Raw genomic sequence first — 54,967 nt, 5'->3', positions numbered from 1 at the left:
GTGACGCTGTGCTTCGTGGTCGCAGCGGTGATGCTGAAGCCCGATTGGACAGCTGTCGCGTCCGGCGCGGTGCCTACACTGCCGACCCATGATGCGGCGAGTTACTGGTTCATGGCGGTCAGCATCCTTGGCGCTTCGATATCGCCTTACCTGTTCATGTTCTATTCCTCGGGGGCGATCGAGGACCAGTGGGACAGAAGCTATCTCGGAACCAATCGGGCCATCGCCGGACTGGGCATGGCCTTTGGCGGCACCATTTCGATCGGCGTCTTGATGGTGGCCGCGCTCGTGCTTGCAACGCACGGCATCGATCAGGTCGACGACTATCATCAATTACCGTTGATGCTGATCCCGATATTCGGCTTCTGGGGGTTCGTCCTGTTCGTTGCCTCGCTCGCCATCGCTTGCTTCGGCGCCGCACTCGAGGTTGGGCTGCAACAGGCTTATCTGGTGGCGCAAGGGTTTGGATGGAACTGGGGCGAAAACCTCAAGCCACGCGACGATCCTGGCTTCAGTGCCGTCTACACGGTATCATTGTTTCTGGCCGCCATCCCCATCATGCTTGGGCTCGATCCGCTGAAGCTCACCATTTTTTCCATGGCGCTGACCGCCGCCAGCCTGCCGCTGACGGTAATTCCTTTCCTTTTCCTGCTGAACGACAAGCGCTATGTCGGCGAGCACCGCAACGGCATTGTCTCGAATGCCGCGGTGATCTTCATCATCGGGCTTGGTTTCGTGCTCGCCGTGGTGACCATTCCCCTGCAGATATTCGGAGGCACGTGATGGATTTGCTGCGCGACATCCTCGACAAGCAGATCGTCGACCGCGAGCAGGTCAAGATCGGCAAGATCGACGGGCTGGTGGCGGAGTTGCGGCCGGGCAAGCCGCCGAGGATCATCGCGGTCGAGCTCGGCTCCGTCACCTTGGCGCGTCGCCTCGGCGTACGGCCAGGGCGTTGGATGACGCAGCTCGCGGCAGCGTGGGGCGGCAAACGCCATCGCAAGCCGCACCGGATCGCCTGGAAGAAGGTCCAGGACATAGGCGTCGACATCCAGTTCGATATCGATGTGCGCGAAACCTCGATCTTCGCCTGGCAGGACTGGCTGCGCGACCATGTCATCGGACGCATTCCGGGAGCTTGATGATGTCCACCGTCAACCTCGAACATCTGGCCGGACGACGCGTTCTCTCGCGGCAAGGCGAAAGCATCGGCTATATCGAGGAGATACGAGCCGAACCGGCCGGCGACGACTTCGTCGTTACCGAATTCCATGTCGGTATCTACGCCGCTTTCGAGCGTCTCTCGGCCTCGACCATCGGTACGGCGGTGCTGGATTTCTTCCGGCTGCGCCGTCGCGACGGCCTGTACCGTATTCCCTGGGACAAGCTCGACATCTCCGATCCTGCACGGCCGCGGCTGCTGTGTTCGACAACGGAACTTTCCGGCATGAAGGGCGCCCCCGAATTTCATCCACGAGGGAGGCAGGATCGATGACGACCCAGGCGGACGGCCGCGCGAAAGTGCTCGAACTCAGCCAAGGGTTGTCTGATGCTGTCTGCACTCAGGATGATGCGCCTTACCGCAGCAGGCTGGCTGCCAGGAACACCGCGGCCGCTATCAGCACGACGGCCGCAATCATCATTAGCGGCCAGTTGCTGCGGGGCTGCAGTTCGGGCTCGTTCTCCACCGGCCGCATCGCGTTGGCGAAGCTGGCATCGTTTTCGAATTTTGGCCGGAGAGAACGCTGCGGACCTGCTTCAGTGACCGGGTTCTGCGTGTCCGCCGCCTCGGCGTCGGTCTCGAACGGGGCAACTGCAGGATCGAATCCGGGCGTTTTGTCCCGTGTGGCTCCGGCCTGAACTTCTCCCCTGGCTGCGGCAGGTGTGGAATTTGAAATCTTGGCCATGAACTCTCCTCGGAACCCAATTCGGCAAGTTCGCTCGGTCGACAGATTGACGCTCATGGGTCGCATTTAAAATCAAATCTCGCAGCCGCCGATTTGTTCCGCGCCGCGGTCCCGATGTTGAAGGTCTCCTGGCCGGTCGTGGGGCCTGTCCGAAGGCGCTTGCAGCGCATCGCACGGTGCCGGAACAAAGCCCATCCTGGCTTGTTAGGGCGCATCGTAAGTTCGCGCATCGACAAGGACAAAGCCAATGAAAACGCGACACCTTCTTGCCTCGCTCGCCGCTGCTTCCATGCTTATCGCAATGCCTGCTTTGGCTGCTGCCGACAGCGCCCAGGATTTCGTCGACAAGGCCGCCGTCGGCGGCAAGTTCGAAGTCGACTCAAGCAAGATTGCCCAGGACAAGGCCCAGGATCAAAGCATCAAGAATTTCGCGCAGACGATGATCCGGGACCACGGCGCGGCCAACGCCAAGCTGGAAACAATTGCCGGCGAACAGAAGTTGAAGATGCCGACGGCGCTCGATGCGCAGCACCAGGCGGATCTGGATAAGCTCCAGAACGCACAGCCGCCAATCGATCCGGCCTATGTGGACATGCAGCGCAAGGCGCACGCCGATGCCGTCAATCTGTTTGAAAGCTACGCCCGCGACGGCGACAATGCGGCCCTCAAGACGTTCGCCCAGCAGACGGTCGATACGTTGAAGATGCATCGGCAGATGATCGAAAAGATCGCCGCCGGCCAGGACTCCATCACGGGAGCGACAACGCCCGCTGTGAAAACCACGAACACGCCCAATGCCGCGGCCCTGGTGCCCGGCGCAAACAGTTTCACCGAGACCCAGGCAAAGAGCCGCATCGAGGATGCCGGCTATTCCAATGTGTCGAAGCTTGCCAAGGACGATCAAGGCATCTGGCGCGGCCAGGCGACCAAGTCAGGCCAAAGTGTCGCCGTCGGGCTCGACTATCAGGGCAACGTCGTCGCCGACAGCAAATGAGCCCGATCAGGAGATATCAAAATGAAAACCGTAACTGCACTGTTCGACAACTATGACGACGCAGCCGACGCGGTCGGCGAACTGGAAGCGTCCGGAGTGCCACATTCCGATATCAGCATCATCGCCAACAACTCGGATGGCTGGTACGAGAGAGATCGTTCCGAAGCCGCTGAAGATGCCGCGAGCGGTGCAGGGATAGGGGCCGTGGTCGGTGGCGCCGGCGGTTTGCTGACAGGGTTGGGCGTCATGGCCGTTCCGGGCGTCGGACCTGTGGTTGCGGCCGGATGGCTTGCCGCTACCGCCACCGGGGCGGTTGCCGGCGCGGTGGCTGGTGGTGCGGCGGGCGGTATCATTGGCGCTCTGACGGATTCGGGCGTTTCCGAAAACGATGCAAATGTCTATGCAGAGGGCGTACGTCGTGGCGGTACGCTGGTGACGGCCAAGGTGGACGATGGGCTTGTTCCGGAAGCCGAGGACATTCTGGGTCAGTCCAGCTCGGTTGACGTAATGGAACGCCGCAGGGCTTACGAGGCGGATGGCTGGACCGGCTTTGACGTCAACGCGGGCGACTATGTCCCTGAGCGCGACGGCGGCAGGGCAATAAACCGGCCCTGAAGAACAAGCCTGCCAGGGCGGCGGGGCACTTTGCAGCCAGGCCGGCGTGGGTGCCTCGCCCGAAATTGATCTTCGGGACATGTGCGAGGGATGTTTGGACCGCTGATTAAGTTTGCTGTGGGCCACGGTAGCTACAATCAATCCTTGTCCTGATGATAGAGCCGATCGGTGGCTCGATCGCTTTCTCTGCGTTCTGCGGGACCGCGGCGACGTCGGGTGACAATGACGTAGGCCAGCAACACGAGCAGCAACAATGGCCCGCCGGCGACGACGATCAACCACATGACGCTTTCAAACATGGGACGTCTCCTTTCCCTCACAACCGGCAAGGAGAAGAACCGTTCCGCACGTGGACGACGGCGCCCGGATCAATCTGCCTTCAATTACCGGCCACGTTCGTAGGTTCCGACGAGTTCTGCCTGCTCCAGCAAATGTTTTTGCGCCTCCTGCCAGATACGCTCCACGCCCGTGCTTGCGGGGATAGCAAGGTTCGGCGTGTCGAGCGCCGCCAGCCGGAAGTGGTAGTGATGGACACCGTGGCCCACAGGCGGTTCAGGGCCGTCGTAATAGGCGTTACCGAAATCGTTCCGCGCTTGCCTGAGGGCCTGTGGACCCGGTCTGCCGCTTTCCGCTTCGGGCAACTCCTGCACCTCCGGCGATATGTTGAACACCGCCCAATGGCCGAACATTCCGCTCGGCGCGTCGGGATCCTGGACGACAAGGACGAGGCTCTTTGTGCCGTCCGGTACCCCGGCCCACTTCAGAGGCGGAGATACGTTCTTGCCGTCACGAGTATAGGCTTCGGGGATCTCTCCGCCGTCGGCAAAGGCGGGGCTGCTGAGCGTCAGGGGCATGGTTCGCACTCCTTTGGGGGAACATTCGATCGCATCACCGCCGCGTCGCAAAGCATGCCGGAACTGTTTGCGGTCATCGAATTGCTTGCGAGCATGTTCCGGCGCGGCTCAAGCGCGCTGCGGCTCGAAAGGATCCTAAGATCCCGTCATAAGCGGCTTGAGGACGAATATGGCCAAGAGGCCAATAAAAAACACGGCGGCGATCACGACACTCCAGGTGATGAGCTTTCCGGTACCGCGTTGCTCTTCCTCGCGAGACAGGTCTTCCGGCATTTCGCGGATCCTCCTGTAAGGTTCGATGATTTGACAACCTGTTTTGTCGAGGCAGGTTCCCGGCAGCCAAATCCAGAGCAGGACCCGCAGTTCAACTCGAACGCACCCCGCTCTGGACAGGAAGGCTGCCGGGCGCTTAGCGCCGGGCTGCCCCGCGGCTAAGCGGCTTTCTCAAGAGCCCGCTCATTGACCCCGCCTTCGCCTAAGCCTGTAAGCGCTTCATCGGTTGCCACTTCCTCTTTGAGCGTCTCGTTGAGGAGCTTGACCGCGTCGCTCTTGCCAAGCTGTTCAGCCCACGCGATCAACGTGCCGTAGCGTGCGATTTCATAGTGCTCGACCGCCTGTGCCGCTCCGACCAGTCCTGCATCCAATGCTGGGTCGCCCTTATAGTCGTCGAGAATCTCCGAACCCTCTTCGAGAATGCCGTCGATTGCCGGACAGGTCTTGCCGCGGGCTGGCTTGTCCATCAGGTCGAACACCTGTTCGAGGCGGTCGACCTGGCCTTCGGTTTCCACGCGATGTTTCTCGAACGCCGCCGCGACCTCCTCGGACTCGGCACCCTTGGCCATCTTGGGCAGCGCCTTTAGTATTTTCTTTTCGGCGTAATAAATATCCTTCAGCCCGTCGAGGAACAGGGCTTCCAGCCCTTTCGTCGCCGCCTTCTTCGCAGTCGCCATGTCTTCGTCTCCCTAAGGTTGTCATGAAAGCTCCACCACCGGTGTAGCTTTCCATAACCTTGAACACGGGCCGTTGTTCCCGCCGGATCGAGACAAAGACAAGGACGGCCGTATCTCACACGATCGCACTGTCCCAGCTGACATAGTGCGCATCGCTTGACGCTGGCTGCGGTCCAGCTACCTCTCACCAGCCGGCTGGAGAGAGTGCGTAGCGGGTTTTCGACCTTCTAGTCTAGGTTCGGCCCGCACGCGTGCTGGCGGCCTTCTGCGCTGCTTTCTTTCTTCCGGCAGCACCCTTGGTGCGGACCGCCTTGCGTGCGGCGGCGGACCGGCCTGCAGTGCCCTTCGTCTCCGAGGCTTTCTTGGCTGCGGCCGAGCGCTCCTCGGCCGTCCGGCGCGACGCCGCCTGCTTGGTCTGTCTTGAAAGCGCCTCATGGGATGCCGTGTTCTTCGGCTCGTGCTCGAGAACCTCGGAAACGGCCTTCGAGACCTTGGGGCTGCGTTTTGGCTTACGTTCGCCCTGGCCAACTTCATAGGCGTATTCGGCGCTCTTGCGGGTGCTCTCCTTGACGCTTCGTTTCTTGGGCGGAGGCAGGTCGACGCCTGCGCGGCGCGCCTCCGAAAGACCGATGGCGATCGCCTGCTTGGTCGAGCGCGCGCCGTGCTTGCCGCGACGGACCTTCTCGATCTCGTCATGCACGAATTCGCCGGCCTGCGTGGTGGGCGATTTACCTTCGCGCTTGTCTTTTTTCGCTTTCTCGATGGTTTTCTTATCCGGCATCGCTTTCTCCTCGTTGGATACAGCGGGACAGATGGCGGTGCGACGTCGCGACCTCCAGAAAACCTAACGCATCGATGGCGCGAATGAACCGGAGGAAAAGAGACTTTCTCCGGCGACAATCTACAGATCGGCCGGACGCCACGAGAGCGCCGACAGCGTCGCGAGACAGAGCGCGGCAAATACAATCGCGGTATTTACCGCATGAGAATATTCCCATTGCTGCCTGAGCGCTTCCCAGTTTGCGGGAACTGTCGTCCAGTTCTGCGTCGCCTGGTTGGCAGGGAGCGTCCAGACAACGAAGATCGCGAGCATGATCGCGAAACACAGCGCCGCAAGCAGGGCGAGCCAAAAGGGCCAAGCCTGTGAGCGCACGGAGATCGCCAACAATGCGTTCACGATCAGCGCGGCAGGCCAGAGCAATCCAAGGATCGCCCATCCGTAATAGATGCCTTGGACGGTGAAATATTCCGGCTGCGGCAGAGATATCTTGTTGGGAAGAGCGGCGAGATGGGCCCCTGCCGGGATGAGCGCGAGGGCCGAAATGACAATGGCGAGAAATTGCAGAACCCTGACTGTCATGGAACTCCTCCGCGGAATGATTTTTGACGCGCCGACGACCCAATCGATCTGGCTCTCTGATGAGGCGTTGGCGCCGGCGTCACGCGGGCAGTTGGCGCAGGAACCATTGGATCGCGAGGTCCGCCACTTCTTCCATCGCGCCGGGCTCCTCGAACAGGTGCGTCGCAGCCGGAACGATGGCCAGCTCCTTTTCACACCGCAGCGCCGCGAACGCCGAACGGTTGAGCGCAATCACCTGCGTGTCTGCGCCGCCGACCACGAGCAGCGTTGGTGCCCGGACGCGGGGCAGGGCAGGTGCCGCAAGATCCGGACGCCCGCCGCGCGAGACGACGGCGGCCGCTCGATCCGGGCGCTCTGCCGCAGCCATCAGCGCCGCGGCAGCCCCTGTGCTCGCGCCGAAATAACCGACGCGCAGCGCCGACGTTTCCTCGGACATGTGCAGCCAGTCGGTAACCTGAACCAGTCGATCGGCGAGCAAGCGGATGTCGAACCGCAACTCGGCGGTAATCTGGTCGATACGCTCCTCTTCGGTCGTCAACAGGTCGATGAGTAACGTGGCGAGTTCCGCCTCGTTCAACCGTCCGGCCACATAGCGGTTGCGCGGGCTGTGCCGGCTGCTGCCGCTGCCGTGAGCGAAGAGGACGAGCCCACGGGCTTCCTGCGGCAGCGACAGGTTGCCCGCGAGCATTGCGCCGCCGGCGGGAACCTGCACGGCCTTCTCGTTTGTCTTCAGGACTGAGACCATGGCGATCTCCATCTCAACTGGATCGGTCCCTAAACCCCGAACGGATAGGTCTCCGCGAGCTCGCCGGCGTCCCATTGCGAGCTGCGCTCCAGCGGCTCAACCGCCCGCGTCTCGTCGAAATGCAGCAGCATGTCGAATTGCGCGGCAAGGTTGGCATGGAAGTAGTGGCTGGCCCGTTCGGTCTCAGGCCGGTAGATGACGCCGATCGCGCGCTCCAGGAGCCGTCGCGGCAGGGCTTCGCCGTCGCCGCGCAGATCCAGCTGGAAGCGATCGGACGGGACAGCATGCAGCAGCGCCTCATAGCTGCGCGCCAGGGCAGGCCGGACAGCCTTGCGCTCCGCCGGACCGTCCCAGTTCGACGCGGCCGTCACCGTTCCTTGATACGTCGTGAAGCCGACGAGGAAGGCCTCGCGCTCATGCTTTTCGCGGATAAGCTGTCCGAGGTTGATTTCGCCATGCAGGCTCCTGTCTGTCGCCCTGGCGTCGCCAAGATGGGAGTTATGCGCCCAAACCACGATCTTCGGCGATCGCCCGAGCCGGCCGAGATGAGCGGTGAGAGCTTCGAACGTCTCGGCCATGTGCCGGTCACGCAGGTTCCAGGTCGATTCAGGCGCCAGGAACATGGCCCGATAATAGGCCTCCGCATTTTTTACGAGGCGGGCGTTTTGCTGCGCCGCGAAGAGTTCGTCCGCGACGGCGCCTTCGCGCGGCTCGGCCTTCGCCGGGCGCCGCTTCAGCATCTCGACCAGCTGTGCGACCACAGCCTCCTGGCAGGATTTGTCGACCTCATTGCCGGCTATGAAGCCATAAGCCTGCGGGTCAGGGCCGAAATGGTCGAAACAGGCATAGCGGCGACGCGCGATCTCCGCCGCGGCCGGGTCGGCCTTTTCGAGATAGCGTAGCACCGCCTTCATCGCGCCATGCAAGGCATAGAGGTCGAGCCCGTAGAACCCGGCTTTCGGATTGCCCTTGCCGGGCGCTTCATTGTGCCGGCGCAGCCATTCGACAAAATCGACGACGACCCTGTTCCGCCACATCCAGGTGGGGAAGCGTCGGAAATCGGCGAGCGCCTCTTCCGCGTCGATATCCTCGCCTGTTCCCTGAACATAGCGGTTGACCCGGTATGTGTCGGGCCAGTCGGCTTCGACAGCAACGGCGGCAAAATCCTGCTCCTCGATTAGCCGCCGCGTGATCCGCGCGCGCTCCTCATAGAACTCGTGTGTGCCGTGCGAAGCTTCACCGAGCAACACGAAGCGCGCCTCGCCGATCGCCGCCAAGAGCTCGTCGTAGTCTCGCGCGTCTCCGGAGAGCCGAACGACGTGCTTGTGCAATCGGTTTGCCGTATTCTGCGGCGCATCGCGGCCGGACGGTGCGGTTGGTCGCCCCGCCTTGGCGAGAAGGGCGCGGACCTCGTCGTCGCTGGTTTGGGAGAAGTCTTCATACCAGCGCCCGACGCCGATGAGCGGCTGCGGCGTCGTCGCACAGACGACCTCGTCTGCCTCGCTCTCCATCGCCTCGCAGGTGTCGGGACTGCCGACCGGAACGGCCGCAACTATACGGGCAGGCCGCTTTTCGCGCAGCGCCCTGACCGCCGCGCGCATGGTCGACCCAGTGGCGAGCCCATCGTCCACGAGAATGACGATTCGATCCTCCACAAGGAGCGGTACCCGCTCGCCGCGATAGAGGTGCTCGCGGCGTAAAAGCTCCCTCTCCTCGCTGGCAGTGACCGCATCGATGACGTGGGCCGGCACAGCGAGGCCTTCCACGATCTCGTCGTTCAGGACGCGTACGCCGGAGGTCGCGATTGCGCCCATGGCCAACTCTTCGTAACCGGGAACGCCGAGCTTGCGCACGACGAAAACGTCGAGCGGTGCCTTCAATGCCTGTGCGACTTCGTAGGCGACAGGCACGCCGCCGCGCGGCAGCGCCAGCACGGTGACATCATCGCGCGCTGCGAAGTGGCCGAGCTTATCAGCGAGAACGCGTCCTGCCTCGCGACGATCCGAAAAGACAATAGTCATGATCTCAAGCCCAATATTTGCGTCGCGCCCACCCTTTGGGGTCCCGCTGCAAGGCTTTGATTGGCCGAGGCCACACGGGGCGGCAAGGCGTGGCGCAGGCACATCATTGGCGTGTTCGTCGCCAAGAGTTCGAGCGGCGGGCATTCCCAAGCCATCCCCCACTGCGCCGATGCTCGGAAACGGCCTAATCCCCCAAGGGTTCCGTGTCGCTCCGGTGCGGCTAGTCCGGATCGCTCCAAAAGCGTTGCCTTTGTTTCCGGAGGGAACAAAGCGGCCTGCCGGAGATTGGGGCACGCAGGAGGAGTTTCCAATGGACAAGGAAGAACTCATAAAGCGACGAGCCTACGAGATCTGGGAGCGCGAAGGCCGCCCGCCGGGCCGAGAGCAGGAGCATTGGGACCAGGCCGTGCAGGAAATAGAGGCGGAAGGATCGGAAGCCGAGCGCGGTCCGGTGGTGCCCGATCCGACCATCGGCAGCGGGTCGGAGCCTCGAAGCTCCTGAAGCGACGTCACTTGCCGCCAAGGAGGAAAAATGCGTCGACCGACTGTTCATTCCGTCGACGCATTCGAGATGGCGTCTCGGTCAACGTCCGAGCAGCGCCCTGAGCCTGGCGAAGATATTGAAACCTTCGCCCATGGCGGCGCGCACGCGAACGGCGACCCACCCGGCTTTCATGGTCGCACCGACGTGGCAATCGCAGACGATGTTGTGCAACTGCCAGTTGGACAGTTCGAAAAAGCGCTTTGCCTCGCCATAGGTGTCGCCTTCCAGACCCTGCGCCCGCAGTATCGGATCTTCGAACGCTACGCTGATGGGGGATTGCACGCAGTAGGCGTTTTCGCGCATGTCGGGGCTCATATATTCGGTGCCCGGAAGCGCTCCGAGGCGCCGTTCAGGATGACGCTCAAGAAGACTTGCCCAGCGCTCCAGGCGTTGGTTCCGCGTCATTGTCGGGCACACCGTATCAACTTCCGCGATTGCGTGTAGTTGTTCGAGTGTATGGGACTTCATGGTCAGCTCCTGTTGATCCAGGTTCCTCCCGCTTCAAGGTGAGTCGCGAGATCACGACAGCGCGCTCGCCGTCGCCGCGCTCCGAACTCTTTGTTGTCGCTGAAGTTCCATCATTTTGAGAATTTGAAGGCTGGTGCGGCGGCAACTCGGCAAACCCCAGGGCCGTTGCGCCACCTCGGTCGGTGCTGGGTCAGCCCCTTCCAACTCCACGCTCCTGGCCCCGGCCGCCTTTCGGCGCAGGAGTGTCGGTGTTCAATGCTGGAGATCGTCGGGCGGGTCCTCCAGGCTCCTGCTGGGGTGAATTTCGTTCGAGAGGGGGATATCCATCGTGCAGATCACCTCGGCATCGGTGAAGCGCAGCGAGCCAGCTCCGCCGATCTCATAGGGCACCACCTTTTCGATCAGCTCGGATCCGAAGCCGCGTCGCGCAGGTATTGCTGCCGGACCATGCAGGTCCTCGATCCAGCGGATCTTCAGCTCCTGTCTGGCGGGCGTGCCACCCACTTTCCAGCTTACGCTGATTGATTTGTCGGCTGCCGACAGCGCGCCATATTTCATCGAGTTGGTGGCGAGTTCGTGGAACGCCAGGCCCAAGGTCTCCGCCGTCTTTCCGGACAAGGAAATATCCGGGCCATCTATGGTGAACTGATCTTCCGTCCGGCCGCCTTGGGACGCAAGCTCGTCAAGGACAAGCATGTCAAGCTGCACGGTGGCCGAGGCCGATCGCATCAGCACATTGTGCGTGCGTGCAAGCGCATTGATGCGGCCCTCGAGGTGAAAGGCATAGTCCTCGACATTGTTGCTGTTTTCAACCGACCGGCGAGCGATCGAACGGACAATGCTCAACGTGTTGCGAACGCGGTGCTGCAATTCGGCGGCAAATGCCTTCGTCGCCTGGAGGCGGTCGCGTGTGACCTGGAGTTCGGCTTCGAGCCGGGCGATATGATCGTCACGTTCGTCCATCTGTTCATCGACATGGCTGAGCCGCATCGACGCGGAAGCATCGCGTTCTTCGGCGGACACACTTTGCGGACGGGAGAATGTACCCGTGACGTCTTTCTTGGGAGGTCTTTTTCCAGCCACCTGTCAGTCTTTCAACCGTTCATCGATCATGCGCGGTGCCAAGCGCATCGTCTCGTCGGCCTTTGGCTCGCGTTCACGCGCCCAGGATTGGCTTTCGTGCCGCCGCGCGCGGTTTTCAGCCGGCGAAAATGATACCGTCGAGCCGGCAGGAGCATTAATGCCGCCGCTGTCGGCGGAAATATGGAGGGCGATAGCAGCGGCCCAGCGGATCGATCGTACCTGCCGATCCGCCGATCAAATCGCGCTTGGCCATCGCTCGCTACCGCCTCCGGTCACGCCGAACCGGCAGAAGCAGGCCAGGTTCCCTATGATGTTTCATTTTTGCGCTCCACTCGATGAGGCCGTGCCTGATCATGCAAAAGGCTCCCTGACGTCCAACAGATGAAGGTAATCAGGATTGAAAAAGGCCGCCGCCTCCAGTTTCGCCAGGTTCTTGATCGTTACAGTGCCGTTGTTGAACGAAATGAGGCCATCGCGCCTGAGATCCTGAAGCGTACGGTTGATGTGCACGTTCGAAAGACCGAGCGTATCGCCCAGGGTCGCCTGGGTTACCGGTAGGGGATAGCTCTTGCCGGCCGTTTCACCAATTGCGTGAAGCCTGTGGAACAGCTCGCAAAAAAGGTGAGCCATCCGCTCATAAGCAGTCCGCTGGCCGATGTTGACGACCCATTCGCGGGTGATCGCCTCGTCGAGCAGCGTGGTCCACCAGAGCGCACGCGTAAGATTGGGATAGCTGTTGGTGAAGCCGAGGATGGCGCTCTGCGGGATCGCCGCAACCTTGGAGCGGCTGAGAGCACCGATCGAGTGGTCCATGCGCCGCAGCAGGAACACGTGAAGATCGCAAAGGTCGCCCGGCACCAAATAGGCAAGGATCTGTCGCCGACCGTCTTCGAGAATCTTGTAGCGGCAGGCAAATCCTTCGAGCAGCAGGTTGACCCCGCCTGTCCGGTCGCCCCTTTGGATGACGTCATCGCCGGCGGCGAATTCGGCGACCTTTGTTGTCGCGCTCTCGATGGCGTCGCATTCTTCCACGGACAGGACCGTGAAATTGGACAGCTTGCGGATAAGCGGGTGCCGCGCGGTCTTCGCTCTCAGGCCAACCGCCGGCTCGCTTCTCTCGTTCATCGCGTGTCATGTGCCGTCGCGGCAACGAACTTGACAATGCTGCCGAATTCCAGAGGCTTTTCAAATCGCCTGATCCCGCCGAGCTCTGCTGGAATGGCCGTCTGATCATAGCCGGTGGCGAAGGCGATCGGAACGCCTTTCGCCAACGACTCGCGGGCAATCTCGAATGTCTGCTCGCCGCGCAAGTTGATATCGAGAATCGCAAAATCGCATTGACCGCTGTTCAGCAATTCGATTGCGGGCTCGACCGTGGCGACCGGGCCGAGCACTATCGCCCCTTGTGTGACGAGAGCCTTACGCAGGTCATCGGCGAGAAAATATTCGTCTTCCACGATCAAAACGCGAATCCCGCCCAGAAAGGCTGATTTCGCCGCTTCCCCGTCCATGGTGCAAGAGCTCTCCCTTTGCAGCGGCCATCACTTGGGACACTACACCGCAACCCGCTGCACTCCCAGTTATATTTCCACCGATGCAGCGGAGGTGAACTCCAAAGCCACCGCCAGCCCCTATTTTCCTGAATCGACATCTTTTTCGTCTGCCGTTTTAACAATTGTGATGGCAGGTTTCGGTGTCCGTCAACACAGTGAGAAAAACGGGGAAATAAGGAGGAGGAACCGATGCCTGTGATCGATATGACCTCGAAGGAACTGATCCGGGCCATCGATCACTACATCAATTCCCGCAGAAATCTCGAATGGCCAATTTCCACGGCGCAGGCGGTGTCAGCCATCCGTTACGAACTGCCAGAATGCACTCTCTCCGACAAAGAACTGGCGGACATTGTTGCCAGCTCAGCAATTCAAAAGCATCGCAACATCGCATTTGACCTGCAGTCGTAGCCATGCTCATGCATGTCGCCCAAAACGCCTCGGTTTGGAACAAAGACATGCATGAAAACAGAAACCTGACACAGGTCGCCCGCCTCGACGCATGCCGGGGCGGGCGCTTTGGAACATGCGGTCATTGAAGGACCTGGACGATTTTCCGGGTTTCCGGGTCGACCAGAACTGTTCGATTGTCGACCACGACGTAGCGGTATTTCACATCGGGAACTTCATGAAGTTCGACCGTATCAGGCACGGTGGATCCGACATTGAGTTCCACGCCGGGCAGTTGGACCGAGGCCAGCGGCTGCTTCTTCACATACTCCTTGATAACGGTTTCTTGCTCCGGCTGGATGACCACATCTTGCGCCGCGGCCGCTCCGGCCCCCGCAAGAAACAGGATGCCCACTGCCGTTCCCAGTAGATATTTTTCCACTTCTGTCTCCATCAGATGTTGGGCAGGGCGCCAAGCCGACGACGCCACCGGCGTTTCGGCAGGTGCGCCCTATGCGCCGAACTTCGCAAAATGCCGGCAGTTCCATCCGCTCCGGAATATATTAGCCTTCGGTGGAACAATCACGGGGTGGCAAAGTTTTGCCGCGAAGGGACTGCCATCCTAGGAGATTTCCCATGAGAACCACTCTGATCACCAGCATGTTAGCGCTTACCCTCGGATGTGGGGCGGCAATCGCGCAGACCCAGCAGCAGTCGGGCGAAGCGGCCCAATCGGGTGGGGCAGACACTTGCGCAGCCGGCTCGGCCAATTGCCAGAAGGGCGGCAGCACCGAGCAGCAGACGCAAGGCAAGGCCGGCATGAAGACCGACGAGCAGGCGCAAGGCAAAGCCGGAGCGAAGACCGATGAGCAGGCGCAGGGCAAGGCGGGTGTAAAGACCGACGAGCAGGCGCAAGGTAAGGCCGGCATGAAGACCGACGAGCAGGCGCAAGGCAAGGCCGGCATGAAGACCGACGAGCAGGCGCAAGGCAAGGCCGGCATGAAGACCGACGAGCAGGCGCAAGGCAAAGCCGGAGCGAAGACCGACGAGCAGGCGCAAGGCAAGGCGGGCGTGAAGACCGATCAGCAGGCGCAAGGCAAGCCCCGCATGAAGACCGAGGAGCAGGCGCAGGGCAAGGCCGGTACGACTACCGGTCAGCAAGCGCAGGGCAAGGCCGGTACGACTACCGATCAGCAAGCGCAGGGCAAGGCCGGTACGACTACCGACCAGAGTTCAACCGCTTCAATCAACAATATATCCGTCGAGCAGAAGACCGAAATCACCAACGTCATCCGCGAGACGAAGGTGGAACCGGTCTCGAACCTCGACGTGGACATTTCGGTCGGCGTGAAAGTGCCGAAGCAGAAGGTGCGGCTGCATCGACTTCCGCACCGGATCGTCGAAATCGTTCCTGCCTATGAGAGCTATGAATATTTCCTCCTGGCCGATGGCAGGATTGTTATTGTCGATCCGAACTCATATGAGATCGTCGCTATCCTGAGTTAGGAACCGAGCCGACTAACAAAAGCCCGCTCTCCATCGAAAGCGGGCTTTTGCGGCGCCTTCGGGCTCGAAAAATGTCAGTCGTGCGTCCCCTATTCACTCCGCTGCCATGTCGGGTGCCCGGCTTCGTACCGGGCCTAGCGCGTCGGCGTTCTGCACCAGTGCGCGCATGTAGCCCAATGCGAAGGCCTTGCCGGCGTGCCATGGCGCGTCGCAGGCCATCTCAGGCGTGTGATCGGGTATCATGACGCCTTGATAATTCTCGTCGCGCAGAATGCGCACGATCTCGGCCATGTCGATGTCGCCGTCGTCGACGAAGGTTTCGTGATATTTCGGCACTTTGCCCCGCACATTGCGGAAATGGATATAGCCGATGCGGCCACGCCGCGCGAAACGGCGCACATGGCTGTAGATCTCCTCGGTCTGCGGCATCTCCTGCAGCGAGCCGAGGCAGAGCTCCAGCCCGTTGGCGGGCGAGTCGACGATATCCATCAGCCGATCATATTTCTGCGGCCGGTTGACGAGGCGCGCCGTGCCGCGCAGCGCCTCGGCGGGTGGATCGTCCGGATGCGCAGCCATCACGACGCCGGCCTCTTCGGCCACCGGTACGATTTCGCGCAGAAAGACGCCAAGCCGTTCCCACAGTTCTTCTTGCGAGACCCTGACAGGCGCGGCGCCGGCTCGGCCCGGCCGGTAGCGCATATTCCAGACCACTCCGTCGGGCAGCGGCAGGTCGGGATCGATATTGGACAAATCGAGCCCCACGGACATGGCGTCGCCGCGCGCGAATGGCCCGCGCTGCCAGCCCCACACGCCCGCGATCGAGAAGTTGTAGCCTATGCAGGGAATGCCGGCCCGGCCGGCGTCACGCACCAGGCGCTTGAGGCCGTCGAGCTGCCTCGACCGATCGGGGCCGCCGAGCAGCACGTCGGACCAGAAGCGCGGCGACAGGTTTTCGATGCCGGCGATCTCCAGGCCGTTGTCGCGTACGGTTTTCACCAGTCCGGTGAAATCCTCGTAGCTCCACAATCCATCCGTTGAACAATCGCCCCAGCCATCCGTTTCGGTGCCGGCCGACAGCGAGGGATCGCGGCCGCGAAAATAGTTGGTCAGATGCGCAACGACATGCGTTGCGCCGGCCTGCCGGGCAAAGCGGAAATTCTCCGGCGTCAGCGAATCGCGATAGAGGCCAAGTCCGATCTTCATCCGCGTTACCCTACTTGACGCCGATGCCGGCGGTGAGGCCGCCATCGATCTTGTAGTCAGCGCCGGTGCAGAAGCCGGCTTTCGATGAACACAGGAAAGCGATGAGTTCCGCCACTTCCTCCGGCTCGCCGATACGGCCGAGCGGATGGGCGGCGCCGAAGCGCCTGTAGGCTTCTTCGACATCGGCGTCGCTGCCATTGTCGCCACGCGCCGCCTTCTCGAGGATTGGCGTGCGGATCGAGCCCGGGCTGACCGAATTGACCCGGATGCCGGCCGCGGCATAGTCGAGCGCCAGCGAACGCGTCAACGTGTGGATGGCGCCCTTGGTTGTGGCATAGGCTGCGACGTTCTGCTGGCAGGCGAACCCCTGCACCGAGGCGACATTGACGATGGCACCGCCGCCTCGGCGGATCATTTCGGGAATGCCGAAATGCGCGGTCAGGTAGATCGACCCGACATTGACCGTCATCGCCCGGTTCCAGGTTTCCCAGTCGGTGGTGGTCGCCGTGCCGTAGGGGTGGACCGCCGCCGAATTGACGATGATGTCGATGCCGCCGAACCTCGCGACGCCCGCTGCGACCGCGTCGCGCACCTGGTCGGAAACGGAGACATCCACCGTTTGCACCAGCGCATTCGCTCCGGCCTTGGCGAGGTTCTCCTGCATGGCGGCATTGGCCGCCCGGTCGATGCCGCAGGCGATGATCGCAGCGCCGCCTTGCGCCAGGCGGCTCGCAGTGGCGAGCGCGATGCCGGTCGTGCCGGTGATCAGCGCCACCTTGTTCTCAAAATCAGACATGATGCAAATCCTTGGAAGATGCCGGACCCGGCTGCACCGGGTTTGCCGCCGAGATACGGGCGTTTTCGAGGTCGTCGGGAACGAAGCGCAAGCCGAAATCGAGATGCCGGCTCATCAGGTAGCAGTAGGCAATGCGGTCGCGCGCGCGCAGCGCCGCGATGATCTCGCCATGCGCGTGGCGTGTTTCGCTCAGCACCGGCCGGATGGATTTGCCGACGGTCATGATGTGCAGGATGACCGGCGACAGGAACTGATAGGTCTGCACCAGCATACGGTTGCCGGCGAGCTTCATCAGCGCCAGATGAAAATTGAAATCGCGTTGCGCGGCTTCCTGGACATCCTTGCTGGTCTCGATCAGGTCATTGACCTCATCCAGGACTTCAAGTTCGGCGGCACTGGCATTGAGGATGATGTGGTCGCCGACGCTCACTTCGATGATGCGGCGAAATCCTTGTATGTCGTGAAAGGACGTTTTCGATATGTCCATCTGCGCGGCGAAAAAATTCTGGATCGCGACATTCTGGCGATCGGCGAGCACCGCGCCGACGCGCGGCTTGGGATCGATCAGCCCATAGGTTCGGATGGTGCGCAGCGCCTCGCGTATCGTGTTGCGGCTGGCGCCGAACAGTTCGCCAAGCTCCCGTTCGGTGGGCAGCACATCGCCGATGGACATGGCGCGATTGCGGATGAGGTCGAGGATCTGCCGCACGGTCTGGTCGACGGCGGAACTGCTGATCCCGGCTTCGTCTGCCGCCTCCATCGAATCGTGGCTCGCCTGTTCCACCGCAGAACTCCTTGCTATTTGTTGGACCACCCTAGGGCTCGATCCACAGGAAATCAACTGTATGGCGAAGGAAAGGTTCTGTTGACAGGCTTGTGGTCCGACAATATGGTCGCCGCCAACCCTGAGGAGGCTTCATGGAACAGTGCTGGCGCTGGTATGGTCCCGATGATCCGGTGACGCTTGAACATGTCAGGCAGGCCGGCGCCACCGGCGTTGTCTCCGCGTTGCACCAGATCTATGACGGCCGCGCCTGGCCTGAGGCCGATGTGCTCGAGCGCAAGCGGATCATCGAGGCGGCTGGCCTGAAATGGTCGGTCGTCGAGAGTATTCCGGTGCACAATTCCTTCAAGATCGGCGCGCCCGAGCGCGAGCGCTATGCCGGCTACTACCGCGACAGCATCCGGGCGCTCGCCAAGGCCGGCATCGAGACGATCTGCTACAATTTCATGCCGGTGGTGGACTGGACCCGCACCGACCTAATGTATCGCCTGCCGACAACCGGCTATGCGCTGCGCTTCGATGCGATCGATTTCGCGGCCTATGATCTTTTCGTGCTGCAGCGCAAGAACGGTGCGGCAAGCTATACGCCGGCGCGTATCGCCGAGGCCGAGAAGCGGCTGAAGATGCTGACGCCAGAGCAGATCGACCGGATCGAGCGCAACCTCATTGCCGGCCTGCCGGCGACCGAACGCAGCTATAACAGGGACAGTTTTCGCGAAGCCCTGGCTGAATACGATTCGATCGGGCCGAAGGAGTTGCGCGACAACCTCGCCTGGTTCCTGCGCGAGATCATTCCGGCGGCCGAAGAGGAGGGGGTGCGCATGTGCATCCATCCCGACGACCCGCCATTCTCGCTCTACGGCCTGCCGCGCGTGGTTTCGACGGCACAGGACGCGCGTTTCATCCTCAACGCCGTCGACAGTCCCGCCAATGGACTGACCTTCTGCACCGGCTCCTATGGCACGCGCGCAGACAACGACATCGTCGCCATGGTCAAGGAATTCGCCGACCGCATCCATTTCGTCCACCTGCGCAACATCACCATCGAGGAGGACGGCTCGTTCTATGAAGCCGAGCATCTCGAAGGCGGCACCGACATGGCGCACGTTATCCTGGCTCTGATGCAGGAAGAAAAGCGCCGGCGCGAGCAAGGCCGGGCCGACTGGCAAATTCCGATGCGGCCAGACCATGGGCATCTGCTTGCCGACGACATCGGCAAGAAAAAGATCAACCCCGGCTATTCGCTTATCGGACGGCTCAAGGGTTTGGCTGAACTGCGCGGCATCATGCGCGCCGTCGAGCGTTTCGATCTGGCTTGAACCCTGCATCGGCCAGTCGGGAGGATGTGTGCGCTTTTTGCGCAAATGAAAACAAGTTGCGCATATGAAAAATGGTGCTAGTGTCGATGACGAGCCGGCTATTGCCGGTGCCGGGAGGATTTGAGTGGCATGACGAAGCTGCGCGGACTGGCGTGGGATCATAGACGATGCTGGGGTCCGCTGGAGGCCAGCATCGAGTCCTATTGCGCCGCGCATCCCGGCCTGGAGATCCAATGGGACCGCCGCAGCCTCTATGAATTCGGTGAGGGCGCCCTCGGTCCGGTGCTCGGCACTTACGATCTGGTCGTGTTCGACCATCCCTTCATCGGCGATATCGCCCAGGATGAACTGATGGTCCCGTTCGACGCTTATCTGTCGGCCGAACAGATCCATTTCTTCGAACGTGACTCAGTCGGGGCGTCCTGGCGCTCTTACCAGAAGAACAGCCGTCAGTGGGCGCTGCCGATCGATGCCGCCTGCCAGGTCGCCTCCTATCGGCCGGATTTGCTGGAGCGCTACGGGCCGGTGCCTAGCACGCACCACGAAGTGCTGGAGCTTGGCCGGCGCGCGCGCAGCGACGGCAAGTGGCTCGGCCTGCCCTTCGTGCCGACCGACGCCATGTGTCTGCTTCTGACGCTTGGCCGTCCCCAGGAAGATGGCGAGCAATTCATCGCGAAGGAAATGGTCGAGCAGGCGATTGCGCAATTGCGCGAGCTTGTCGCGCTTTCGCACCCGGACTCGTCGAAGTGGAATCCGATCCGCTGCTACGACCACATGATCGCGCATGACGACGTTGTCTACGTGCCGTTCGCCTTCGGCTATGTGAATTACGCCTCGAAACCCGACAGCCCCCATCTGCGCTTCGCCGACGTGCCCACCCCGCAAGCCGCCGGCGCCTTGCTCGGCGGTGCCGGCATCGGCGTCAGCGCCCACTCGAAGCACAAGCAGGCCGCGATCGACTACGCACTGTTCCTGTGCTCGCCCGAATACCAGCGCGGCGACTATGTGAAGTCTGGCGGACAACCGGGTTCGCTGGCTGCCTGGAAGGATGCCAGGGTCAATGGTCTTTCCGGCGATTTCTTCGGCTCGACGCTGCGGACGATCGCCTCGTCCTATCTGCGTCCGACCCATCCGGGCTTCATCGCCTTCTTCCGCGAATGCGCGCCGCATGCCGCCGCAGCCATAGCCGGTGACATGTCGGCGACCGAACTCGCAGGCCACGTCAACAGCCTCTACCGCGAAACCAGGCAAGTCCAGCCGGAACGGAGCGTCGCCTGATGGCCGCCAGCGTTGCCGAGACGCTCGACGAGGGCGAAAGCGGCCGCAACGGCTATCGCGTGCCGGCGGTGGAGAAGGCGCTCGACGTTCTGGAATTCATGGCCTCCAGCGCCGAAACGCTGACCCAGACCGAGATCGCGACCGGCCTCGGCCGCTCCATTCACGAGATCTACCGCATCCTGCTTCTGCTGGAGAAACGGGGCTATATCTTTCGCACGCAATCGGACCGTTTCCGGCTGTCGCTGAAGCTGTTCGAACTGGCGCACATGCATCCGCCGGTAAACCGGCTGGTGGAATGCGCTCTGCCGGTGATGCGCGAATTGACCGCCAATGCCGACCAGAGCTGCCATCTCGTGGTGCGCGAGGGCCAGAACGCACTGGTGGTTTTGCAGATCGATTCGCCGCTGCCGATGCGCTACTCGGTAGCACTCGGGTCGCATTTCCCGATCCTCGAAACAAGTTCGGGTGCCGTGCTGCTCGCCCATTCGAACCGGGCCGAGCGCGACCGCATCGTCGAGCGCATCGTGGCCGCCGGTGAGGGCCAGGGCACGCGGGCCGAAATCGAGGCGCGGCTGAACGAGGTCGCCAGGCTCGGCTACGAGATGCGCGCTTCCTTGGCCGTTGCGGCCTGCACCAACATCTCCATGCCTGTGCACGATCACACCGGTGCCGTCATCGCCGCGCTAACCGTGCCGCTGCTGCCGCAGAAGGCGGCGCGGTTCGACAGCGAAACCGTCTTCGAACGCACCCGCGCCGCCGCCGAGAAGATATCGGCGGCACTCGGCTGGGGCGAAGCCACCAACTCCTTACGTGCCGACCCGGAACGGCGGGACTATCCGTTCAGCGACTAACAAAAGCGATAAATCTGGGAGAAGAAAATGCTCTGGTCCAAGTCAATCCTGTTTGCGTCCGCCGCCGTGCTGGCGCTCGGCGCCGCCGCCGCGCATGCCGAGAACATGCCCAAGCGCATCGGCTACGTCACCAACTACGCCACCCATGAGTGGTATCAGAACGTCATCAAGGGCATGAAGGCTCACGGCAAGGAACTCGGCATCGAGGTCGAGGTGCAGGATGCCAATCTCGACATAGCCAAGCAGGTTGCCGCGGCCGAAGACTTCATCGCCAAGGGCGTCGACGTGCTGATCATCACCCCGGTGAACGAAGAAGGCGTGGTGCCGCTGCTGCGCCAGGCCAAGGCCGCCAACGTGCCGGTCGTGCTGGAAGGCAATCCGGTCAAGGGCATGACGACCATGGTCGCCATCTGCGACTACGACACAGGCTATTTCTCCGGCGTCGAGGCCGGCAAATACGCGAAGGAAAAGCTCGGCGGCGTTGCCAAGGTGATGAATGTCGGCCTGCCGCTGCTTTCCGCCACCGTGCTGCGCTCCCACGGCTTCATGGACGGGCTGAAGACCATCATCCCCGATGCGGTCATGGTCCACGATCTCGACGGCGGCGGCAATCCGGACCGCGCTCTCGAAGTGTCCTCCGCGGCACTGGCCAAGAACGCCGATATCAACATCATCTACGGCATCAATGATTCGTCTTCGTTGGGTGGCCTGCAGGCCTGGAAAGCGGCGGGCAAGTCGCAGGATGGCCTGTTGACGGTCGGCACGGGCGGCGAAGGGCTTGCCTTCATCAACGCGATGCAGAACGAGCCTTCCTATCGCATCGAAGCCGCGATGTTCCCCGAGAAGGAAGGCTTTACCGCCATTGATGCCGCGGTGAAGCTTTTCAACAATGAGGAAGTGCCGGAGCACATCGTCAGCCCGACCGCGCCTATGAACGGCGACGACTGGAAGAAGTTCTATGACTATGACGGCACCACCCGCACAATCAAATGGGATGCCGTCAACGCGCTGCAGCCGCCGGCAAAGTGCATGAAGACCTCCGCCGACCTGAAGAAATAAGGCCGGCCGATATCGCCCTTCCCGTGTTGCGGGAAGGGCAGGCGGCCAGGACCTTTCGGTGGCCAAGACAAATGCCGGGTTCGACACGACAGGTTCCAGAGGGACCAGGCAAACGGCCGGGAATGGACTGAAATGAGCGAGCTTACACAGGCCTCCGCGTCGAAGCGTTTCATCGGCGGCAACCTTCTGGGCAGCAGCCAGCTCGTGCTGGGCGCAATCCTGGCCGTGCTGTGCATCGCCATCTCGATCGCGGCGCCGCAATTCTATTCGGAGGCCAACATCATCGCCATCCTGCGCCAATGCGCTCTGGTGCTGATCGTCGCCTCGGGCATGACCATGCTCATCATCACCGCCGAGGTCGACCTATCGGTCGGCGCGTCGCTCGCCTTCGTCGGCTGCATCGGCATGGCAGTGCTCAATTCCACCCATAGTCTTGCGCTCGGCATGCTGGCGGCGCTCGCCTTTGCCGGCGGGGTCGGCCTGTTCAACGGGCTGGTCGTCACCAGGCTCAGGGTGAATTCGCTGATCGCCACCATCGGCACGATGATGATGCTGCAGGGCGGCGTCTATCTCTTCACGCGCGAGGCGGTGCAGAACCACAACCAATTGGCAAACTTCACCGATCTCGGCGCCGGTTATGTCGGCCCCGTGCCGGTTCCCGTCATCCTGGCGGCGCTGATCTTCGTGGTTGCCTATGTGACGCTGCGCTTCACCACGCTCGGCCGCTACCTCTACGCGGTCGGCGCCAATGAAAAGGCGGTGCGCCTGTCAGGCATTCGCTCGGAACGGCTCAAGCTGTTGGCCTTCGTCGTCACCGGCCTGTGCGTCGGTGTTGCCGGCATGATCCTGTCGTCGCTGATGAATGCCGGCCAGCCGACCGCCGGCCGTGGCTTCGAGCTGACGGTGATTGCCGCCGTCATCCTCGGCGGCACCAGCCTGCTTGGTGGCCGCGGTTCGCTGTTCGGTACCTTGCTTGGCGTTCTGGTGCTGAAGGTGATCGACAACGGCATCATCATCCTCGGCTGGAACCAGGATTTGCAGATGGTGGTGCCGGGCATCGTCATCATCCTGGCAACCTATCTCGACATCATCCGGAACAGAGCCAATGTCCGTTGATTTCCTGCATCCTGGCGAAGGCGCGGCCATCGATACCGATGTGCCGGCGCTGGAATTGCGCGGCATCGGCAAGCGCTTTCCCGGCGTCGTGGCGCTCGACAATGTCGACTTCACCCTGGAGCCCGGCAAGATCCATGCGCTGATGGGCGAGAACGGCGCCGGCAAGTCGACGCTGATCAAGATCATGGCCGGCGTCTACGGCAAGGATGCCGGCTCCATCCGCATGCACGGACGCGAGGTCGACATCAAGTCGCCGCGCGACAGCTTGAAGCAAGGCATCAAGGTCGTGTTCCAGGAGATCGCGCTGATCTCCGAATTCACCGTTGCCGAGAACATCTTCCTGGAAGGCTATCCGACCGGCAGAAGCGGCTCCATCGACTGGAAGAAGATCCGCGCCGATTCAGCCGCGCTCTTCGACCGCATCGGCTTCAACGTCGATCCGGCGGCGCGAACCGGCTCGCTGCCGGTCAGCCAGCAGCAAATGGTCGAGATCGCCCGCGCGCTCGCTCATGAAGCCCGCGTGGTGGTGATGGACGAGCCGACATCCTCGCTGACGCCGAACGAGGTTTCGCTGCTGTTCACCGTCATCCGCCGGCTTGCCGACCTCGGCATCGCGGTGGTCTATGTCAGCCATAAGCTCGACGAAGTGTTCGAGATCGCCGACACAGTGACGGTGCTGCGCGACGGGCGCCACATCTCGACCAAGCCGATCCGCGAGCACACCAACGACACGCTGATCCAGGACATGATCGGCCGGCGCATCGAAAATCTGTTTCCCCGCAAGCGTGGCGCACCGGCTAGCAAGGTAGCCCTGTCAGTGGACAAGCTCAGCACGGCGAAGAAGCTCAACGGCGTGTCCTTCGAGGCGCGCGCCGGCGAGGTGCTCGGCTTCTTCGGGCTGATGGGCGCCGGTCGCACCGAACTCGCCAAGGCGATCGTCGGTTACGATCCGATCACTTCGGGCACGATCACCGTCGACGGCCAGCGCCTCTCGCCGCACGATACGCGCACCGGCGTCAGGTTAGGTATCGGTCTGCTCACCGAGGATCGCAAGAGCGAAGGGCTGATGGGCGAGCTGCCTGTCTACCAGAATGCCAGCCTCGCCTCGCTCGGCGCCTTCGCCCGCATGGGCTTCGTCGATAAGGCCAGGGAACACAAAGCGGTGCAGGATTACGTCGACCGCTTCCGCATCAAGACGCCCAGCCTGTTCCAAGAGGTGAAGAACCTGTCTGGCGGCAACCAGCAGAAGGTGCTGATCTCGCGCTGGCTGATGCGCGGCCTCAAGGTCATCGTCGTCGACGAGCCGACCCGCGGCATCGATGTCGGCGCCAAGTCGGAGATATTCGCCCTGATCGACCGGCTCGCCGGCGAAGGCTTGGCTGTCGTCATGATGACGTCGGAGATGCCGGAACTGCTCGGTCTTGCCGACCGGGTCGCGGTGATGTGCGAAGGCCGCCTGACCGCGATCATGCCGCGCGACGAAGCCACGCAGGAGAAGATCCTCAATGCGGCGATCGGATAAGACATGAGCGTTGTGAATACAGTCTCCGCGAAAGCCCGGCCGTCCATGCTGGCGCGGCTCTTTGCCCGGCAGGAATTGGCGCTGCTGGTCTGCCTCGTGCTGGTGCTGGCTTTCTTCTCCGTTACCGTCGAGAATTTCTTCTCCGTGCGCAACATGACCAATGTGCTCGGCCAGGCCTCGCTCGCGCTCACCGCCGGCATTGGCTGCGCCATCGTCTTCATTTCCGGCGAGGTCGATATTTCGATCGGATCGCTGCTGGCGACCATTGCACTGCCGCTGATCATCATCATGAACGACACCAATTCGCTGCTGCTCGGCGTCGGCGGCGCGCTGTTGTTCGGGCTGATCATCGGTGTCGTCAACGGCTATCTCACCGCCTATGCCGGCATCAACTCGCTGATCGTGACGCTGGGCACGATGTTCATCATGCGCGGCGGCGTCTATCTCTACACTGGTCAGCGGGCGATCCCTGACGATGCCAGCCTCGACAGCTTCATCGCGCTGTCGGATGGCCGCCTGTTCAACGTCATCCCCTATTCGGCCGTCATCGCCATCGTCCTGCTCGCCGCCTTCGCCTACATGATGCGGCACCGGCCGTTCGGACGGCAAATCTATGCCGTCGGCGGCAATCAGGAAGTGGCCCGCCTTGCAGGCTACGACGTGCGGCGGGTCAAGTTCATCTGCTTCATCATCAGCGCGCTGCTGGCGACGGTCGCCGGCATCATCCTGGCTGCGCGGGTCGGCTCGGCACAGCATACGGCGGGGCTCAATTTCGAATTCCAGGTGGTTGCCGCCACCGTGCTCGGCGGGGTCAGCCTTGCGGGGGGCATCGGCAGCCTGACCGGCATGGCGCTGGGCGTGCTGATCCTGCAATTCCTGTCCAACGGCCTGCGCGGGCTTGGCCTGCCGACCGAGTGGCAGCTGGTCATCACCGGCATGATCATCATTGCCGCGGTCGCCCTTGATGAAGCGAAACGCCGGCGTGCGAATGGAGGCTGAAGATGGCTCGTCTTGAAGCAAAAATCGCCGTCATCACTGGTGCGGCCGACGGGATCGGCCACGCGATCACGCAAGCGATGGCGCGCGAAGGGGCGCATGTCTTCCTGGGCGACATCGCCGACAGCGCTGGTGAGGATTTCGCGGCCGCACTTCGCGCCGCCGGCCACCGCGCCGACTACCTGCATTGCGACGTTTCGCAGGAGGCCGACATTTCAGGCCTCATCGACAGTGCCGTCAAAAAGACGGGACGCCTCGACATCCTCGTCAACAACGCGGCCATTGCCATTGGCGGCATGCCGGTGCACGAGATGACCGACGAGCAGTGGCACCGGCTGATAGCAGTCAACCTGACCAGCGTGTTTCGCGGCTGTAAATACGCGCTGCCGCACATGATCGCGCAGAAATCGGGCTCGATCATCAACATGGCCTCCGCGCAAGGCCACATCGGACTTGATGGCTGGACCGCCTATGCCGGTGCCAAGGGCGCGGTCATGGCGATGACACGCCAGATGGCGGTTGAATTCGGGCCGCTGAACATCCGCGTCAATTCGATCTCGCCGGGCACCATCAACACGCCGATGAACGACAAACTCATCAAGGAGATCGGCGGCAATCTTGCCAAGGCCTGGGTCAAGATGCATCCGCTCGGCCGTATCGGCGAGCCTTCGGAGGTGGCCGAGGCCGCCGTCTATCTTGCCTCCGATGCCGCCGGCTTCACCACCGGCACCGACCTGCGCGTCGATGGCGGGCTGACGGCGGCGCCGCGCTACGTTCCCGAACTGCTTTGAAAATTTTGAAACGAGACATGACATGAACAAGGCCCTCGAAGGCGTCCGCATCCTCGATTTCAGCCATCTGCTGCAGGGGCCGTTCGCTACCCAGCTGCTCGGCGACATGGGCGCCGATGTCATCAAGATCGAGCGCGCCGGCGCCGGCGACATGTTCCGTGGCATGACCTTCTTCGCCAAATGGGTCGGCGGCTCGGAGAGCCCGAACTTCCTCGCCTGGAACCGCAACAAGCGTTCGATCGCGCTCAACCTGAAGAGCCGCAAGGTGCATGCCATCATCATGGAAATGGCGAAAAGCGCCGACGTGGTGGTGCAGAACTTCCGCCCAGGCGTGCTGGCCAAGCTCGGCTATGGTTATGAGGATTTCAAGACTGTCAATCCCCGCATCATCTATTGCTCGGGCTCGGGCTATGGCGAGGAAGGGCCTTATGTCGAGCGCCCCGGCCAGGACATGCTGATCCAGGGGCTCGCAGGGCTGATCGCCAACACCGGCCGCGGCGATCAAGCCCCGGTTCCCGCCGGCGCCGGCCTCGCCGACCAGATCGGCGCCATGAACATGGTCTACGGCATCCTGTCGGCGCTCTATTATCGCGAGAAGACCGGCAAGGGCCAGAAGATCGAGGTCAACCTGCTGGCCGGCCTCTTGGCGCACCTCAACCAGGAATATGTCGCGGTGCTCAACCTTGGTGAGGACTTCGTGCGGCCGAATTCCGGGATCGGCCATCCCGGCATGCAGGCGCCGTTTGGCATCTACGAGACCAGCGACGGCGGCTACGTGTCGATCGCCATGAGCCCGTTCAAGACGCTCTACGAGGTGCTGGAGGCGCCGCAGCTTGCCGTCTACGACGATCTCAAGACTTTGTTCGACAAGCGCGATGAAGTCTTCGAGAAGGTGAATGCCGAGACCAGGAAATTCGCCACGCAGGATTTGTTGGCGCGGCTGCTGGCAGCCGACATCTGGTGCGCCGAGGTGAAGGATATCCGCCGCGCCGCTGAGGACCCGCAGGTCAAGCACATGGGCATGATCACCAGCTACGACCATCCGCGCGGCGGCAAGGTGCGGGTGGTCGCTCCGGCGGTCAAGATGAGCGAGACGCCCGCGACCATAGAACGGCCGGCGCCGCTGGTCGGCCAGCACGGCCGCGAGATCCTGGCCGAGTTCGGCCTCTCCAAGGACGAGATCGCCGCATTGGAGGCGTCCGGTGACATGACCGTGGACGCCGCCTGACGATGCGCACCTACCAGACACTCACGGTCGAAACCGCGGGCCGCGTCGCGATCGTCACCTTCCGCCGCGCCGATCAGCTCAACGCCATGAACCGGCTGATGCAAGGCGAGATCACTGAAAGCTTCGAGTCGCTATCCGGCGATGCAAGCATCGGGGCGATCGTGGTGACAGGGGAAGGGCGCGGCTTCATGGCCGGCGCCGACATCAAGGAATACGCCGCCCAGACCGGACCGGAATTCGACATTTTCCAGGCTGCCGGCATGCGCATGTACGCGGCCATCGAGAACAACCGCAAACCGGTGATCGCGGCGGTCAACGGCTTCGCGCTGGGCGGCGGCATGGAGCTGGTGCTGTGCTGCGACCTCGTCATCGCCAACCAATTCGCCAAGCTCGGCCTGCCGGAAATCAAGCTCGGGCTGATCCCCGGCGGCGGCGGCACGCAACGCAGCGTGGCCAAGCTCGGCCGCAACCGCGCCAATTTCCTGCTGATGACCGGCGCCATCGTCCCGGCCTCGGAATTCGTCGCTGCCGGTCTGGTCAACGAGATCGTCGAGGTCGACCGGCTGATGCCACGCGCGCTGGAACTGGCCGAAATGATCGCCGCCGAGCCTGCTGCCGCAATCGACGGACTGAAGGCGCTGACGGCGCATGCCGTGTCCGGCGATCTGGACGATGGGCTCACCATGGAGCGCGACATATTGGGTGAGCTCTATCGCAGCGAGATCGGCCAGCAGCGCGTCAAGGAGTTCGCCGAGCGGAGCACGACAAAGGCAAAGAAGGGCGGGCCGTGAACGCGGGCGACGATTATCGCGGATTGGGCTGGGCGCATGGCGCGCTGACTGTCCAGCGGCTTGGCGCGATGCTGGCGCCGGTTACGTTCATTCTGGAGGACGGTCGGCAGGTTTCGCCGATGCACATTGCGCCGTGGTCGAACGAGCCGCAGGCGCAAGCGCTGCCAGGCATCCTGCGCAGGTTGCGCGGCGAATGGCCCTGCGTGCCCTTCGGCTATTCGGTGCCGGCCGATGGATGGCCCGAGGACTGGGCTCGGGTGATGGGCTCGCCGGAGGAGGGCGAGGAAGCCCATGGCCATAGCTCCAACCATGACTGGCAATGGCGCGAGAGCGCCAAAGGATCGTTGTCACTGACACTCGCCTATCCAGCCGGAAGCCCGGTCGGGCGTGTCGAGCGGACGGTGACGCCCGACTCGTCGATGCCAGCCGTCGACGTTGAATTCAAGATCGTCGTTCGCCATGCCTGCCGATTGCCGATCGGCTTGCATCCGGTGTTCCGGCTGCCAGCGGAGATCGGCGCCGCCGCGCTGGAACTTGGTTCCTTCGATCACGGTCGCACCTATCCACACGATGTCGAAACTGGCGCTGAACTGTTCCTCCGGAACGCGTCCTTCACTGACTTGTCGAGCGTACCGGCCCGCGCGGGTGGCATGGCTGATGCTTCGCGACCGCCGCTGGTGCCCGACACGGAGGAATTGTTGCAGATCGAGGGCCTGGATGGCACGGTGGCGCTCGCCAATCATGCGGACGGGTACCGCGTGAAACTTTCCTGGCAGAAGGAGCATTTCCCGAGCCTTTTGCTCTGGTACTCCAATCGTGGCCGCAAAGCAGCACCCTGGAACGGGCGCCATGTCGCCATCGGCATCGAGCCGATCTGCTCGCCCTTCGGGCTCGGCCCGGCGACAGCGTTGGCCGACAATCCGATCGCGCAATCCGGCATTGCGACGGCGCAGGAATTCTCGCCTGAAAAACAGTTCGTGACCCGCTATCGCATCGAGGCATCCGCGCTGTGACGAACCATGCCGCAATGTCCCTGGTCAAGCCGAACCGGCCGCGCTTCACGGATGTCGAAGGACTGGCCGCGATGGTCGGCCATGGCGAATCGTTTGGTGTCGGCGGCCACCATTTCGCCCGGCTGCCGATCGCATTGCTGCGTGCGATAGCCCGGTCGGGCGTCAAGGATCTGCATTACATCTGCTGGGCCGGCGGCTTGCCCCTCGAACTGCTGCTCGAAGCGCATGCCGTGGCTGAGATCGACCTCTGTTTCTCCAGCCTCGACATTTTCGGCTTGCCGCCAAAATTCCGCGCAGCCGCCGAAAGCGGCGCGATACCGGTTCGCGATTGGACGGCGCTGGCCATGATCCAGGCGCTGCGGGCGGCGCAGCAGAACCTGCCCTCGATGCCGTTCCAGCTTCCGCTGGGATCGGGCATGCTGGCGCGCGTGCCGGGTGCGAGCGCCAGACCTGATCCGATTGCCGGTACCGAAAACGGATTCGTCCCGCCGCTGCGGCTCGACACATTCGTCGTCCATGCCCAGCGCGCCGATGAAAGCGGCAATGTGCAGATCATCGGGCCCCGCGCGCTGGACTTCGCCATGGCGGGTGCGGCGCGCAAGGTGCTGGTCACGGTCGAGGAAATCGTGCCGGGCGGGACGCTGCGCCAGGACGGCCGCCAGAGCGTGCTGACCCGCAACCAGGTTTCGGCGATTGCGCTGGCGCCGGCCGGCGCCTATCCGGCCTCGTGCCTGCCGTTTTACGTCACGGATTATCAGCGATTGTCGGAGGCGTTCGCCGACCGGCAAACGCCTTTGGCGGACAATCTGCGCCCGCCTTCCGAGGGCGTGCCGAAGCCGTTGCAAACAGCCGCGAAGGTTCGAGCTGACACAGTGCTTGCCATGCCGGCGCTTGCGCGCGCCGAAGAGAAAGCATCCGTTGACGAGATCATCGCCGCCCGCATCGCCGCCGAACTCACCAATGAGAGCTTCGCCAGCGCGGGTGCGGTCTCGCCGCTGGCCAACGTCGCCTACCGGCTGGCCAAGGCAACGCACGCGCCGGACATGATCATCGCGACGACGAGCTGCGGCCATCTCGACATCGCGCCAAGCCCGATGATCCTCTCGCTGATCGAAAGCCTCGATTGCGAAACGGCTGTCGCGCATGCCGGCGGCGACGACACCTACTCGACCTATTACCAGGCCGGCGCGGTGACGCACGAGATCGTCGGCGCGGCACAGGTCGACCGGCGCGGCCGCGTCAACACGATCGCACTGCGCAAACCAAGCGGCGGCCTCATCCGGTTGCCGGGGCAAGGCGGCATGGCCGATGTCGCCAACATGCACCGCGATTACCTGCTCTACATCCCCCGCCACTCGATCCAGTCGCTGGTGAATGAGGTCGAAATCGTCAGCTCGGCTCGCGGGCTGCTGACGGCGGCCGAACGCGAGCCGATGGGCTATCGCACCGGCAGGGCGCTGGTCTTCACCGATCTCTGCGTCTTCCGGCTCGACGAGACTTCGAGGGAATTGATCGTCATCGAAACCATGCCGGGCGTCACGCAGCAGCAGATCCGTGACGCCACCGGATTTGCGGTGTCGTTCGACGCCTGTTGCCGCGAGGTCTCGCTGCCTTCCGACAGCACGCTCGCCATCTTGCGAAACCGCATCGACCCGCTCGGTCTGCGCCGTCTGGAGTTCGTCAGCGCCAAGGAGCGCGGCGCGCTGATCGCCGAGATTCTTGAAGCCGACCGCGCGATGGTCGAACGCTGCATCGCCGTGCAGACGGCGCTTGTCGAAAGCTGAGATCCCATGGCCAAGCCGTTGCTCGACATGTCAGCCGCGCGCGTTTTCTTCGACGGCATCTTCACCAGCCCGCGCGTCGCGCATCCGGAGGGCGTGGCCGTTCACCGCGATGGCTCGATCTGGTGTGGCACCGAAACCGGCGACCTGCTGCGGCTGGCCGCCGATGGCGGCTCGGTCGGGCGCATGGGCGGCACCGACGGTTTTCTGCTCGGCATCGCTTTCGACAGCGCGGGAAACTGCTTTGCCTGCGACCTCAGGCATGCCGCGATTTTCCGCTGGGATGCCGCGACAGCGCGCATGGAGCGCTTCGCGTCGGCCGGCATTCGCGTGCCGAACTACCCGATCGTCGACGAGGCGAGGGGTTGGCTCTTCGTTTCGGACAGCGTTGGCCAGGACAATCGCTCGGGCATCTTCCGCTACGATCTCAAGACGGGCGAGGGCGGCCTGTGGTGCCGGGAGGCGATGTCGTTCGCCAACGGCATGGCGATGGCGCCGGACGGCAACGGCCTCTATGTCGTGGAAAGCGACGCACCCTGCATCAGCTATGTGCCGATCCTTGCTGACGGATCGGCGGGGGCTCGTGAGATCGTCGTCGAAGGCGTGCACAATGTTCCGGACGGAGTGGCCTTTGCGCCTGACGGCTCATTGTTCATCTCATGTTATGAGCCCAGCCGTATTTATCGCTGGCAAAAGGACAAAGGTCTCGAAGTGCTGATCGAGGATCCCGCCGCAACCACGCTGGCGCACCCCACCAACATCGCCTTCAAGGGCGACAAGCTCTATACCGCCAATCTGGGTCGCTGGCATATTACCGAGATCGACTTGAGCCTTCTCCAGCAAGGGAAGTAGCATTTCGCAGAAGGTCAACTCGTCGGGCGAAAGGGTTTTGCCAGCGAGGCCGGGAAGTGCAGGGCCAGCATCTGGCGGTTTCGTGAGATCAGCACCAGAACGATGATGGTGGCGAGATAAGGCAGGGCCGAGAGCAGTTCGGATGGCACGTCCAGCCCCAGCGCCTGACCTTGCAACTGAAGGATCGTCATCCCGCCGAACAGCCACGCGCCAAGCAGGATGCGCAGCGGCCGCCAGGTGGCGAAGACCACCAGCGCAAGCGCGATCCAACCCTTGCCGGCAGTCATGTTCTCGACCCAGAGCGGCGTGTAGGCGACCGACAAATAGGCGCCTGCCAGGCCTGCCATCAGCCCGCCGAACAGCACGGCCATGTAGCGGATCCTGATCACGGGATAGCCGATCGCATGCGACGTCTGCGGCGACTCGCCGATCGTGCGCAGCACCAGGCCAGCTTTCGTGCGGTAGAGAAACCAACTGATGGCGACGAACATCAGCAGGGCCAGATAGACCATCGGATCGAAGCGGAACAGTAGCGGACCGATCAGCGGCAGATCGGACAGAACGGGGATGTCGAGGCGGCGCAGTGCCTCGATCGGCTCGCTGCCGAAGCCGCGCCCGAGGAAGGCGGAGACGCCCGAACCGAAGATCGCCAGCGCCAGGCCGGCTGCATATTGGTTGGTCAGGAACGTCAGCGCCAGAACGCCGAACAGCAGCGAGGCGGCCGCACCCGCCAACGCGCCGGCCAGGATCGCCACAGGCATCGGATAGCCCGCGGTGACGGCCCAGAATGCCAATGCGGCGCCCATCAGCATCATGCCTTCGATGCCGAGATTGAGGACACCCGACTTCTCTACCACGAGCTCGCCGAGCGCGGCGAATATCAGCGGTGTGGCGGCAATGACGGTGCCGGTGAAGATGGCGATGAACAGATCCATCAGGCTGTCTCCCGCACGATCCGAAACCCGCTCATCGTGCCGTCTCCAGCGCATGCGTGTCCCGGACGGGTCGCACCAGGCGAACGCGATAGAAGATGAAGAAGTCGGCGGCGAGCAGGAAGAACAGCAGGATGCCCTGGAAGATCCGCGTCAGGGCCGAAGGCAGGCCGAGCGTCATCTGCACACCTTCGCCGCCGAGGAAAAGCAGCGACATCAACAGCCCGCCAAGCACGATGCCGAAGGCGTTCAGCCGTCCGACGAAGGCAACGATGATGGCCGCGAAGCCGTAGCCTGGCGAAATCTGCGGCGAGAGCTGCCCGAGCGGCCCGGCGGCTTCCGCCATTCCGGCGATGCCGGCCGCGGCACCTCCCGCCAGCAGTCCGATCCAGACCGCAGCCGATTCGCGAAAGCCGGCATAGCGGGCGGCAAGCGGTGCAGCCCCGCTCACCGACATCTTGTAGCCGAGAAAGCTGCGGTCGGTGAACAGCCACATCAGGAGCACGGCGACGGCCGTGATGAATATCGACGGGTTGAGGCGATAGGCGGGGTCAAAGGATTCGAACAGGGCCGCCGTCGGCAGAAGTGCCGTCTGCGGATAGTTGAAGCCGGCCGGATCGCGCCACGGTCCGTGCACGAGATAGGACAGGAACAGCGTCGCGATATAGGTCATCATCAGCGTGACGAGGATCTCGTTGGTGTTCATGCGGGCGCGCAGAAAGGCGGGGATTGCCGCCCAGGCCATGCCGGCGCCCATGCCGGCGATGAACATCAGCGGCAACAGCAGCACGCTTTCGGGGTTCGGCCAGAAAAGCCCCACGCCGCTGGCCGCGATTGCCCCCATGGTGAACTGGCCCTCGGCGCCGATATTCCAGACATTGGCGCGGAAGCCGACCGCCAGCCCGCAAGCGATGAGGATCAGCGGCGAGGCCTTGAGCAGCCATTCGGACAGGCCGTTCATGGAAGAGAGCGGCTCGATGAAGAAGGCATGGAGGGTCGCCAGCGGATCATGTCCGAGGGAGGCGAAGAAAATCGATCCGACGACGACGGTCAACAGCGTCGCCAGTGCCGGCGCGGCGACGCGCATCAGCGAGGAGGGCTCCGGCCTTTGTTCAATCCTGAAGCGCATTGTTGCCACCTCCGTTCGCCAATGCGCCGTCGCCCATGCCGCGGCCCGTCATCAGAAGTCCGATCTCCTCGCGATCGGTCGTCTTGCGCTCCAGCGGTGGGGAAACCTTCCCTTGGCAAATGACCAGCAGCCGGTCGCAGATCTCGAACAACTCGTCGAGTTCCTCGGAGACGACGAGCACCGCCGCGCCGGCGCGGCTGAGATCGACGATGGACTGCCGGATGAAGGCGCTCGCGCCGACGTCAACCCCCCAGGTCGGCTGAGACACCAGGAGGAGCTTCGGCTGGAGCGCGATCTCACGCCCGACGATGAATTTCTGCAGATTGCCGCCGGACAGGCTTTGCGCGGTCGCCTGCGGCCCGTTGGCCTTGACCTTGAACCTATCGATTATGCCGGCGGCGAACGCCTTGGCCCGGCGCCGGTCGACCAGCCCGTTGCGCACCGTGCCGAAGCGGTGCGCGGTCAGCACCGCATTCTCCCACAGCGTGTGCGAGGGCACGGCGCCGCGCCCGAGCCGCTCTTCGGGAACGAAGGCGACGCCGAGCTTGCGGCGCTCGTGCGGGCGAAGGCGGGCTGCGCCGGTTCCGCAAATCCGGATGGCGTCGCTGCGCTCATGCGTGCGCTCGCCGCTGAGCAAGGCGATCAGCTCGGCCTGGCCATTGCCGGAAACCCCGGCCAGGCCGACAATCTCGCCGCCATGCACCTTGAAAGAAATGTCCTTCAGGTCGACGCCGAAATGATCCCGGGACTTCACCGTAAGTCTGTTGACCTCGAGCACCGGTCTGTCGCTTGGCGTCGGCGGGCCGACATGCATTTCAGGCAGCTTCGAACCCACCATCATGCGGGCAAGCTCCAGCGACGTCGTCTCCTTCGGACGCGCGGTACCGGTGACCTTGCCGTTGCGCAGCACGGTGGCGGTGTCGCAGAGCTCCTGGACCTCGTCGAGCTTGTGGCTGATATAGACGATGCTGCAGCCCTCGGCGGCAAGTTGGCGGAGCGTCTCGAACAGCTTCACCACCGCCTGCGGCGTCAGTACCGAGGTCGGCTCGTCGAGGATCAGCAGTTTCGGCCCCTGCAGCAGGCAGCGCACGATCTCGACGCGCTGGCGCTCGCCGACCGACAGGTCGTGCACCTGGCGATGCGGGTCGATGGGCATGCCGTAGCGGCGCGACAGATCGCGGATCTTGTCGGCGAGCGAAGGCAGGTCGTATGCGCTGCTTGCCGAGAGCGCTATGTTCTCGACCACCGAAACGGATTCGAACAGCGCGAAATGCTGATAGACCATTTCGATGCCGAGTGCGCGCGACATCGCCGGGGTGTGCGTGGCGATCGGATTGCCGTCGCAAAAGATCTCGCCGGAATCGGCTTGCGTCGCCCCATAGATGATTTTCATCAGGGTGGATTTGCCGGCGCCGTTTTCGCCCAGCACGGCATGGATCTCGCCGGGTTGAATCGACAGCGACACATCGTCATTGGCGACGACGCCGGGATAGCGCTTGCAGATGTTGCGCAGTTCTAGTCGCGGATGCATGGCGGGTCCTGCCGTGGCGTGAAGCGAGGTTGGACGGGAACCAGGCAAGGAGACGCCGAAGGTATGGACTTGGGCGTCTCCCGGCACTTTTACGGTGATCAGCTCAGCCTGCCGATCATCCCCTTCACAAACCAGTTCATGCCGCGAATGTCGTCATCGGCCAGAACCGAACCGGCGGCAACCTTGACGTTGCCGTCCTGATCCTTCAGCTCCCCGGCGTAGGGATGAAGCTTGCCGCTGCCGATGTCGGCCTCGAGCTGCTTGAGCTTGGCGCGCGCATCGGCGGGGATACCCTCATTGTAGGGGGCCATTTTCACCACCCCGGCCGCCAATCCGTCCCAGCGGACTTCCGGCTTCCAGGTACCGGCGGCCACGGCCTTGGCTGCGCCGACATAGTCGCTGGTCCAATCGAGAACGAAAGAGGTCAGCTGCTTGCCCGAGGCGAATTTCGACATGTCGCTGGCATAGCCGATCGACCAGGCGCCACCTTCGCCGGCGACCTGTACGCCGGTCGCGGTGTCCGTCATCGAGCAGACCACGTCGCAGCCTTGAGAGATCAGCGTCTTGGCCGCCTCCTTCTCCTTGCCCGGGTCGAACCAGGAATTCAGGAAGATGGTGTTGCAGGTCGCGTTTGGATTGACGCTCTGCGCGCCAAGCAGCAGCGCATTTGCCGGACCGACGATGTCGGGGATCGGAAAGCCGCCGATGAAACCGATCTTGCCCGATTTGGACATGTAGCCGCCCGCCGCGCCGGCGACGAAGGTGCCTTCGTAATATTTCGCTTCGAAGGTTCCCAGATTGGCTAGGTGGACGATGCCTGAGCAGTGTTCGAACGCCACCTTGGGAAAGCGCGGCGACACCTTCTGCATCGGCGTTCCATGCGAAAAGCTTGTGCCGAAGATCAGCCTGTTGCCGGCGCTGGCCAGTTCGCGGAAGACACGCTCGGCGTCCTGCGGCATGAAGATGTTGTCGATGACGGTGAGCTCGACCTTGTCGCCGAATTCGGCCTTGATGGCCTCGACGCCGAGGCTGTGCTGCTTGGTCCAGCCGATCTCGGCGACCGGCGAGACGTAGACGGCACCGATCTTCAGCACCTCCTGCGCCTGTGCGATGGTGCTCAGCGCTCCCGCGCCAAGAGCCGCGCCGGCCGCGCCGCTGTGTTTCAGGAATTCACGTCTCGTCAGTTTCTTCATGATGGTAGCCCTCTGTTGGTCTTTTTTGTTGATGCCCGGCTTGTCGGTGCCCGGTCTGTTCTGGGGATATGGAGGTGGAGATGCGTTGCCGCGTCGCCGCCGCCGGATGCATTCGACAATCTTCGCAGCGGCACAGTCGCGCCGTCGGCCTTGCCGTCGAGATAGGGCGCTAGCGCTTCGGCAGGCGTCATCTCTGGAAACACTGCGCGATCCATGATGTAGCCGCGCACCACCGCGCGGTGGTGGGTGTCGATCAGGTCCATGGCCGGTTTCAGCCGGCCCTTCTCCAGCAGGTCGACGACCCGCGAGTGGTCGTCCAGCAGATTGCAATAGTCGAAATCGGCTGAAATGAGGGAGCGCAGCAGCGTCGTGCGGCGCACCAGCTGCGCGTGGATTTCCTGCATGACCTTGTTGCGGCTGAGGCGTACGAACACGGTATGGAACTCTTGGCCCAGCACGTCGGCCAGCGCATCGTTGCCGGCGGCAACAGCTTGGCGCTGGCGCTCGACATGCTGGCGCAGTTCGGCCCAGCCGGCCGGCCCAAGGCGATCGCTGAGCTGTGCTGCGACGCCCTGTTCGACGAGCGTCAACGCGTCGTAGATCTCCATCGCCTCCTGCATGCTCGGCTTGGCGACGAAGGCACCGCGGTTGCGTTCGATCTGGGCCAGCCCGTCATCGGCGAGCCGGATCAGGGCCTGGCGCACCACGATGCGGCTCACGTTGAATATTTCGGAGAGTTCGCGTTCGCCGAGCTTGCAGCCGGGCACGAGGCGATGGTCGATGATGGCGCGGGTCAGCGTATCCGCGATGGTCTGGGAACGGCTGCTCAAGGCATGGTTCTCCGCCATTTCGACGACATGATCAGCGGGCTTTCGTGATGGCGACATGCCTCGTCAGGACATGACATATCCCAGGTTCAGCTTTCTCATATCGGAATTCAATCATCATAATCTGTCAACACAAAAAAGGATTTTGGACGACAAAAAAATGTTGATTGGTATCCAATCTTGTGGTTTCGTCGTCCCGAAACGTCGGGCTAGGTTCATGGTGAAGGGCTAGCCGAGTTGGGAGGGAAGCCGATGGCAACCCGTTGCGTTGACCGCGAGCTTTTGAACGACTGGCACATCGTCGCGGATCAGGAATCGCTAAGCCAGAATACGCGGTTTGCCACATGCCTGCTTGGGGTCGCTCTCTCCGTTCACAAGTGTTCAAACAAGATTGAAGTCGTTCGCAGCGATACGGGCGCCACGCTGAAAAGCGCCCAGCGTTATGGCTTCATCTGGACCTGCCTGGACAAGCCCTGGCGCGACATCATCTATATCCCTGAGGCCAATGAGGCAGACCGGCATCTGGTCAGCGGCGGTTCGATCGCGGTCAAGGTGTCGGGCCTCCGCGCGGTCGAGAATTTTCTCGATATGGGGCATTTCCCCTTCATTCATACCGGCTGGCTCGGCGAGGAGCCGCATACCGAGATCGCGCCCTACAAGGTTGAGATCACAGCGCAGGACGAGGTGCTGGCGACCGAATGCAAATTCTATCAGCCGGTGGCTTCGCCGACCGCCAAGGAAGGCTTTGTCGTCGACTACATCTACAGGGTGATTCGGCCCTACACGGTGGCTCTCTACAAGAGCAACCCGATCCAGAAGGACCGGCTCGACGTCATTACCCTGTTCGTGCAGCCGGTGGACGAGGAAAACTGCATCGCGCATCCTTACCTCTGCTATCTTAAGGAAGGCATGGAGGCGGCAACGGTGCGCAGCTTCATGCAATTGATCTTCGCCCAGGACAAACCGATCCTGGAGAACCAGGTACCCAAGCGCCTGCCGCTCGATCCACGTGCCGAGACCCCGATCCGTGCCGATGCCGTGTCGGTTTCCTACCGGCGCTGGTTGCGTGATCGGGCCGTCACCTATGGCGCGATACCGGCACAAGCCTGATGACGTCTGAGGGCTTCCAGAGGATAAAACGATGACAAAATGCTCGGATCCTGTGATCCTCAATCTCTGGCATCCCGTAGGGGCGATCGCCGAGACCATTCCCGGCGCTGTCCAGGACACCGTTCTGCTCGAGGAGCGCCTCAGTTTTGCGGTCGATATGGATGGTGAGCCCGTCGTCTGGCGCTCACGTCCCGATGTAGAACGGGTGGATCGTGTTCCAGGCGCCGACAGACTGCCGGCAAGAAGCGCCTACGGCTATGTCTGGACTTCGCTCGGCTCGCCACCGGCCGAGCTGTTCCCGATCCCGGAATATGAAGAGCCGGACCGCCGCAAGCTCAACGCGGCCACGTTTGGCGTCAACGTCTCGGCACCGCGCGCCATCGAGAACTTTCTCGACATGGGCCACTTTCCCTATGTGCATACCGACATACTCGGCGTCGAGCCGCATACCGAAGTCAAGGAATACGACGTCGAGATATCCGTCGACCGTGACGAGATCCTGGCCACGCGCTGCCGCTTCTTCCAGCCGATGGCTTCGACCGCTTCCGGTGGCGGCGCCGACGTGGACTATGTCTATCGCGTGCCGCACCCCTATTGCTCCGTGCTCTATAAATCGAGCCCGGTCGACGAGGCACGGCGCGACGTCATCGCCATCTTCCTGCAGCCGGTCGACCAGGAGCACGTGCGCGCTCACATGCTGCTTTGCGTGCTCGACGAAGACAATGAAGACAAGGTGATCAAGCGCTTCCAGCAGACGATCTTCGGCCAGGACAAGCCGATCCTGGAAAACCAGGTGCCCAAACGCCTGCCGCTCGATCCGCGCGCCGAAACGCCCATCCGGGCCGACAAGTCGGCCATCGCCTACCGGCGCTGGCTCAGCCAGAAGGGCGTGACCTACGGTGTCATTCCGGTTGCGGCCTGACGAGATTCTTGGAGACGATTGATGTTGGAAGAAGCCAGAAGCCAGTGGCATCCGATCGCCGCTTCCCATGATTTGCCGTACCGCCACGTTTTCCATGGTCAATTGCTCGGCCGGGAATTCGCCGTCTGGCGTGCCGATGACGGCTACGTCAACATCTGGGAAAACCGTTGCCTGCATCGCGGCGTCAGGCTGTCGATAGGCATCAATGACGGGCGCGAGCTGAAGTGCCAATATCACGGCTGGCGTTATTCGAACCGCACCGCCGGCTGCACCTACATTCCCGCGCATCCTGCCGACGCGCCGGCCCGCACCATCACCAACCGCACCTTCCCCGGGGTCGAGCGCTACGGCTTGGTCTGGTCCTCCGAGGAGCCTCGCGGCGAGGTGCCGGATGTTGCCGCGCTGACCGAAGGCAAGCTGCTCGCCTTGCGCGGCATCGCGGTCAACGCGCCGGCCGACAAGGTCGTCGAAGGGCTGAAGGCCTATCGCTTTCAGCCCAACGCAGCGATCGAAGGCGAGGGCGCGGAAACCATCATCGAGGCCGCGCGGGATTTTGCCGTGGCGCTGCACTCGCACGATGGTGGTGCCGAGACGCGCGGCGTGTTCTTCGTGCAGCCGGTTGATTCAAACCGTTCGATGATCCGTGGCGTGCTCGATCAGGAGGTCGAAGCAGCCGCCCGCATCGCCATCCTGCGCCACCACAATGAGCGGCTTTCCAAGCTGCGCGACAAGGTCGAGTGCGACGTCGCGAACGCACCGGCGCCCGCACCGATCGAGCCGGTCTACGAAAGGGTGTCGGCCGAACTCGCCGAAATGCCCGAAGTGACCGCGCATGGCCGCAAGGCGGCGCTGCGCGTCAGCGTGGCCAGGAAATGGCAGGCGGCCGACGGCGTTGCCGGTTTCGAGCTCCGCCCGATCAAGGGCATCCTGCCGACGTTCCAGCCTGGAGCCCATATCGACGTCCATATGCCCAATAGCGAGATCAGGCAGTATTCGATCACCAACGGCCCTGGTGAAACCGACAGCTTCATCATCGGCGTCAAGCTGGAGCGCGATTCCAAGGGCGGTTCGAAATGCATGCACGAGACTGTGCGCGAGGGGGACGTGCTGGCGATTTCCGAGCCGCGCAACAATTTCCCGCTGCGCCGTGACGCGATCAAGACGCTGTTCGTCGCCGGCGGCATCGGCATCACGCCGCTGCTCGCAATGGCGCAGGCGCTGAAGAACCAGGAGCTGGCGCACGAGCTGCACTATTTTGCGCAAGGGCAGGAACACCTCGCTTTCGCCGATCGGCTGAAGCATCTCGGCGATGCGCTGAAGCCGCATCTCGGGCTGTCGCCGGACGCGACCGGCGCCGAGCTTCGAGGGATTCTCGCCGGTTACCGGGACGGCATGCATCTCTATATCTGCGGTCCCGGACCGATGCTGGAAGCCGCGCGCAAGATCGCCGCCGAGCAAGGCTGGCCGGATACCGCCATCCATTTCGAATATTTCAAGAACACCAACAAGATCGACGACAGTTCGAGCTTCGAAGTAGCGCTGGCGCGCTCCTGCGTAACGCTGCAAGTGCCGGGCGGCAAGACGATCATGCAGGTCATGCGCGAGAATGGCATCGATGTTCCGTCGTCCTGCGAGCAGGGCGCATGCGGCACCTGCGTCGCCACCGTGATCGAAGGCGAGCCGGACCATCAGGACGTCTACCTCAACGATGCCGAGCGCAAGGCCGGAACCAGGATCATGACCTGCGTCTCGCGCGCCAAATCGGCACGCCTCGTGCTCGACATTTAGGAACTCCCGATGATCACGCTTTACGATTACGAACTGTCGGGCAATTGCTACAAGCTGCGGCTGCTGATGAGTTTTCTCAGCATTGACTACAAGACCGTGCCGGTCGACTTCTACCCCGGCCGCGAACACAAGTCGGAATGGTTCCTGAAGCTCAATCCGCTTGGCCAGCTGCCGGTCATCGAGGATGAAGGGCTGATCCTGCGCGACGCCCAGGCGATCCTGGTCTACCTCGCGTCGAAATACGATCCGTCGAGCACATGGTATCCCCGGAACAGACCGGCCCTGCTCGGCGAGATCAGCCAGTGGCTGGCCTTCGCCGACGGCATCACTTCGACGGCGTCGGCCGCCCGCCTGCACGACGCGCTGTTCTACGATTTCGACATCGATGCCGCACGCGCCGGCGCGCACCGGCTGTTCCGTATCCTCGACGAGCATCTGTGGTTCGGCGAGCAGCAGGGCCGCGGCTGGATCTGCTCGGCCGATCATCCGACCATCGCCGATATTGCCTGCTTTCCCTACATCATGCTGTCGGAGGAGGGCGGCATTACGCGCCAGGACTATCCCGCCATCCGGCGTTGGTGCGATCGTGTCAAACGCATCAAAGGCTTTACCGTGATGTCGGGCGTGTTCCCGGCGGGGCCGGCCAAGGCCGCATGATTTCTATCGCAACGCCGGGCGATCGATCGTCCCGGCAAGCAAGTTTGGGAGAAAGAAATGAAAACCCGCGCCGCCGTTGCCGTTGCTGCCGGAAAGCCGCTTGAGATCATGGAGGTCGACCTTGACGGTCCGCGCGAGGGCGAGGTGCTGGTCGAGATCAAGGCGACCGGCATCTGCCACACCGACGAGTTCACGCTGTCGGGCGCCGATCCCGAGGGCCTGTTCCCGGCCATTCTCGGCCACGAGGGCGCCGGCGTGGTGGTCGATGTCGGCAAGGGCGTCACCTCGGTCAAAAAGGGCGACCATGTGATCCCGCTCTATACGCCCGAATGCCGGCAGTGCCCGTCGTGTTTGTCGCGCAAGACCAATCTGTGCACCGCCATCCGCGCCACGCAGGGGCAAGGCCTGATGCCGGACGGCACCTCGCGCTTCTCGATCGGGGGCGAAAAATTGTTTCACTATATGGGCTGCTCGACCTTCTCCAACTTCACCGTGCTGCCGGAGATCGCCGTTGCCAAGGTCAATCCCGACGCGCCCTTCGACAAGATCTGCTACATCGGCTGCGGGGTGACCACCGGCGTGGGCGCGGTGATCAACACCGCCAAGGTCGAGCAAGGCGCGACCGCGGTGGTCTTCGGCCTCGGCGGCATCGGGCTCAACGTCATCCAGGGCCTGAAACTTGCCGGCGCCGACATGATCATCGGCGTCGATCTCAACAACGACAGACGAGCCTGGGGCGAGCGCTTCGGCATGACGCATTTCGTCAATCCGAAGGAGATCGACGGCGACATCGTTCCCCATCTCGTCAACATGACCAAGCGCGGCGCCGACCAGATCGGCGGCGCCGACTATACGTTCGACTGCACCGGCAACACCAAGGTGATGCGCCAGGCGCTGGAGGCTTCGCATCGCGGCTGGGGCAAGTCGGTGGTCATCGGTGTGGCGGGCGCCGGCCAGGAGATCTCGACGCGGCCCTTCCAGCTGGTCACCGGGCGGACCTGGATGGGCACCGCCTTCGGCGGCGCGCGCGGCCGCACCGACGTGCCCAGGATCGTCGACTGGTACATGGACGGCAAGATCGAGATCGACCCGATGATCACCCACACGCTCAAGCTCGAGGACATCAACAAGGGGTTCGACCTCATGCATGAGGGCAAGTCGATCAGGAGTGTCGTGGTTTATTGAGGGCGGCCACACGCCGCGGGCCCGAGGACATCCCCGCTTGGACCGACAGGAGCCCTGTCGGCTTGAGAAGGCGGGCCACAGAAATGCCCGGACTTTTCGCTACCTCCAGCCTCCCGGCCAGGTCGGCGTGTTCCCAAAGTCCGGCGTCGACCGGCGGCGTGACCAAGGTGCACCTCGGTTACGCCGCCGGTGCTGTTTGCAGGGCTGAAGGTTGCGGGTGCGGCGGCCGGCAGCTATGTCGGACGGAAAGGTCATGACGAAAAGGCAGAGTTGATGAAAGTCGTTTCCACGTCCAAGTCGCATGGCGGCGTCCAGGGTGTTTATTCGCACGCTTCAGAGGTCTGCGCCTGCGACATGACCTTTGCCGTCTTCGTGCCGCCGCAGGCTAAGGATGGGCCGGTGCCGGTGCTGTGGTATCTTTCGGGTCTCACCTGCACTCATGCCAATGTCATGGACAAGGGCGAGTACCGGCGCCTGGCGGCCGAGCTTGGTCTCATCGTGGTCTGCCCCGACACCAGCCCGCGCGGTGCCGATGTGCCGGACGAGAAGGATAATTGGCAGTTCGGCTGCGGCGCCGGTTTCTATGTCGATGCGACGCAGCAGCCTTACGCCAGGAACTACCGTATGTATTCCTACGTCCTCGACGAGCTGCCGGGATTGATCGGCGCGAACTTTCCTGCCGACATGGCGCGCCAGGGCATATCGGGGCATTCGATGGGCGGACACGGCGCGTTGACGATCGCGCTGAAGAACCCCGACCGCTTCAGGAGTTGCTCGGCCTTCGCGCCGATCGTTCAGCCGACGACTGCTGGCTGGTCGCGGCCTGCGCTCGAGAAATATCTCGGCGCCGACGACAGGGACTGGCGCGCCTATGACGCCACGCTGCTTATCGAGGACGGCCGCCGTTTTGGCGAGTTCCTGGTTGACCAGGGCACGGCCGATGGGTTCCTTGACGAAGGCCTCCGTCCGTGGCTGCTCGATGAAGCCTGCAAGAAGGCCGGCATCGACCTCACCTTGCGCATGCAGGAAGGCTACGATCATTCCTACAACTTCATCTCGACCTTCATGGACGATCACCTGAAGTGGCATGCCGCTCGGCTAGGCTGAAGAACCGCCGGGCATCATCAGCGGTAGGGCCTGTGCATCGGCGAAGGCGACATAGCCACGGCGCAAGCGGCGCACGGGTCCGCGCCCGATATCGCCGGCAAGGGCATCGTCAATCCCTATGCGATGATCGAATCCACCCGCATGCTGCTGCAATGACTTGGCCACAACCGCGGCGCCATCGTCGCTGCCATCGAGAAGGAAACTGAAAATGTCCTCGCATAGGATCGCTGTCATCGGTGGTGACGGTATCGGGCCGGAGGTCGTCGAAGCCGGCGTGAAGGTGCTGGAAGCCCTGACCGCTGTCGAGCCGGGTCTGGCCTTCGACTTCAAGCGCTTCGACTGGGGCTCCGATTATTACCGCCGCAACGGCCGCATGATGCCGCCGGACGGCCTCGGGCAATTGGAGGGTTTCGATGCGATCTATTTCGGCTCGGTCGGCGATCCGGACCTTCCCGACGATATCACCCTCTGGGGCCTGCGCCTGGCCATCTGCCAGGGATTCGACCAATACGCCAACGTGCGGCCGACGCGCCTCTTGCCCGGGCTGACCGGCCCGTTGCGGCCCGATCTCGGCAAGCAGATAGACTGGGTGATCGTGCGCGAAAACAGCGAAGGCGAATATGCCGGTGTCGGCGGTCGCGCCCATCGCGGACTGCCTATCGAGGTCGGCATGGATGTCGCCGTCTTTACCCGCGCCGGGATAGAACGCATCGCCCGTTTCGCCTGCGAGCTTGCGCTGTCGCGCCCCCGCAAGCTTCTGACGGTCGTCACCAAGTCGAATGCGCAGCGTCATGGCATGGTGCTGTGGGACGAAGTCGTGCGCGGCGTGCTTCGCGACTACCCTGATCTCACCGTCGACTGGATGCTGGTGGACGCCATGACCCAGCGCATGGTCAACAAGCCCGGCAGCATCGACACGGTTTTGGCGACCAATTTGCATGCCGACATCCTCTCCGACCTGGCCGCCGCGCTGGGCGGATCGCTCGGCATCGGCTCGACGTCGAACATCGATCCCTCGCGCAGCCGGCCGTCCATGTTCGAACCCATCCACGGTTCGGCCTTCGACATCACCGGCAAGGGCGTCGCCAATCCGCTCGGATCGTTCTGGACGGCGAGCCTGATGCTTGAGCATCTCGGCGAGCAGGCCGCCGCGCGGCGCCTCATGGTTGCGATCGAGCTTGTCACGGACCGGGCGGAATATCTCAGCCCCGATCTCGGCGGCACCGCGAGCACCGCCGAGGTTACCGCCGCGGTGATCGCGGCCCTTCGCGCCAATTAGCGCGGCACGAGCAGGCAAGCACGTCACCGAGGGCGGTGGCCTCAGGGAGTTCGCGCGCCTTCGGCGTCCGTCCCCCGATATTTCACATGCTCTATGAACGCGCGCAGCTTGGGCAAGACCTGGCGTCTGTCGGGATAATACAGAAAAACGCCCGGCGTCGTGACGGCGAAGGGCGTGAGCAACGCTTGCAACCGGCCATCGGCAATCGGGGCCTCGGTAAGAGGGCCGGGCACCTGTGCAAGTCCGACACCTTGGATCGCCGCGCCAAGCAGTGTCGGGTAATCATGCGCGACCAGCGGCCCGGAGACGATTGCCTCGACGGTCTTGTTGCCGTCGATGAAGGGCCAGGGCGCGATCGATCCGTTGGAGCGGCGCATGCGCAGGCAGGCATGGCCGCGCAGATCGTCGAGGCGCTCCGGCCGTTTCTGCCGGCGCAGATAGCCAGGGCTGCCGACGACCACGAGCGGGAACGGCGGCGTCAGCCGAACCGCGACCATGTCGGCGGCGATGAACTGGCCGAGCCGGATGCCGGCGTCGAACCCCTCGGCCGCCAGGTCGACCAGCTCACCGCTTGCGGCGATCTCCACCTCTACTTCGGGATAGGCCTGGCAAAAGGATGCCACCAGCGGCTCCAGCAGGATCGGCACCACGGCGCGCGGCACAGAGAGGCGCAACAGCCCAGTCGGCCGCTGCCCAAGTTCACGTGCGACTTCGCTTGCGGCGACCAGTTCCTCGAAAGCGGGCTTTGCGCGCGAAAGGAACCGTTCGCCGGCTTCGGTCAGGCCGACGCTGCGCGTCGTGCGCATGAAGAGCGCCGCACCGACGCGCACCTCGAGCGCGCGCACCGCCTGGCTGATCGCCGATGGCGTGACGCCGAGCTCCGCGGCCGCTTTTCGGAAGCTGCGGTGTTGCGCGACGCCGAGGAACGCCTCCACGCCGTCGAGCGCACCTTTCCGGATTGTGAAGTTCTGCTTCATGCCCCGTCAACATTATCGCGAATAGTCGACCGCTGGAAGCGGGCGTAAATTGCGCCTTACATCTCTTGGGAGGCCATATGTCGCCTGCAACCATTTTCCTGTTACATCTCGCTCTAGGCTACGTGCCTTGGCTGCTCTGCGTCGGCGTGTATGTCTTGCCCCGGCTCAGATCCGTCAACCTGGTCGAGGCGCAACGTGCCATCGCCACGCTGCACAGCTTCCGCTTCTTCGGGCTTGTCTTCATCGTTCCAGGCGTCGTCGGGCGCGATTTGCCGGCTGATTTCGCCACCTTCGCCGCCTATGGCGACTTCGCAACCGGAGTGTTGGCCATGCTGGCGCTTTTGACGACGAGGATACGTCCGCTGTTCTGGTTGTCCGTCGTCGCGTTCAATCTCGTGGGGACGATCGATATCGCCGTCGACTACTATCACGGCAGCCAAGCCGGTCTTCCTGAGCTGGCGGGGCAGTTGGGCGCTGCATACGCGATCCCCGTAATCTATGTCCCACTGCTGATGATCACGCACGTCGTCGCGTTCTACCTGATGGTGCGCCCCCAGATCCAGGCAGCTCGAGTCTTCGCAGGCGACGCGGCCGCATCTCCGTGAGGCAGCAAGTGCCGGTGTACCGGCGCGCCGCGGCGCAGACGCTTCGCGGCGCGCCGGTATTCGACTAATAGGTCGTGCGCCCGCCCGACAGGTCGAAGGTCGAGGCGGTGGTGAAGCTGTTTTCCTTTGAGACGAGCCAGGCGACCATGGCGGCGGCCTCGTCGACCTCCAGCAGACGGCCGCGTGGAATGCGCGAGCGCATGTATTCGATGTGCTCGGGCGTGAGCTGTTCGAGGATTCGGGTCTGCGCGGTGGCCGGCGAGATGCAGTTGACCGCAATGTCATACTGCGCGAGTTCCTTGCCGAGCGACTTGGTCATGCCGATGACCGCCGCCTTCGAAGCGGAATAGGCGGCGGCGTTGGGATTGCCTTCCTTGCCGGCGACGGAAGCGATGTTGACGATGCGCCCGTAATTGCGCGCTTTCATCCCGGGCACGACGGCGCGGTTGACGTAGAAGGTGCCGTTGACGTTGATGTCGATGATCTTCTTCCACGTCTCTACATCGTAGCTGTCAAGCGGGGCGGCGGGACCGGCAATGCCGGCGGAATTGACCAGGATGGAGATTTTGCCGGCGCTCTCCTCGGTTTTTGCCCGCGCGGCGTCCACCGTCTCCCAATCCGCAATGTCGACGACCAGGGTCTTGGCGGCCTTGCCAAGGTCGCGCTTGGCCGCTTCGAGGCGCGCCTCGTCGACGTCCCATAAGGTGACCGTCGCGCCGGAGGCGACGAAACGTTTGGCCATCGCGAAGCCGAGGCCTTGCGCGCCTCCGGTGACCACGGCGTGTTGGCCGTCAAGATCGATCCTGTTCATGCCGAGCGTTCTTTCTGGTTGGGTGAATTGACGTTGCCCGTTGCGGGCGGGCGATGTCGCTACATGGTAGCGCCGAGGTTCCAGGGCACGAACTCATTGTCGCCGTAGCCCAGCGATTCCGATTTGGTACGCGCGCCCGATGCCACGCGCAGGATCTCTGCGAAGATCTCCTGGCCTTTGTCGTCCAGCGTGACGCCGTCGAGGATGTCCCCGCAATTGATGTCCATGTCCTCGCGCATCTGCTCGAAAATGAAGGAATTGGAGGCAAGCTTGATCGAGGGCGTCGGCTTGCAGCCGAAGGCCGAACCGCGCCCGGTGGTGAAGCACAATATGTTCGCGCCGCCGGCGACCTGGCCGGTTGCCGAAACCGGATCGTAGCCGGGCGTGTCCATGAAGACGAGGCCGCGTTCGTTGATCGGTTCGGCATATTCCAGCACCGCGCGCAGATTGGTCGTCCCGCCCTTGGCGGACGCGCCGAGCGACTTCTCCAGGATCGTCGTCAACCCGCCGAGCTTGTTGCCGGGAGACGGGTTGTTGTTCATCTCCATGTCGTGCTTGGCTGTGTAGTCCTCCCACCAGCGGATGCGCTCGATCAGCTTCTCGCCGACCGCGCGGTTTTCCGCGCGCATGGTCAGCAGATGTTCGGCGCCGTAGATCTCCGGCGTCTCGGACAGCACCGCCGTGCCGCCTTGCGCGACAAGCAGGTCCACGGCGGCGCCAAGCGCCGGATTGGCGCTGATGCCGGAATAGCCGTCCGACCCGCCGCATTGCAGCGCGAGCACCAGTTCGGAGGCCGGTTGTGGCGTCCTTTGCGCGGCGTTGACCATGGGCAGCATATCGACGATCGCCTTGACCCCGGCCTCGACCGTCTTGCGTGTGCCGCCAGTCTCCTGGATCGTCATCGTGCGGAAGGTCGTGCTCTCCTCGATATTGTAGGACTGCATCCAGCGCGGAATCTGGAACGCCTCGCAGCCGAGCCCAACCATCAGCACGCCGCCGACATTGGGGTTCGTGGCAAAACCCCACTGCGTGCGCTTCAAGAGGTCGTAAGCGAGGCCTTTGGTGCCGATGCCGCAGCCAGTGCCATGGACGAGTGAGATCACGCCGTCGACATTGGGATAGTCGCGCAGGATGCCGCAGCGGTTGACCTCTTCCACGATGAAGCGGGCGACACTGGCCGAACAATTCACCGAGGTCAGGACAGCGATGAAGTTGCGCGTCCCGACCTTGCCGCTCGGCCTGCGGTAACCCATGAAGGTCGCGCGCTCGGCTTCAGAGACGACAGGCGTTTGGCTGGCGTTGGTGCCGAACAGATAGTCGCGTTCGAAATTGCGCAGATATACATTGTGCTCGTGAACCCAATCGCCGGCGGCGATCGGCCCGCGGGCGAATCCGATGGTCTGTCCGTATTTCACGACCGGCTCGTCCGAAGCGATGTCGCGGATCGCCATCTTGTGGCCGCGCGGTATGCGCGCCTTCGCGGGGATGTCGCCTGCCTTGTCGCCGATCATCAACGGATCGACCGCCAGAAGGATGTTGTCGGCATGCGAAAGCTGGATGAACCGCGCCATTACGAACTCTGAAAAAGCCCCGCCGGCACAATGCCGCCGAATGGATCGGAATACTAATATAATAGAACGTCAACGGTCAAGCTGCGAACATTGCTCGCCGGGCATCGGCAAGCCGGTCGGATGCCAGGTTCGGGACCTCAAACCTGCGCCGCCCGTCTCAGCGCTCAGTCGAGGTCGTCAGTCGAGAAGCTCGGCGGCGACTTCGAGCGTGTTGCGAAATGACGTCTCGAGGTGATGCTCCATTGCCTGTGCGGCGCCCTCGGCGTCGTGACGCTTCAGCGCGTCCAGAATGGCCTCGTGCTGCTCGATCGTCTGCTCGCCATAGCCGGGCTTCGGAATGGCGAGATAGCGGCCGCGATCCATCTGCGCCTTTGAGATGTCGACGGCGCGCCAGATCATCGGCAAGCCGCATATTTCAGCAATGGTGCGGTGAAAGACGTCGTCGAGCTGAATCGCTGTGGCGTACCTGCCGCGCGCAATGGCGAGCTTATGCGCGGCCATGTTGTCTTCCAGCAATTCACAGGCAGCCGGCGTCAGCTTGGCGGCGGCGCGCCTGGCGCTCTCCATCTCCAATGCACGCCGGATGACATAGGCTTCCTCGAGGTCGGCCCGGCTGATGGGAGCAACGTAGGTGCCGGTCTGCGCCAGGATCTTGACGAGCCCTTCGTCGCTGATGCGTTTGACCGCTTCGCGCACGGGCGTGCGCGAGACGCCCAGCGCTTCGGCAATTGCGATCTCATTGATGACCTCACCCGGTTTCAGCCGTCCGACGACGATCATGTTGCGGATCTTGTTGTAGATCTGGTCGCGCAGCGGGAGGGCTCGATTGAGGGTCGAAGGATCTAGATCCATGGAAAATCCCATCGTTCGTCCACCTGAAATGGCAAAATTATTCGAATGTCAAACGGAATGCACCTGCTTGCGACGCGGGGTTCGTTGCGATCCGACGCCAGTGACGGGAGCGGTCAGATCCAGCTTGCCAGAACTATTATATTAGTGCAATAGTGCCGCCCGTTGCGTGATTTTCAGCCTATGGTGAAGTGCCTGGTGCGGATGCGCTGAAAGGGGCCTTCGGGCCGGCTCGAGGTGGGCCGAACCGTGCCTGGAAATGCATTATACTAACATAACGCTGCCAGCCGCGTGCTACCAGGGAGGACCAAGCCTAGATGAGTGCCGCCGCCGATTGTGCCCTGGACATGAGAGGCATCTCCAAGACTTTTCCCGGCGTGAAGGCCCTGTCGAACGTCAATTTCGCCGTCCGGTTCGGCACCGTCCATGCGGTCGTTGGCGAGAATGGCGCCGGCAAGTCGACGCTGATGAAGGTGCTCAACGGATCCTACGCTCCGACCGCCGGCACGATCCTCGTCGGCGGCGCCGAAGTGCGCATGCGGCGTCCCGCCGACGCCCAGGCGCTCGGCATCCGCATGGTGCACCAGGAGATCAATCTTGTTCCCGACCTGACCGTCGCGGAGAACGTCTATCTCGGCCGCATGCCCGGCAAATGGAGCTGGCTGCACAAGGGCGAAATGGTCAGGAAGGCCGCCGCCGTCCTCGACGAGCTGGGCGCGGCCATCAACCCGCGCGCGCGGCTCGGCGACCTGTCGATCAGCCAGCAGCAACTGGTCGAGATCGCCAAGGCCTATGCGGCGCAGCCCAGGATCATCGTGCTGGACGAGCCGACATCGAGCCTGAGCGAGCACGAAACCGCGGCGCTGTTCCGGATCCTTCGCAAGATGCGCGATGACGGCATCGCCATCGTCTACATCAGCCATAGGCTGAGGGAGGTTCTCGAGATCGCCGACGAGGTGACCGTGCTGCGCGACGGCTCAATGATCGAGACCCGTCCGATCGACGGCATAACCGCGGCCGAGATGATCAGGCTGATGGTTGGCCGCGAGGTCGCCAACGTGTTCCCGAAAAGCCCGGCCGCGATCGGCAAGTCCGTGCTGCGTGTCGAACGCATCGGCGACGGGGCGCATTTCAGTGATGTCAGCTTCGATGTGCGCGCTGGGGAGATACTGGGCTTGACCGGACTGGTCGGGGCGGGTCGCACCGAGGTAGCACGCGCCATCTTCGGCCTGTCGCGGCTGGTGGAGGGAACGGTCAGCGTCTACGGGCGCAAGGTCGCCATCAACTCTCCTTCCGAGGCGGTGCGAGCCGGGATCGCCTACGTCCCCGAGGACCGCAAGGGCGACGGCATCATTCCGGGCATGTCGGTCCGCGAGAACATCAGCCTGTCGATATTGCGGCGTCTGACCAGCTTCGGCCGTATCAGGCGCAGCGCCGACCGTTCGCTGGCGACGACCTATGTGAAGCAGTTTTCCATTTCGCCGCCCGACGGGGAGCGGCGCATCAACCTGTTGTCGGGAGGCAACCAGCAGAAGGCGGTCATCGCCAAATGGCTCGCGGCCAAGCCCTCCGTGCTCATTCTCGACGAGCCGACGCGCGGCGTCGACGTCGGCGCCAAGGCCGAGATCCACAGCATCATCGGCCGGCTTGTCGCCGACGGCATGGCGGTGGTGATGATCTCGTCGGAACTGCCCGAAATCCTCGGCGTCTGCGATCGCGTCGTTGTGATGCGCGACGGCCGCGCATCGGAGGCGCTCGCCCGCGCCGAACTGAGCGAGGAGCGCATCATGGCGCTGGCGACGGGGGAGGCTGCATGACTGATGCGGCCATGGAGACCAGCGGGGCGAACCGCAATGACCGCTTCACGCGCGGCAGCAGGCTTGCCGATGTCCTGTCCAAGGCGGGGCTTGGCTTCGCTATCCTTGCAGTGGTGCTCTACGGCTCATTCGTCAGCCCCGCCTTCTTCACCACAGGCAATCTGCTCAACGTCCTGACCTCGATGTCCATTGTCGGCATCGTCGTTGTCGGCATGACTTTCGTGCTTGTGGCAGGCGGCTTGGCCGACCTGTCGGTGCCGGCCACCATCGCCTGCGGGGCCATCCTCTCGCTCGGGCTGCAGCCAATGATCGGGCCGGTTCCTGCCTTCGTCCTGGCGGTGGCGCTTGCGGGCCTTATCGGCCTGCTCAACGGCGTGCTGGTCGGCTATGTCGGTATCAATCCCATCATCGCCACGCTCGGCATCGGCACCATCGGGCTGGGCATCGTGCAGGCCACTGTCGGCGGCGTCATCGTCTATGGCAACAATCCCGCTTCGGCCGAATTCGCCAAGGGCCGGCTCTTCGGCGTCCCGGTCGTGGTGCTGATTTTCCTGCTGATCGCTCTCATAGGGCATTTCGTCCTCTCGCGCTCCTTCTGGGGCAGGTGGACGCTCGCCACGGGCGGCAATTACAGCGCCGCCGAGGCGAGCGCGGTGCCCGTGCGAGCGGTGAAGGCCGGTGCGTTCGTGATCACGGCGTTGGCTTCGGGCGTCAGCGGCGGCCTGCTAGGCCTGACCTTGCAAAGCGCGCGGCCGCTGATCGGCGCCGGCTACGAGTTCAGCGCCATCACCGCGGTCGTGGTCGGCGGCGTGTCGATTATCGGCGGTTTCGGCTCGGTGCCGAGGGCGATCGCGGGCCTGATCTTCGTGCAGCTTCTGACCAACGTCATGGTGCTCGACGGCGTGCGCACGCCGATCCAGGGTTTTGTCCTCGGCATCCTGATCGTCGGCGCCGTCGGCATGGACGCGGCATTGCGCAAGAGGGGGGTGGCGTGATGAGGTTCCTGGCGCTTGCCTCGCGGCACAGGGTGGTGATCATCCTCGGCCTGACGCTGATCATTTCCGCCTTGGCGGTTCCGGGTTATTTCTCCGCATCGACCCTCGGACTCGGCCTCGACCGGGCGGCGACGATCGGCCTGATCGCCATTGGACTTACGGTGCTTCTGGTCGCCGGCCAGATCGACCTCTCCGGCGGCGCGGTGTTCGCGCTGGCGGGGATCATGTCGGTCATCCTGCAGCGCGAGATCGGCATCCTGCCTGCCGCACTTGTCGGTATCCTGGTCGGCATGCTGGCAGGCGCCATCAACGGCGCGCTGGTCGTCGGGCTGAAGGTGAACTCGCTGGTGCTGACGCTGGCGACGATGCTGATCTTCCGCTCGCTCGCGCATTGGATCACCAACAGCCAGCCGGTGACCGGCACCGACATCATGCTTTCACTGGCGTTCGCCAAGATCCATCTCGAAATCTTCACCATCCGCAGTGCGCTGTTCATCGTTCTGATCGTGCTGCTGCATGTCTGGCTGACGCGTACAATACCGGGCCGAAATGTCTTTGCGGTGGGGTCCAATCCGGCGGCAGCCAAGGAGAGCGGCATCGCTTCCGATCGCATCGTTTTTCTGGGCTTCGTCTTCGCCGGGACGCTCGCCGGTCTCGCAGGCGTTCTCCAGAGCCTCGTCACCAACACCGGTTCGCCCGTCTTCGGCTCGGAACTGACGGTCGCCGTCATTGCCGCGGTCGTGGTCGGCGGAACCCGCCTCGAAGGCGGCAAGGGATCCGCGCTCGGCACGCTTGGCGGCGTGCTGACGATCGGCTCGCTGACCATCGCGATGGAGTTCCAATCCGTTCCCGCATACGTCCAGCAGGTCGTGTCGGGGCTTATCCTGATCCTGCTCGTCGTGCTCGATCGGGCCGTGACTACCAAGGGGAGGGCGCCGGGCACAGGCCCCGCGCTCATTCGCGACAATCCAATCACTCAAGGAGGAAATACATGATCGGGAGGAAACCTATGGTTGGCAAGAAAAGCATGCTCCACATTACCGCCATGGCGGTAATATTGGCCTCGACGGGCTGGGCCAGTGCAAAGACGGTCTGCTACGTCACGGCCGCGGATTCGCATGCCTATGCGACGCCGGCCAACAAGGCGCTCCAGGCGCGCGCCGGCGAGCTCGGCATCGAGATCCTGAGCCTCAGCCAGGATTTCGACGTCCAGAAGGGCACCGAGCAGCTCAACACCTGCGTCGCGCGCAAGGTTGACGGCATCATCCTGTGGCCGCTCGACCCGCAGGCCTACATACCGGGCCTGGCCCGC

Annotated in this window: 60 protein-coding genes and 1 pseudogene (2 of these 61 cut by a window edge); 35 read left to right on the top strand and 26 right to left on the bottom strand. The window is 63.0% G+C overall.

The window, feature by feature from the left end; genetic code table 11:
* The 3 genes in view from LB541_RS03300 to LB541_RS03290 are tightly spaced (at most 2 nt apart) and all read left to right on the top strand, a layout consistent with a single transcriptional unit that may run on beyond the window.
* Window positions 1–783, top strand: partial view of an Nramp family divalent metal transporter gene (locus LB541_RS03300; protein ID WP_140515217.1) — the 3' portion only. 438 nt of this gene lie to the left of the window's left edge; 783 of the gene's 1,221 nt are visible here — the last part of the coding sequence; its start codon lies off the left edge, out of view; its stop codon occupies window positions 781–783.
* The gene (locus LB541_RS03295) at window positions 783–1,142 is read left to right on the top strand and encodes a hypothetical protein (RefSeq protein ID WP_140515218.1); all 360 of its coding nucleotides are present in this window, start codon (window positions 783–785) and stop codon (window positions 1,140–1,142) included. The genes LB541_RS03300 and LB541_RS03295 overlap by 1 nt, the downstream gene beginning before the upstream one ends.
* Window positions 1,143–1,144: 2 nt before the next feature.
* On the top strand, window positions 1,145–1,495 hold the full coding sequence (locus LB541_RS03290) for a hypothetical protein (RefSeq protein ID WP_140497446.1): 351 nt from the start codon (window positions 1,145–1,147) through the stop codon (window positions 1,493–1,495).
* Between the two features lie 82 nt (window positions 1,496–1,577).
* Here LB541_RS03290 and LB541_RS03285 read toward each other — a convergent pair whose 3' ends face one another.
* A complete protein-coding gene (locus LB541_RS03285; protein WP_140515219.1) occupies window positions 1,578–1,907 on the bottom strand; it encodes a hypothetical protein in 330 nt (109 codons plus the stop codon).
* Window positions 1,908–2,154: 247 nt separating this feature from the next.
* Between LB541_RS03285 and LB541_RS03280 the strand changes: the two genes are divergently transcribed.
* Both LB541_RS03280 and LB541_RS03275 read left to right on the top strand, forming a co-directional pair.
* A complete protein-coding gene (locus tag LB541_RS03280; RefSeq protein ID WP_140525119.1) occupies window positions 2,155–2,901 on the top strand; it encodes a DUF4142 domain-containing protein in 747 nt (248 codons plus the stop codon).
* 21 nt (window positions 2,902–2,922) lie between these two features.
* The gene (locus tag LB541_RS03275) at window positions 2,923–3,516 is read left to right on the top strand and encodes a general stress protein (protein ID WP_140497452.1); all 594 of its coding nucleotides are present in this window, start codon (window positions 2,923–2,925) and stop codon (window positions 3,514–3,516) included.
* A gap of 137 nt (window positions 3,517–3,653) precedes the next feature.
* Here the strand turns inward: LB541_RS03275 and LB541_RS03270 are convergent, their stop codons facing one another.
* Window positions 3,654–3,815: a hypothetical protein gene (locus tag LB541_RS03270; RefSeq protein WP_140497454.1), complete on the bottom strand. Its 162-nt coding sequence runs from the start codon at window positions 3,813–3,815 to the stop codon at window positions 3,654–3,656.
* Between the two features lie 84 nt (window positions 3,816–3,899).
* Complete coding sequence (locus tag LB541_RS03265; RefSeq protein WP_224617826.1) at window positions 3,900–4,370, bottom strand: YbhB/YbcL family Raf kinase inhibitor-like protein; 471 nt, start codon at window positions 4,368–4,370, stop codon at window positions 3,900–3,902.
* A gap of 54 nt (window positions 4,371–4,424) precedes the next feature.
* On the opposite strand from LB541_RS03265, the gene LB541_RS03260 reads away from it, so the two are divergent.
* Window positions 4,425–4,805 carry a hypothetical protein gene (locus LB541_RS03260; protein ID WP_140673597.1) on the top strand — a complete coding sequence of 127 codons (381 nt, stop codon included), beginning with the start codon at window positions 4,425–4,427 and terminating at the stop codon, window positions 4,803–4,805.
* Here the strand turns inward: LB541_RS03260 and LB541_RS03255 are convergent.
* From LB541_RS03255 to LB541_RS03235, 5 genes are all read right to left on the bottom strand, one after another.
* A complete protein-coding gene (locus LB541_RS03255) occupies window positions 4,802–5,320 on the bottom strand; it encodes a ferritin-like domain-containing protein (RefSeq protein WP_140497458.1) in 519 nt (172 codons plus the stop codon). The genes LB541_RS03260 and LB541_RS03255 overlap by 4 nt on opposite strands.
* Before the next feature lie 232 nt (window positions 5,321–5,552).
* The gene (locus LB541_RS03250; RefSeq protein WP_140655477.1) at window positions 5,553–6,101 is read right to left on the bottom strand and encodes a DUF6496 domain-containing protein; all 549 of its coding nucleotides are present in this window, start codon (window positions 6,099–6,101) and stop codon (window positions 5,553–5,555) included.
* 120 nt (window positions 6,102–6,221) lie between these two features.
* Window positions 6,222–6,680 (bottom strand): DUF1772 domain-containing protein, encoded by a 459-nt coding sequence (locus LB541_RS03245; protein WP_140628931.1) that lies wholly within the window; start codon window positions 6,678–6,680, stop codon window positions 6,222–6,224.
* Window positions 6,681–6,759: 79 nt separating this feature from the next.
* Window positions 6,760–7,425 carry a dienelactone hydrolase family protein gene (locus tag LB541_RS03240; RefSeq protein ID WP_140515223.1) on the bottom strand — a complete coding sequence of 222 codons (666 nt, stop codon included), beginning with the start codon at window positions 7,423–7,425 and terminating at the stop codon, window positions 6,760–6,762.
* A gap of 29 nt (window positions 7,426–7,454) precedes the next feature.
* Window positions 7,455–9,446, bottom strand: a complete 1,992-nt coding sequence (locus LB541_RS03235; RefSeq protein WP_224617825.1) for an erythromycin esterase family protein — start codon at window positions 9,444–9,446, stop codon at window positions 7,455–7,457.
* A gap of 310 nt (window positions 9,447–9,756) precedes the next feature.
* Here LB541_RS03235 and LB541_RS03230 point away from each other — a divergent pair, with 310 nt between their 5' ends.
* Entirely contained in the window at window positions 9,757–9,948 is a 192-nt protein-coding gene (locus tag LB541_RS03230; protein WP_140497466.1) for a DUF2934 domain-containing protein, read from the top strand.
* Between the two features lie 81 nt (window positions 9,949–10,029).
* On the opposite strand, the gene LB541_RS03225 is transcribed toward LB541_RS03230, so the two are convergent.
* The 5 genes and pseudogenes from LB541_RS03225 to LB541_RS03205 all read right to left on the bottom strand — a co-directional run bounded on the left by LB541_RS03225 (window position 10,030) and on the right by LB541_RS03205 (window position 13,052).
* Window positions 10,030–10,458 (bottom strand): hypothetical protein, encoded by a 429-nt coding sequence (locus LB541_RS03225; RefSeq protein ID WP_140515225.1) that lies wholly within the window; start codon window positions 10,456–10,458, stop codon window positions 10,030–10,032.
* A gap of 252 nt (window positions 10,459–10,710) precedes the next feature.
* Window positions 10,711–11,052, bottom strand: coding sequence for a sensor histidine kinase (locus tag LB541_RS03220; RefSeq protein WP_224519092.1), 342 nt, complete (start codon window positions 11,050–11,052; stop codon window positions 10,711–10,713).
* 90 nt (window positions 11,053–11,142) lie between these two features.
* Window positions 11,143–11,421 (bottom strand): annotated as a pseudogene (locus LB541_RS28680) (HWE histidine kinase domain-containing protein); the annotation flags it as partial.
* A 471-nt stretch (window positions 11,422–11,892) separates the two neighbouring features.
* Window positions 11,893–12,666 carry a Crp/Fnr family transcriptional regulator gene (locus LB541_RS03210; protein WP_140497473.1) on the bottom strand — a complete coding sequence of 258 codons (774 nt, stop codon included), beginning with the start codon at window positions 12,664–12,666 and terminating at the stop codon, window positions 11,893–11,895.
* Window positions 12,663–13,052 (bottom strand): response regulator, encoded by a 390-nt coding sequence (locus LB541_RS03205; protein WP_224617821.1) that lies wholly within the window; start codon window positions 13,050–13,052, stop codon window positions 12,663–12,665. Before LB541_RS03205 ends, LB541_RS03210 begins: the two co-directional genes overlap by 4 nt.
* A 231-nt stretch (window positions 13,053–13,283) precedes the next feature.
* Here LB541_RS03205 and LB541_RS03200 point away from each other — a divergent pair, with 231 nt between their 5' ends.
* On the top strand, window positions 13,284–13,505 hold the full coding sequence (locus LB541_RS03200) for a hypothetical protein (protein ID WP_140497477.1): 222 nt from the start codon (window positions 13,284–13,286) through the stop codon (window positions 13,503–13,505).
* Between the two features lie 121 nt (window positions 13,506–13,626).
* On the opposite strand, the gene LB541_RS03195 is transcribed toward LB541_RS03200, so the two are convergent.
* Entirely contained in the window at window positions 13,627–13,926 is a 300-nt protein-coding gene (locus LB541_RS03195; RefSeq protein WP_224519082.1) for a DUF1236 domain-containing protein, read from the bottom strand.
* A 194-nt stretch (window positions 13,927–14,120) separates the two neighbouring features.
* Between LB541_RS03195 and LB541_RS03190 the strand changes: the two genes are divergently transcribed.
* A complete protein-coding gene (locus LB541_RS03190; protein WP_224617820.1) occupies window positions 14,121–14,990 on the top strand; it encodes a DUF1236 domain-containing protein in 870 nt (289 codons plus the stop codon).
* A 93-nt stretch (window positions 14,991–15,083) separates the two neighbouring features.
* Here the strand turns inward: LB541_RS03190 and LB541_RS03185 are convergent, their stop codons facing one another.
* From LB541_RS03185 to LB541_RS03175, 3 genes are read right to left on the bottom strand one after another with little or no spacing between them, the layout of a single operon-like run.
* Window positions 15,084–16,193 (bottom strand): mannonate dehydratase, encoded by a 1,110-nt coding sequence (locus LB541_RS03185; RefSeq protein WP_140515229.1) that lies wholly within the window; start codon window positions 16,191–16,193, stop codon window positions 15,084–15,086.
* 10 nt (window positions 16,194–16,203) lie between these two features.
* Window positions 16,204–16,989: an SDR family NAD(P)-dependent oxidoreductase gene (locus LB541_RS03180; protein ID WP_140515230.1), complete on the bottom strand. Its 786-nt coding sequence runs from the start codon at window positions 16,987–16,989 to the stop codon at window positions 16,204–16,206.
* On the bottom strand, window positions 16,982–17,773 hold the full coding sequence (locus tag LB541_RS03175; RefSeq protein WP_224617819.1) for a FadR/GntR family transcriptional regulator: 792 nt from the start codon (window positions 17,771–17,773) through the stop codon (window positions 16,982–16,984). The genes LB541_RS03180 and LB541_RS03175 overlap by 8 nt, the downstream gene beginning before the upstream one ends.
* A 134-nt stretch (window positions 17,774–17,907) precedes the next feature.
* Between LB541_RS03175 and uxuA the strand changes: the two genes are divergently transcribed.
* The 13 genes from uxuA to LB541_RS03110 all read left to right on the top strand — a co-directional run bounded on the left by uxuA (window position 17,908) and on the right by LB541_RS03110 (window position 32,370).
* Entirely contained in the window at window positions 17,908–19,092 is a 1,185-nt protein-coding gene (gene uxuA, locus LB541_RS03170; protein ID WP_140525113.1) for a mannonate dehydratase, read from the top strand.
* A 129-nt stretch (window positions 19,093–19,221) separates the two neighbouring features.
* Window positions 19,222–20,370, top strand: a complete 1,149-nt coding sequence (locus LB541_RS03165) for an ABC transporter substrate-binding protein (protein WP_224617818.1) — start codon at window positions 19,222–19,224, stop codon at window positions 20,368–20,370.
* Entirely contained in the window at window positions 20,370–21,221 is an 852-nt protein-coding gene (locus tag LB541_RS03160; RefSeq protein WP_140515233.1) for an IclR family transcriptional regulator, read from the top strand. Before LB541_RS03165 ends, LB541_RS03160 begins: the two co-directional genes overlap by 1 nt.
* Window positions 21,222–21,248: 27 nt before the next feature.
* Window positions 21,249–22,280 carry a sugar ABC transporter substrate-binding protein gene (locus LB541_RS03155; RefSeq protein ID WP_027027652.1) on the top strand — a complete coding sequence of 344 codons (1,032 nt, stop codon included), beginning with the start codon at window positions 21,249–21,251 and terminating at the stop codon, window positions 22,278–22,280.
* Window positions 22,281–22,412: 132 nt separating this feature from the next.
* Window positions 22,413–23,396, top strand: coding sequence for an ABC transporter permease (locus LB541_RS03150; RefSeq protein WP_224617817.1), 984 nt, complete (start codon window positions 22,413–22,415; stop codon window positions 23,394–23,396).
* A complete protein-coding gene (locus LB541_RS03145) occupies window positions 23,386–24,918 on the top strand; it encodes a sugar ABC transporter ATP-binding protein (RefSeq protein ID WP_140515235.1) in 1,533 nt (510 codons plus the stop codon). Before LB541_RS03150 ends, LB541_RS03145 begins: the two co-directional genes overlap by 11 nt.
* A 3-nt stretch (window positions 24,919–24,921) precedes the next feature.
* Entirely contained in the window at window positions 24,922–25,917 is a 996-nt protein-coding gene (locus tag LB541_RS03140; protein ID WP_140525110.1) for an ABC transporter permease, read from the top strand.
* 2 nt (window positions 25,918–25,919) lie between these two features.
* Window positions 25,920–26,705 (top strand): SDR family NAD(P)-dependent oxidoreductase, encoded by a 786-nt coding sequence (locus LB541_RS03135; protein WP_140497497.1) that lies wholly within the window; start codon window positions 25,920–25,922, stop codon window positions 26,703–26,705.
* Window positions 26,706–26,727: 22 nt separating this feature from the next.
* Window positions 26,728–27,933, top strand: a complete 1,206-nt coding sequence (locus LB541_RS03130) for a CaiB/BaiF CoA transferase family protein (RefSeq protein ID WP_140525109.1) — start codon at window positions 26,728–26,730, stop codon at window positions 27,931–27,933.
* Window positions 27,934–27,935: 2 nt separating this feature from the next.
* A complete protein-coding gene (locus LB541_RS03125) occupies window positions 27,936–28,724 on the top strand; it encodes an enoyl-CoA hydratase/isomerase family protein (protein WP_140525108.1) in 789 nt (262 codons plus the stop codon).
* Window positions 28,721–29,737: a hypothetical protein gene (locus LB541_RS03120; protein ID WP_224617816.1), complete on the top strand. Its 1,017-nt coding sequence runs from the start codon at window positions 28,721–28,723 to the stop codon at window positions 29,735–29,737. The genes LB541_RS03125 and LB541_RS03120 overlap by 4 nt, the downstream gene beginning before the upstream one ends.
* A gap of 14 nt (window positions 29,738–29,751) precedes the next feature.
* A complete protein-coding gene (locus LB541_RS03115) occupies window positions 29,752–31,521 on the top strand; it encodes a CoA-transferase (protein ID WP_140525164.1) in 1,770 nt (589 codons plus the stop codon).
* Window positions 31,522–31,527: 6 nt separating this feature from the next.
* The gene (locus LB541_RS03110; protein WP_140497508.1) at window positions 31,528–32,370 is read left to right on the top strand and encodes an SMP-30/gluconolactonase/LRE family protein; all 843 of its coding nucleotides are present in this window, start codon (window positions 31,528–31,530) and stop codon (window positions 32,368–32,370) included.
* 14 nt (window positions 32,371–32,384) lie between these two features.
* Here the strand turns inward: LB541_RS03110 and LB541_RS03105 are convergent, their stop codons facing one another.
* The 5 genes from LB541_RS03105 to LB541_RS03085 form a co-directional block, all read right to left on the bottom strand.
* On the bottom strand, window positions 32,385–33,305 hold the full coding sequence (locus tag LB541_RS03105; RefSeq protein WP_140515241.1) for an ABC transporter permease: 921 nt from the start codon (window positions 33,303–33,305) through the stop codon (window positions 32,385–32,387).
* Between the two features lie 31 nt (window positions 33,306–33,336).
* Window positions 33,337–34,431, bottom strand: a complete 1,095-nt coding sequence (locus LB541_RS03100) for an ABC transporter permease (protein WP_224617815.1) — start codon at window positions 34,429–34,431, stop codon at window positions 33,337–33,339.
* Complete coding sequence (locus tag LB541_RS03095; RefSeq protein ID WP_224617813.1) at window positions 34,415–35,962, bottom strand: ABC transporter ATP-binding protein; 1,548 nt, start codon at window positions 35,960–35,962, stop codon at window positions 34,415–34,417. The genes LB541_RS03100 and LB541_RS03095 overlap by 17 nt, the downstream gene beginning before the upstream one ends.
* Before the next feature lie 98 nt (window positions 35,963–36,060).
* Complete coding sequence (locus tag LB541_RS03090; RefSeq protein WP_224617811.1) at window positions 36,061–37,155, bottom strand: BMP family ABC transporter substrate-binding protein; 1,095 nt, start codon at window positions 37,153–37,155, stop codon at window positions 36,061–36,063.
* Window positions 37,152–37,985, bottom strand: a complete 834-nt coding sequence (locus LB541_RS03085) for a GntR family transcriptional regulator (protein WP_140497518.1) — start codon at window positions 37,983–37,985, stop codon at window positions 37,152–37,154. The genes LB541_RS03090 and LB541_RS03085 overlap by 4 nt, the downstream gene beginning before the upstream one ends.
* Window positions 37,986–38,234: 249 nt before the next feature.
* Here LB541_RS03085 and LB541_RS03080 point away from each other — a divergent pair, with 249 nt between their 5' ends.
* From LB541_RS03080 to LB541_RS03045, 8 genes are all read left to right on the top strand, one after another.
* A complete protein-coding gene (locus LB541_RS03080; RefSeq protein ID WP_224617809.1) occupies window positions 38,235–39,092 on the top strand; it encodes an aromatic ring-hydroxylating oxygenase subunit alpha in 858 nt (285 codons plus the stop codon).
* 31 nt (window positions 39,093–39,123) lie between these two features.
* The gene (locus tag LB541_RS03075; RefSeq protein ID WP_140555640.1) at window positions 39,124–40,014 is read left to right on the top strand and encodes an aromatic ring-hydroxylating oxygenase subunit alpha; all 891 of its coding nucleotides are present in this window, start codon (window positions 39,124–39,126) and stop codon (window positions 40,012–40,014) included.
* Between the two features lie 21 nt (window positions 40,015–40,035).
* On the top strand, window positions 40,036–41,802 hold the full coding sequence (locus LB541_RS03070; RefSeq protein ID WP_224617807.1) for a Rieske 2Fe-2S domain-containing protein: 1,767 nt from the start codon (window positions 40,036–40,038) through the stop codon (window positions 41,800–41,802).
* Between the two features lie 9 nt (window positions 41,803–41,811).
* Window positions 41,812–42,459: a glutathione S-transferase family protein gene (locus tag LB541_RS03065; RefSeq protein ID WP_140673614.1), complete on the top strand. Its 648-nt coding sequence runs from the start codon at window positions 41,812–41,814 to the stop codon at window positions 42,457–42,459.
* Between the two features lie 57 nt (window positions 42,460–42,516).
* Window positions 42,517–43,644: an S-(hydroxymethyl)glutathione dehydrogenase/class III alcohol dehydrogenase gene (locus LB541_RS03060; RefSeq protein ID WP_140497529.1), complete on the top strand. Its 1,128-nt coding sequence runs from the start codon at window positions 42,517–42,519 to the stop codon at window positions 43,642–43,644.
* A 273-nt stretch (window positions 43,645–43,917) separates the two neighbouring features.
* Entirely contained in the window at window positions 43,918–44,751 is an 834-nt protein-coding gene (fghA, locus tag LB541_RS03055) for an S-formylglutathione hydrolase (protein WP_140555636.1), read from the top strand.
* A 30-nt stretch (window positions 44,752–44,781) separates the two neighbouring features.
* A complete protein-coding gene (locus LB541_RS03050; RefSeq protein WP_411908914.1) occupies window positions 44,782–44,907 on the top strand; it encodes an isocitrate/isopropylmalate family dehydrogenase in 126 nt (41 codons plus the stop codon).
* A 52-nt stretch (window positions 44,908–44,959) separates the two neighbouring features.
* Window positions 44,960–46,030: a tartrate dehydrogenase gene (locus LB541_RS03045; RefSeq protein ID WP_140728064.1), complete on the top strand. Its 1,071-nt coding sequence runs from the start codon at window positions 44,960–44,962 to the stop codon at window positions 46,028–46,030.
* A 41-nt stretch (window positions 46,031–46,071) separates the two neighbouring features.
* Here the strand turns inward: LB541_RS03045 and LB541_RS03040 are convergent, their stop codons facing one another.
* Window positions 46,072–47,007 carry a LysR family transcriptional regulator gene (locus tag LB541_RS03040; RefSeq protein WP_140562362.1) on the bottom strand — a complete coding sequence of 312 codons (936 nt, stop codon included), beginning with the start codon at window positions 47,005–47,007 and terminating at the stop codon, window positions 46,072–46,074.
* Window positions 47,008–47,084: 77 nt separating this feature from the next.
* On the opposite strand from LB541_RS03040, the gene LB541_RS03035 reads away from it, so the two are divergent.
* Window positions 47,085–47,612 (top strand): hypothetical protein, encoded by a 528-nt coding sequence (locus LB541_RS03035; protein WP_140514462.1) that lies wholly within the window; start codon window positions 47,085–47,087, stop codon window positions 47,610–47,612.
* 64 nt (window positions 47,613–47,676) lie between these two features.
* Here the strand turns inward: LB541_RS03035 and LB541_RS03030 are convergent, their stop codons facing one another.
* The 3 genes from LB541_RS03030 to LB541_RS03020 form a co-directional block, all read right to left on the bottom strand.
* Window positions 47,677–48,423: an SDR family NAD(P)-dependent oxidoreductase gene (locus LB541_RS03030; RefSeq protein ID WP_140583921.1), complete on the bottom strand. Its 747-nt coding sequence runs from the start codon at window positions 48,421–48,423 to the stop codon at window positions 47,677–47,679.
* A 59-nt stretch (window positions 48,424–48,482) separates the two neighbouring features.
* The gene (locus LB541_RS03025) at window positions 48,483–49,994 is read right to left on the bottom strand and encodes a UxaA family hydrolase (RefSeq protein ID WP_140628974.1); all 1,512 of its coding nucleotides are present in this window, start codon (window positions 49,992–49,994) and stop codon (window positions 48,483–48,485) included.
* 177 nt (window positions 49,995–50,171) lie between these two features.
* Window positions 50,172–50,846 carry a GntR family transcriptional regulator gene (locus LB541_RS03020; RefSeq protein WP_140497544.1) on the bottom strand — a complete coding sequence of 225 codons (675 nt, stop codon included), beginning with the start codon at window positions 50,844–50,846 and terminating at the stop codon, window positions 50,172–50,174.
* Window positions 50,847–51,160: 314 nt separating this feature from the next.
* On the opposite strand from LB541_RS03020, the gene LB541_RS03015 reads away from it, so the two are divergent.
* The 4 genes in view from LB541_RS03015 to LB541_RS03000 are tightly spaced (at most 14 nt apart) and all read left to right on the top strand, a layout consistent with a single transcriptional unit that may run on beyond the window.
* Entirely contained in the window at window positions 51,161–52,660 is a 1,500-nt protein-coding gene (locus LB541_RS03015) for a sugar ABC transporter ATP-binding protein (protein WP_140555628.1), read from the top strand.
* On the top strand, window positions 52,657–53,655 hold the full coding sequence (locus LB541_RS03010) for an ABC transporter permease (protein ID WP_224617804.1): 999 nt from the start codon (window positions 52,657–52,659) through the stop codon (window positions 53,653–53,655). The genes LB541_RS03015 and LB541_RS03010 overlap by 4 nt, the downstream gene beginning before the upstream one ends.
* Window positions 53,655–54,650, top strand: coding sequence for an ABC transporter permease (locus LB541_RS03005; RefSeq protein ID WP_140498090.1), 996 nt, complete (start codon window positions 53,655–53,657; stop codon window positions 54,648–54,650). Before LB541_RS03010 ends, LB541_RS03005 begins: the two co-directional genes overlap by 1 nt.
* A gap of 14 nt (window positions 54,651–54,664) precedes the next feature.
* Window positions 54,665–54,967, top strand: partial view of a sugar ABC transporter substrate-binding protein gene (locus LB541_RS03000; protein ID WP_140623752.1) — the beginning only. It continues 636 nt past the right edge of the window; the window shows 303 of its 939 coding nt (coding positions 1–303); the start codon lies at window positions 54,665–54,667; its stop codon lies off the right edge, out of view.

Source organism: Mesorhizobium sp. BR1-1-15 (genome assembly GCF_020165475.1).
GTDB lineage: Bacteria > Pseudomonadota > Alphaproteobacteria > Rhizobiales > Rhizobiaceae > Mesorhizobium.
This window is presented reverse-complemented; position numbering and strand designations above follow the sequence as displayed.

Coding starts and splice junctions, on each gene's coding strand:
- LB541_RS03295 (WP_140515218.1), top strand. CDS start 783: ATGGATTTGCTGCGCGACATCCTCGACAAGCAGATCGTCGACCGCGAG.
- LB541_RS03290 (WP_140497446.1), top strand. CDS start 1,145: ATGTCCACCGTCAACCTCGAACATCTGGCCGGACGACGCGTTCTCTCG.
- LB541_RS03285 (WP_140515219.1), bottom strand. CDS start 1,907: ATGGCCAAGATTTCAAATTCCACACCTGCCGCAGCCAGGGGAGAAGTT.
- LB541_RS03280 (WP_140525119.1), top strand. CDS start 2,155: ATGAAAACGCGACACCTTCTTGCCTCGCTCGCCGCTGCTTCCATGCTT.
- LB541_RS03275 (WP_140497452.1), top strand. CDS start 2,923: ATGAAAACCGTAACTGCACTGTTCGACAACTATGACGACGCAGCCGAC.
- LB541_RS03270 (WP_140497454.1), bottom strand. CDS start 3,815: ATGTTTGAAAGCGTCATGTGGTTGATCGTCGTCGCCGGCGGGCCATTG.
- LB541_RS03265 (WP_224617826.1), bottom strand. CDS start 4,370: ATGCCCCTGACGCTCAGCAGCCCCGCCTTTGCCGACGGCGGAGAGATC.
- LB541_RS03260 (WP_140673597.1), top strand. CDS start 4,425: ATGCCGGAACTGTTTGCGGTCATCGAATTGCTTGCGAGCATGTTCCGG.
- LB541_RS03255 (WP_140497458.1), bottom strand. CDS start 5,320: ATGGCGACTGCGAAGAAGGCGGCGACGAAAGGGCTGGAAGCCCTGTTC.
- LB541_RS03250 (WP_140655477.1), bottom strand. CDS start 6,101: ATGCCGGATAAGAAAACCATCGAGAAAGCGAAAAAAGACAAGCGCGAA.
- LB541_RS03245 (WP_140628931.1), bottom strand. CDS start 6,680: ATGACAGTCAGGGTTCTGCAATTTCTCGCCATTGTCATTTCGGCCCTC.
- LB541_RS03240 (WP_140515223.1), bottom strand. CDS start 7,425: ATGGTCTCAGTCCTGAAGACAAACGAGAAGGCCGTGCAGGTTCCCGCC.
- LB541_RS03235 (WP_224617825.1), bottom strand. CDS start 9,446: ATGACTATTGTCTTTTCGGATCGTCGCGAGGCAGGACGCGTTCTCGCT.
- LB541_RS03230 (WP_140497466.1), top strand. CDS start 9,757: ATGGACAAGGAAGAACTCATAAAGCGACGAGCCTACGAGATCTGGGAG.
- LB541_RS03225 (WP_140515225.1), bottom strand. CDS start 10,458: ATGAAGTCCCATACACTCGAACAACTACACGCAATCGCGGAAGTTGAT.
- LB541_RS03210 (WP_140497473.1), bottom strand. CDS start 12,666: ATGAACGAGAGAAGCGAGCCGGCGGTTGGCCTGAGAGCGAAGACCGCG.
- LB541_RS03205 (WP_224617821.1), bottom strand. CDS start 13,052: ATGGACGGGGAAGCGGCGAAATCAGCCTTTCTGGGCGGGATTCGCGTT.
- LB541_RS03200 (WP_140497477.1), top strand. CDS start 13,284: ATGCCTGTGATCGATATGACCTCGAAGGAACTGATCCGGGCCATCGAT.
- LB541_RS03190 (WP_224617820.1), top strand. CDS start 14,121: ATGAGAACCACTCTGATCACCAGCATGTTAGCGCTTACCCTCGGATGT.
- LB541_RS03185 (WP_140515229.1), bottom strand. CDS start 16,193: ATGAAGATCGGACTTGGCCTCTATCGCGATTCGCTGACGCCGGAGAAT.
- LB541_RS03180 (WP_140515230.1), bottom strand. CDS start 16,989: ATGTCTGATTTTGAGAACAAGGTGGCGCTGATCACCGGCACGACCGGC.
- uxuA (WP_140525113.1), top strand. CDS start 17,908: ATGGAACAGTGCTGGCGCTGGTATGGTCCCGATGATCCGGTGACGCTT.
- LB541_RS03165 (WP_224617818.1), top strand. CDS start 19,222: ATGACGAAGCTGCGCGGACTGGCGTGGGATCATAGACGATGCTGGGGT.
- LB541_RS03160 (WP_140515233.1), top strand. CDS start 20,370: ATGGCCGCCAGCGTTGCCGAGACGCTCGACGAGGGCGAAAGCGGCCGC.
- LB541_RS03155 (WP_027027652.1), top strand. CDS start 21,249: ATGCTCTGGTCCAAGTCAATCCTGTTTGCGTCCGCCGCCGTGCTGGCG.
- LB541_RS03150 (WP_224617817.1), top strand. CDS start 22,413: ATGAGCGAGCTTACACAGGCCTCCGCGTCGAAGCGTTTCATCGGCGGC.
- LB541_RS03145 (WP_140515235.1), top strand. CDS start 23,386: ATGTCCGTTGATTTCCTGCATCCTGGCGAAGGCGCGGCCATCGATACC.
- LB541_RS03140 (WP_140525110.1), top strand. CDS start 24,922: ATGAGCGTTGTGAATACAGTCTCCGCGAAAGCCCGGCCGTCCATGCTG.
- LB541_RS03135 (WP_140497497.1), top strand. CDS start 25,920: ATGGCTCGTCTTGAAGCAAAAATCGCCGTCATCACTGGTGCGGCCGAC.
- LB541_RS03130 (WP_140525109.1), top strand. CDS start 26,728: ATGAACAAGGCCCTCGAAGGCGTCCGCATCCTCGATTTCAGCCATCTG.
- LB541_RS03125 (WP_140525108.1), top strand. CDS start 27,936: ATGCGCACCTACCAGACACTCACGGTCGAAACCGCGGGCCGCGTCGCG.
- LB541_RS03115 (WP_140525164.1), top strand. CDS start 29,752: ATGTCCCTGGTCAAGCCGAACCGGCCGCGCTTCACGGATGTCGAAGGA.
- LB541_RS03110 (WP_140497508.1), top strand. CDS start 31,528: ATGGCCAAGCCGTTGCTCGACATGTCAGCCGCGCGCGTTTTCTTCGAC.
- LB541_RS03105 (WP_140515241.1), bottom strand. CDS start 33,305: ATGGATCTGTTCATCGCCATCTTCACCGGCACCGTCATTGCCGCCACA.
- LB541_RS03100 (WP_224617815.1), bottom strand. CDS start 34,431: ATGCGCTTCAGGATTGAACAAAGGCCGGAGCCCTCCTCGCTGATGCGC.
- LB541_RS03095 (WP_224617813.1), bottom strand. CDS start 35,962: ATGCATCCGCGACTAGAACTGCGCAACATCTGCAAGCGCTATCCCGGC.
- LB541_RS03090 (WP_224617811.1), bottom strand. CDS start 37,155: ATGAAGAAACTGACGAGACGTGAATTCCTGAAACACAGCGGCGCGGCC.
- LB541_RS03080 (WP_224617809.1), top strand. CDS start 38,235: ATGGCAACCCGTTGCGTTGACCGCGAGCTTTTGAACGACTGGCACATC.
- LB541_RS03075 (WP_140555640.1), top strand. CDS start 39,124: ATGACAAAATGCTCGGATCCTGTGATCCTCAATCTCTGGCATCCCGTA.
- LB541_RS03070 (WP_224617807.1), top strand. CDS start 40,036: ATGTTGGAAGAAGCCAGAAGCCAGTGGCATCCGATCGCCGCTTCCCAT.
- LB541_RS03065 (WP_140673614.1), top strand. CDS start 41,812: ATGATCACGCTTTACGATTACGAACTGTCGGGCAATTGCTACAAGCTG.
- LB541_RS03060 (WP_140497529.1), top strand. CDS start 42,517: ATGAAAACCCGCGCCGCCGTTGCCGTTGCTGCCGGAAAGCCGCTTGAG.
- fghA (WP_140555636.1), top strand. CDS start 43,918: ATGAAAGTCGTTTCCACGTCCAAGTCGCATGGCGGCGTCCAGGGTGTT.
- LB541_RS03045 (WP_140728064.1), top strand. CDS start 44,960: ATGTCCTCGCATAGGATCGCTGTCATCGGTGGTGACGGTATCGGGCCG.
- LB541_RS03040 (WP_140562362.1), bottom strand. CDS start 47,007: ATGAAGCAGAACTTCACAATCCGGAAAGGTGCGCTCGACGGCGTGGAG.
- LB541_RS03035 (WP_140514462.1), top strand. CDS start 47,085: ATGTCGCCTGCAACCATTTTCCTGTTACATCTCGCTCTAGGCTACGTG.
- LB541_RS03030 (WP_140583921.1), bottom strand. CDS start 48,423: ATGAACAGGATCGATCTTGACGGCCAACACGCCGTGGTCACCGGAGGC.
- LB541_RS03025 (WP_140628974.1), bottom strand. CDS start 49,994: ATGGCGCGGTTCATCCAGCTTTCGCATGCCGACAACATCCTTCTGGCG.
- LB541_RS03020 (WP_140497544.1), bottom strand. CDS start 50,846: ATGGATCTAGATCCTTCGACCCTCAATCGAGCCCTCCCGCTGCGCGAC.
- LB541_RS03015 (WP_140555628.1), top strand. CDS start 51,161: ATGAGTGCCGCCGCCGATTGTGCCCTGGACATGAGAGGCATCTCCAAG.
- LB541_RS03010 (WP_224617804.1), top strand. CDS start 52,657: ATGACTGATGCGGCCATGGAGACCAGCGGGGCGAACCGCAATGACCGC.
- LB541_RS03005 (WP_140498090.1), top strand. CDS start 53,655: ATGAGGTTCCTGGCGCTTGCCTCGCGGCACAGGGTGGTGATCATCCTC.